Raw genomic sequence first — 43934 nt, 5'->3', positions numbered from 1 at the left:
GGCGGGCGCCATTCCCGGCGGGGGCGCCGCTCGTGTGGCCCGCTGTCCGCAGGCCGGGGCCTTCCCGGCGGGGTCCCCCTTGCGTGGGCCGTTGCCCGCGGGTGGGTGCCTTCCCCGGTGGGAGTGCACTTCTCGCGTGGTCCGCTGCCTACCGGTCGGCGCTTTCCCCGGGAGGGTTCCTCCTCGTGTGGCTCGCTGCCCACGGGTCGGTGCCTTCCACGGAGGGGGTCCCGCTCGCGTGGGCCACTGCCCGCAAGCCGGCGCCTCCCCGTATGGGGTGCCGCTCGTGTGGGCCGCTGTCCGCAGGCGGGTGCCTTCCCTGGAGCGGGTTCCCCGCAGGCCGGGGCCTTCCCCGGGGGCCCCTTGCGTGGCCCGCTGCCCGCAGGCGGGTGCCTTCCCCGGCTGGGTCCCCCTTGCGTGGCCCGCTGCCCGCAGGCGGAGCCTTCCCTGGAGGGGCCCGCTCGCGTGGCCCGCCGCTCACAGGCGGGTGCCTTTCCCGGAGGGGCCCGTTCGCGTGGGCCGCCACCCGCAGGTGGGCGGCTTGCCCGGAGGGGCCCGGCCAGGCGGGTGCCGGCGGCGGAGGGCCGGGGCCGGGCCATGTCCATTCGGCGTCGACCCGCTCCGCCGCGCAGCGCATCCCGGCCGCACCCCGTCGGTGCCACGACGCGCGGCCACGGCCCGGTCGTCTCCGCCGCCTCCTCGCCGGCAGGCGCCCCGCTCTGCGGTATTGACAAACACCTTTGCCAAAACTGCAATACCGGCATGAGCACTGACGAGGTTCTGGCCGAGGTGGGGCCGCGGCTGCGCCGTATCCGCAAGGAGCGGGAGGTGACGCTGGCCGCCCTGTCGGAGGCGACGGGGATCTCCGTGAGCACCCTGTCCCGGCTGGAGTCCGGTCTGCGCAGGCCCAGCCTGGAGCTGCTGCTGCCCATCGCCCAGGCCCACCAGGTGCCGCTGGACGAGCTGGTCGGGGCGCCGCCGGCCGGGGATCCGCGGGTGCGGGCCAAGCCGATCGTGCGCGGCGGGCGCACCCACTGGCCGCTGACCCGCCAGCCCGGCGGCCTCCAGGCCTTCAAGGTGCTCGAACCGCAGCGCAAGCAGGAACCGGACCCGCGCACCCACGAGGGGTACGAGTGGCTGTATGTGCTCTCGGGCCGGCTTCGGCTGGTCCTCGGCGAGCACGACGTGGTGCTGACGGCGGGGGAGGCGGCCGAGTTCGACACCCGGGTGCCGCACTGGTTCGGGTCGACGGGGGAGGGGCCGGTGGAGTTCCTCAGCCTGTTCGGTCCGCAGGGGGAACGGATGCACGTCCGGGCGCGGCCGTCCCGTTCGTGAGCGCACCGGTCTCTTCCCGGCCGACTGTTCCCTGATCAGCAAGCGACCGCTTAGTATGCGGTTGGACCCGGTCGGACGAAGCAGTCGTGGAGGCCCCGCATGCAGGCATGGCAAGTGCACGAGAACGGCGAGCCGAGCGAGGTGATGCGCCTGCTGGAGGTGGAGCCGCCCACCCCCGGCGACGGCCAGGTGCTGCTCCGGGTGCGGGCCGCCAACGTCAACTTCCCGGACGCGCTGCTGTGCCGGGGCCAGTACCAGGTGCGCCCGCCGCTGCCGTTCACGCCCGGCGTGGAGATCTGCGGCGAGACCGCGGACGGCCGCCGGGTGATCGCCAACCCCGTGCTGCCGCACGGCGGCTTCGCCGAGTACACCCTCGCCGACGCCCGCGCCCTGCTGCCCGCCCCCGAGGCGCTGGACGACGCCGAGGCCGCGGCCCTGCACATCGGCTACCAGACCGGCTGGTTCGGCCTGCACCGCCGCGCCCGTCTGGAGGCCGGCGAGACCCTGCTCGTGCACGCCGCCGCCGGAGGCGTCGGCAGCGCCGCCGTCCAGCTCGGCAAGGCCGCCGGCGCCACCGTGATCGGTGTGGTCGGCGGCGCGGACAAGGCCGCCGTCGCCCGCGAGCTGGGCTGCGACGTGGTGGTCGACCGGCGCGCCGAGGACGTCGTCGCGGCGGTCAAGGAGGCCACCGGCGGCCGCGGCGCCGATGTGATCTACGACCCCGTGGGCGGTGCGGCCTACGCCCAGTCCGCCAAGGTGGTCGCCTTCGAGGGCCGGATCGTCGTCGTCGGCTTCGCCTCCGGCACCATCCCCAGCCCGGCGCTCAACCACGCCCTGGTGAAGAACTACTCGATCCTCGGCCTCCACTGGGGCCTGTACAACACCAAGAACCCCAAGCTGGTCCAGCGCTGCCACGAGGAACTGACCGAACTGGCCGCCCGTGGCGCGATCCGGCCGCTGGTGAGCGAGCGGGTGCCGCTCGCCGGCACGGCCGACGCCGTGCAGCGCGTCGCCGACGGGGTGACCACCGGCCGGGTGGCCGTGGTCCTGGACAAGGGAGCCGCCGCATGACCGACGCCACCGAACTCCGGCGCCGTACGGCCGAGTTGCTGGCCGCGTATCCGCCCGCCGCGACCGACCGGCTGGACTTCCTGCGGGCCCGCTTCGACGCCGGACTCGCCTGGGTGCACTACCCCGAGGGCCTCGGCGGCCTCGGTGTCCCGCGCTCGCTCCAGGCGGTCGTGGACGCCGAGCTGGAGGCCGCGGGCGCCCCGGACAACGACCCGCGGCGCATCGGCATCGGCCTGGGCATGGCCGCGCCGACCGTCCTCAAATACGGCACCGAGGAGCAGAAGCAGCGCTTTCTGCGGCCGCTGTGGACCGGGGAGGAGGTCTGGTGCCAGCTGTTCAGCGAGCCCGGCGCCGGTTCCGACCTGGCCGCGCTCGGCACCCGGGCCGTCCGCGAGGGCGACACCTGGGTGGTCAACGGGCAGAAGGTGTGGACCTCCAGCGCCCACACCGCCCGCTGGGCCATCCTCATCGCCCGCACCGACCCGGACGTGCCGAAGCACGCGGGCATCACCTACTTCGTCTGCGACATGACCGACCCCGGTGTCGAGGTCCGGCCGCTGCGCCAGATCACCGGCGAGGCCGAGTTCAACGAGGTCTTCCTCACCGACGTCCGCATCCCCGACTCCCACCGGCTCGGCGAGATCGGCGACGGCTGGCGGGTCGCCCAGACCACGCTGATGAACGAGCGGGTCTCCATCGGCGGCATGGCCCTGCCGCGCGAGGGCGGGATGATCGGCCCGGTCGCGAAGACCTGGCGCGAACGCCCCGAACTGCGCACCCACGAACTGCACCAGCGGCTGTTGAAGCTCTGGGCCGAGGCCGAGGTGTCCCGTCTCACCGCCGAACGCCTGCGCCAGCAGCTCGTCGCCGGACAGCCGGGCTACGAGGGCTCCGGCATGAAGCTCGCCTTCGCCCGCCTCAACCAGGAGATCAGCGGCCTGGAGGTCGAACTCCGCGGCGCCGAGGGCCTGTTGTACGACGACTGGACCATGCGCCGCCCGGAGATGGTCGACTTCACCGGCCGGGACGCCGGATACCGCTATCTGCGCGCCAAGGGCAACAGCATCGAGGGCGGGACCAGCGAGGTCCTGCTGAACATCGTCGCCGAGCGGGTGCTCGGACTGCCCGCCGAGCCGCGCACCGACAAGGACGTCGCCTGGAAGGACCTCGCCCGATGACCGACCTGCTGTACTCGGAGGAGGAAGAGGCGCTGCGGGCCGCCGTACGCGACCTGCTCGTCGACCACTGCGACGCCCCCGGGGTCATCGCGCGCACCGAGTCCGACGCGCCGCACGACCTCGCCGCCTGGAAGGCGCTCGCCGACGGCATGGGCCTCGCGGGCCTGCTGGTGCCGGAGGCCCTGGGCGGCCAGGGCGCCACCCACCGCGAAGTCGCCGTCGTCCTGGAGGAGCTGGGGCGCGCGGTGGCACCCGTGCCGTATCTCTCCAGCGCGGTCGTGGCCACCGAGGCGCTGCTGGCCTGCGGCGACGAGGAGCTGCTCGGACAGCTGGCCGGCGGCCGGACCATCGGCGTCCTCGCGGTCGGCCTGCACACGGCGCCGGGTGCGCCCTTCCCGGTGGTACGACGGGAGGGCGACGCCCTGCACGGCGAGCTGACCGGGGTCGCGGACGCCGCCGTCGCCGACGTCCTGCTCGTCCCGGCCGACGACGGCGGGCTGTACGCCGTGACCGCCGACGCCGTGACGGTCACCCCGCAGGTCTCCCTGGACCTGACCCGGCCGCTGGCGTCGGTGCGGCTGGACGGCGCCCCGGGCCGCCGGGTCGGCGACGCCGAACCCGCCGTACGCCGGGCCCTCGGTGCCGCCGCCGGTCTGCTCGCCTCCGAGCAACTGGGCGTCGCCGACTGGGCGTTGACCGAGACGGTCCGCTATCTGAAGGAGCGCAAGCAGTTCAACCGGCCGGTCGGCGGCTTCCAGGCGCTCAAGCACCGGCTCGCACAGCTGTGGCTGGAGGTGGTCAACCTCCGGGCCGCCGCCCGCGCCGCCGCGGACGCCCTCGCCACCGGTACCGAGACCGACCTCCACGTGGCCCTCGCCCAGGCCTACGCCGCCCCCGTCGCCGTCCACGCCACGGAGGAGGCGCTCCAGCTGCACGGCGGGATCGGCATGACCTGGGAGCACCCGGTCCACCTCTATCTGAAGCGGGCCAAGGCCGACTCGATCGCCTACGGGACGGCCGGGGCGCACCGCGAGGCACTGGCCGGGCTGGTCGACCTCCAGGCCCCCTGACCCGCCGCACCGCGACCGAGGCCCGCCCCACCCGGGGCGGGCCTTTCCGGTACGCGGGCGAGACTTCACACGAACGGAGGACACGTCAGCTGCCCGGACGAACCCTCCGCTACGCCACACTTGCGGCCGAACGCCGCGAAACGCGCGTGGCGGAGGAGGTTCGCGATGGCCATTTCCATCTCTGTGGTGCTGCTGCTCCTGATCCTTGCCGTGATCTTCATGCGCAACGGCGCGCTGAAGGTCTCCCACGCCGTGGTCTGCATGCTGCTCGGCTTCTTCCTGGCCGGCACCAGCATGGCGCCCACCATCAGCAGCGGGCTCACCACCACGGCCGACCTGGTGAGCAGTCTGCGGCCCTGAGTCAGGGCCTCTCTTTCGGATCTTGCCGGCGTCGAAAGACAGGCCCTACGGCAGCGAGAAGACGCCGATGCCGTTGGCGACGGCGCGCTCGGCGCCACCGCTCGGGTGGTTGCGGACCGTCACCGCGCTCGCGTCCGCATCCCGGGTGACCAGCTCCGAGGAGCCGCCGCCGTCCAGGTTGAACGCGTCGGTCGCACCCAGCGACCGCATGGTGTCCGCCTCCTCCGCGACCGTCATCCCGGTCCGGTAGGCGGCGGCCCCGTCCAGCACCAGGAGCAGCAGCTGCTGTCCGCCGTCCTTGAAGCCCACGACCGTGCGCACCGCCGTGGTGGTGTCGTCCAGCCCGGTCAGCGGCGCGCCGTCCCGCAGCACCGGGAAGCCGCCGATCGCGAAGGCGTACGGCGTCCCGGACGCCGCCACCAGGGTGTGGCTGACGCTCACCGCGTCGCCGACGGACAGCTTCCGCAGCTGCCGCGCACCCTCCTCGCGGCCCACCAGCACCGTGCTGTCCGCGGCGATCGGGCCGCTGCCCGGGGCGTCGGCGGCGGAGACCACCCGGCCGTCGGTGACCGTCACCTCGTAGGTGTCGGTGCTGCACGGCGCCGCCCGTTCGGTGTCGGTGCCGCAGACGGCGCGCTCCCGGGAGGTGCTGCCCCACAGGTGGGTGAAGGCGCCGACGGAGTTCTCGGGGAGCGCGTACTGGTTGAGGCCCTCCAGCGCCAGCCGGCCCTCCGGGGTGTCGACGGAGCCGGACAGCGAGAGCCGGTCCAGGTGGGCCCGCCGGTCGGTGCCGACGCCGAGGACGTCCTGGGTGCTCGTCCCCGGGGGCAGTGCGGGACCGAACCGCTGGCCCTTCGGCACCGCCGCCTTGAGCACCGTACCGTCCGCGACGGCCGGGCCGACGCTCGCGCCGGTGGCCTCGACGCCGGGGTGCTGGGACTCGGTGATGTTGAAGAAGTCCCCGTTGACCCCGGCGACCGCCCCGGCCGAGTCCGCCATCCGGGAGACCGTGGCCCGGGCCGCCACCGCGCCCGGGTGCAGCAGGTCGACCCGGACATGGGGATTGGCCAGGTCGACCGTGAGCAGATGGGCGTGCGCCGTACCGGCGGCCGCGTCGACGTCGAACTGCCGGTAGGTGACCCCCGGCGCGATCCGCCGGCCGGCCGGCACGGCACCGGCCGGTGCCGCCTCCGCCACGGCCGCACCGGCCAGCACTCCGAACGCCGTGACCACCGTGAGAACCGCTCTGCCCGCTGCCGAACGCCTGCGACGTCTCGTCACCGTGCCCCCTGATGTCTCGTCAACTGCCCGTGGAATCCCTCTGTTCAGGGGCAGTGCACCAGACCTCTGCGGCTCGCGGGCGGACTAAGCCTCGACGACGCGAGAACGGGTGAGAAAACGCACCCCCTCGGGTGCCTCCAGCGAGAAACCGCTGCCTCTTCCTGGTACGACGTCCACGATCAGCCGGGTGTGGCGCCACACCTCGTACTGACTCCGGGACATCCAGAAGGTCACGGGTTCCGCCACCCCCTCCACCGCCAGCTCGGCCAGCAGCACGTCCGAGCCGCCGGTGCGGAACTCGCCGTCCGGGTAGCACATGGGTGCGCTGCCGTCGCAGCAGCCGCCGGACTGGTGGAACATCAGGGGGCCGTGCTCGGCGCGCAGCCGGCGCACCAGCTCCGCCGCCTGCGGGGTGAGTTCGACGCGGGGGACTTCCTCTTCCATGTCACCGTCCCTGGGAGGCGGAGCGCCGGATCCGGTCCAGTCTCGGGGAACGTCAGCGGCCCGTCCAGAAGGCGTCGTCGGCCGAACGGCCGGGTGGTACCCGCCGGGCGCGGCGCTCAGCCGGAGGTGTCGCGCCGCTGCCGGCCGGCGCGGCGGGCCTCGACCAGCAGCGGCAGCAGCGACAGGACGACGACCACCGCGACCAGCGGCAGCAGATAGTCGTCGACGTGCGGCACCGACGCGCCCAGCGTGTATCCGGCCAGCACCAGCAGCTGCGACCAGAGCACCCCGCCCACGGCCTGCCACAGGGTGAACGGGCGCAGGGGCACCTCGAGCACCCCCGCCACCGGGTGCAGGACGGTCCGCAGCAGGGGCACGAACCGGCCGAGCACGAGCGCCTTGCCGTAGCCGTACCGGGACAGCAGCTGCTCGGCCCGGACCGTCGCCGCCTTCGCCCGGCGGCTGGAGGTGCGGGCCAGCAGCGCCCGGCCGCCGTGCCGCCCGATCAGATAGCCGACCTGCCCTCCGGCCACGGCGCCGACGGCCGCGCACAGCAGCACCTGCCACAGCGACAGCCGCGGCGGCTGGTCACCGCTGCCCGCGCACAGCACCCCGGCCGGGAAGAGCAGGGTGTCGCCGGGCAGGAGGAACCCGACGACCAGCAGACCGGACTCGGCGAAGGTCACCACCAGGACGCCCAGCGCGCCGAAGGCGGCCAGCACCGAGGCGCTGTTCATCGGGTTGACGGCGATCACCGGCCGGGCCTCCAGGCTCATCTGGCAGAGCTGTCCGCTCCAGCATCACCCGCCACCGGGCGAACCGCCTGCCCCGGCCGGCCCGGGCCCGCGGCTTTGGCCGAGCGGCGGATCAACACGGCAGCTCGAGCGTCACCGCTGCCCCGCCCGCCGCGTTCTCGGCGTGTGCGGTGCCGCCGTGCGCCGCGGCCACCGCGCTCACGAAGGACAGCCCGAGACCGGAGCCCTCACCGGCCCGGCTGGCCTCGGCACGGGCGAACCGCTCGAACGCGCGCGGCAGGAAGTCGGGCGGAAAGCCCGGCCCCTCGTCCGTGACCGACACCCGCAGCCGGTTCTCGCGGACGGCAGCCGTGAGCCGTACGGCGCCCTCGCCGTGCCGCAGCGCGTTGTCGACGAGATTGCCGAGGGCGGGCACCAGCCACCGCGCGTCCACCTCCACGGTGGTGTCCTGCACCGTCGTGGCCAGCTCCCGCCCGGCCCGTTCGGCGGTGCGCAGATGCGGCGCCACGGCGGTGCCGAGGAGGTCGGCGAGGGCCACGGGCGCCCGCGTGACACGGTCGGTGCCGCCGAGTTCCTCCAGGTCCAGCAGGGCGTTGGAGAGATCGATCAGACGCTGCACTTCCGCGTCCACCGAGCGCAGGGTCTCGGTGAGCTCCGCGGCCGAGCGGGGGCGGTGCAGCGCGACGTCGACCTCGGCCCGCAGCAGGGACAGCGGGGTGCGCAGCTCGTGGCTGGCGTCCGCGATGAACCGGTGCTCGCGCGCGGCGGCGGCCTCCAGCCGGTCGAGCATGCGGTTGAGGGTGTGGCCGAGCCGGGTGATCTCGTCGTCGCGGTCGGCGGGCACGTCCAGCCGCAGCTTCTGTGCGCCGTCGGCGAGGGTGGCCGCCGCGGTGCGGTACCGCTCGACGGGGCGCAGGGCGGCGCGCGCGGTGCGGTAGCCGACGTAGGAGGCGGCGATCAGGGTGAGCCCGGAGGCGAGGGCGAGCTGGGCGAGGAGCTCGCGCAGGGCCTCGTCACGATGCCCGCGGCGGACGGCGGCGACGACCACGCGGGGTGCGCCCCGGGCAGGGACCCGCTCGGCCAGCAGCCGCAGGGTGTCCGGGGCCATCGGCAGCAGGGAGCCGACATCGCGCCGTACCGTCCTGCCCCCGGCGGCGGAGGCGAGTTCGGCGGGGGTGAGCAGGGCGCGGCGGTGCACGGCGGGACTCGCGCCGAGCACCCGGCCGCGGAGGTCGAGGACCTGGTAGAGGCTGCCGCTCGGGCCCGGTGGCGGTGCGGTGCCGGTGCGCACGGCCCCGTCGAGGCTGTGCTGGTAGGTGACCAGGTCGTCGTGCAGCTGCCGGTCCAGGGCGCTCTCCACCCGCCAGTAGACCAGCCAGGCCGCCGCGGCCAGCACGAGGGACATGGTCACGGCGACGGCCAGCACCAGGCGGGTGACGACGGGCAGCCGCCCGAACCAGGCGCGCAGCCGTCCGGGCAGCGTCACGCGGCGGTCTCCAGCCGGTAGCCGCGTCCGCGCAGGGTGGTGATGGTCGTACGGCCGAAGGCGCGGTCGGCCTTCGCGCGCACCTTGGAGACATGGACGTCGATGGCGTTGCTGCGCAGATCCGTCTCGCCGTCCCAGACCTCCTCCAGCAGCTGGAGCCGGGTCACCACCCGGCCGGCGTTCTCCATCAGCACCCGCAGTACGGCGAACTCCCGCCGGGACAGCTCCAGTTCGCTTCCCGCCCGCCAGGCCCGCTGCTGCTCGGGGTCGAGCAGGAGGTCGCCCACCCGGAGCCGGCCGGAGGAGTCGGGGCGGCGCCGGGATATCGCCCGCAGCCGGGCCAGCAGCTCCTCCATGGCGAACGGCTTGACGAGATAGTCGTCGGCACCCGCGTCCAGACCGGCCACCCGCTCGCTGATCGCGCCGCGCGCGGTGAGCAGCACGACCGGCACATCGATGCCCTCGCCGCGCAGCGTCCGGCACACCTCCACCCCGTCCGTCCCCGGCAGCATCACGTCCAGGACGATCCCGTCCAGGCGCGGATCGCGGGCGGCGGCCAGACCGGAGGGGCCGTCGTAGCGGCCCTCGGCGGTGTGTCCGGACTCGGTGAGGTAGCGGACGACGAGGTCCGTGAGGCGGGTCTCGTCATCGACGACCAGGTAGTGCATGCCGGTCAGGCTAACCGCCCGCCGGGGCCGTCCCGGAGCCGGGAAAGCCTTCATGGTCTGTTCATGTGACATCCCTACCTTCCTTCATGTCGCGGTGCACCGCGGACCGCGACCGGTCCGCCGTCCGACGTGCCCGGACGGAAGGGACAGCCATGCACGCACTGGTGCTCGCCGCCAAGGGCATCACCCGCCACCTCACCGCCCTCGACCTCAGCACCCGCGGCGGGCTCGACGTCATCGCCCTGCTGCTCCTGGTGGGCTGGCTCTACCGGCGCCGTCCCACCGCACCGGCGATGCCGCTGGTGCTGGTGACCCTGAACATCGGCCTGTTCGCGGCGATGAGCGCGATCGGCGCCGGCAAGTTCCCGGCCGGGGTCGGCTTCGGCCTGTTCGGCATCCTCTCCCTGGTCCGGCTGCGCAGCGCCGCCTTCACCCTGCGCGATGTCGCCTACACCTTCGTGACCCTGGTCATCGGCCTGTGCACCGGGCTGCCGCAGCGCGCCGGCTGGCTCGTCATCGCCCTGGACGTGGTGGTGCTGCTCGCCGTGCTGCTGGTGGACGACCCCCGTGCCTACCCGCCGCCCACCCGCACCGTGAAGCTGACCCTGGACCGGGTGTACGACGACCCGTCCCTGATCACCGAGGACGTCGCCCTGCGCTACGGCCGGGCTCCGCTGTCGGTGGCGGTCGAGGAGGTCGACTACGTCCGCGAGACCACCCGGGTGTCCGCCCGCTACCCCCTCGCCCCGGACGAACCCGCCGCCGTACGGGACGAGGCAGAGCCCCTCGAGCAGGTGACCGCCGTATGACGTCCGCGGGCCCCCTCGCGTCCGCTCTCGGTCTGTCCGGACTGCGCGGTGCGACGCTCGCCGAGGTGGACGCGGCCGCCGCGCTCCAGCACCGCACCGACCGCAAGTACCTGCTGCCGCTGGACCGCGCCCGCCTCCTCGTGGACCGGCTCGCCGCCAGCCACCATGTCCTGGACCTGGCCGGCCGCCGTACGACGAGCTATCTCTCCGCCTACTTCGACACGGCGGAACTCGGCGCCTGGCGCGCCCACGTCCAGCGGCGCCGCCGGCGCTGGAAGGTACGCACCCGGCTGTACGCGGAGGACGGGCTGTGCCGGGTGGAGGTGAAGACGAAGGACGGCCGGGGCGCCACCGTCAAACACGCGCTGAAGGTACCGGCTCACGCCTACGGCCGCCTCGACGCCGCCGCGGCGCGGTTCGTCGACGACGTGCTCCGGCAGGCCGACATCCCGGTCACCGCCTCGCTGCTGACCCCGGCGGCCGAGGTCAGGTACGTGCGGGCCGCCCTCGCCGACCTGGACCGGGGCAGCCGGGTCACGCTGGACGGCCTGCTCACCGGGCATCGCGGCGACCGCACCGCCGCCCTCGCCCCGGGACGGATCCTCGTGGAGACCAAGGGCGGCGCCCGGCCCGCCCCCGCCGACCGCCTGCTGCTGAGCCTCGGCGCCCGGCCGGTCTCGCTGAGCAAGTACATCGTCCTCCAGTCCCTGCTCACCCCCGGGCTGCCCGACAACGACGTACGCCGCCTCGCGCGCACCCACTTCACCGCCGCGGCCCACCCCGCACCGCTTCCGGAAAGGACCCTCTCCCGATGAACATCCTGCGCCGCGTCCAATGGCAGTACGCGGTCATCGCGCTGCTCGCCGTGGCGGTCGCCGCCTTCGGGCTGCTGCGGCCTCGCCTGCTGCCCACGGCCGTCACCGGGAAGCAGAAGCTCTCGGCGACCGCCCGCATCCGGCAGAACCCGCCCCCGCCGCTCTTCACCGACGCCGACATCGCACCGATCGGCCGGCAGGCCGACGCCCAGCGCCGGCGGGCCGACGCACTCTTCGCCCGGTGGAAGAAGGCGCACGGCACCGCCCGCGACGACAAGGCGTTCGCCGCCTGGGCCGCCCGGCAGATCCCCGCGCCGCCCTCGGCGAAGGAGCGCACCGCCGAACTCGGCCAGGTCCAGGCCCTCGCCCGCAAGCGCACGGCCGCCGGGAAGAAGGCGGCAACCTGGCTGGAAATCAACGGTAAGAAGGACATCTGGAAGCTGTACCAGCACGACCAGCGGGAACTCCTCCCCGCGGCGCAGGGCACGGCGGAGAAGGCCGGGCTCAAGGCGGCCCTCAAGCTCGCCAAGACCGTCAGCGACCAGCTGGCCGCCCGTGACCGGCAGCCCGCGCCCTTCGTCCTCGACCCCGCCCTGCGCCCGGACAAGCACATCAAGCCCGGCGCCAGGGGCCCCTACTCCTACCCCTCCCGGCACGCGACCCGGGCCGCCGCCGCCGTCACCTTCCTCGGCGGTCTGTCCCCGCACCGCGCCGCGGACTACCGGTGGATGCAGGACGAGGTCCTCTACTCCCGCCTCTACATGGCCGGGCACGTCTCCAGCGACCTCACCGCCGGAACCCTGCTCGGCGATCTGATCGGCGACTACGAGCTGGCCGTCGGCGGCCACTGACCGCGCCCGGCCCGCCCCGCCGGCGACGGGGGACGGGCCGGACGCGGGCGGTCAGTTCACCTGCAGGGTGAGGGCCGCGGTGTGCAGTCGTCCCCCGGTCCGGAACTGGAGGAAGAGCCGCCAGTCGCCGGAGCGGGCGAACTCGGCGTGGAAGGCCAGGGAGGGCCCGCCGTGGTCGCCGCTCACCTCGGTCTCCGGGTGGAGGTGGGCGAAGGCGAGGTCGCCCTGGTGGAAGGCGGTCAGATGGGCGTAGGTGTCCAGGTAGGGCTGGAGATCGGTGACCGGCCGGCCGTCCTTGGTGACGGTGGCGGTCAGCTGGTGGGCCATGCCGGCCATCGGCTCGCCCTTCAGCGTCACGGTGTACCCGTCGACGGTGGTGGTGCCGGTCGCCTTGGGCAGCGGCGCCGCCGTCGCCGTGCCGGAGACCCGCACGGTGCGGCTGAGCACGAGGACCTTGCCCTTGCCGGGACCGCTGCCGGGGGTGAAGGAGGCGTACATCCGCCAGTTGCCCGGCCGCAGCGCGGCGGGGGTCGCGGTCCAGGTGCCGTCCGCGGCCATGACGGGGTGCAGATGCTGGAAGCCGGTGAGGTCGGAGCGGATCGCGTAGAAGTGCATCCGCTTGGTCTGGTCGACGGCGAAATCGGTGACCGGCCGGCCGTCCGGGCCGGTGATGGTGAAGCGGTAACCGGCCGCCTTGCCGGCGGGGAGGCCGGTGGCCGTGGCGGTCATCCGGTAGCCGTCCTGGGCGGCGGCCAGGCCGTTTCCGGCGGATCCGGAGTCCATGCCGGGCATCGACGCCATGTCGTGGCCGGACGCCGAGGGCGACGGTGTGCTGCTGTGGTCCATGCCGGCCATGGCGGAACCGTGACCCGAGTCGTGGCTCGAGTCGGAGCCGCAGGCGGCCAGGGTCAGGGCGAGGGCCGCGGTGGCGGCGGCCGACATGAGGGCGCGGCGGGTCGTCCGCAGACGCTGGGACATGAAGGTGTCTTTCCAGGTGGGCGCCGTGAACGGGCGCGGAGTGACAGGAGACCGGGGCCGGACCGCGGCATCGCGCCGGGGCCCGGGGGTCGTGTCACGTCCGCGCGACGCACACCTGGAGCAGAAGGCCGCGTCCGCCGGCCGGTGGTCCCCGGCGGCGGGCGTCGCCGTACGACCGCCGGACCCATGGCAACAGGGCGGCGGCCGGAAGCAGGACGGCCACCGCGGACAGCGGCGGCAGGGGGACCGCCGGGCGCGGTGTGGTGGCCAGGCACAGCGCGCCGCGCATGGAGTGGCCCGCGCTCGGGGTGGCCCGGTCGCCCGGGGGTGTCATCGCGGTGTGGGCGGCGGGGTGCGCGGCCGTCATGACGGCCGTGTCCGGCATGGTCCCGTGGCAGCCGCCGGCGGCCGCGGCCGGGGCGCCGTGCATCAGGAACAGCCCGAGCAGCGCCGCGATCAGCACGGCGGGCCGCACCACCCGGCGGTGGCGGGCCCCGGCCGTGCGCCGGGCGGGCTGCGTGACGATCACGGCTCTTACTGTACGGGGTGCGCCGGTGAAACAGCCGGGCGGTGGCTCCGGCCGGACTATTCCGGCCGGGAGTCGTCGTCGGGCGGCAGCCGCAGCGCCTCGGTGATCTTCGGGTGCTCCAGCGCGTCGCCGAGCGGATCGGCCGGCGGCACCCTGTCCGGGTGGCGCAGGCCCAGCTCCCGCCGGATCTCGGCCAGATGCCGGATCCGGGCCAGATAGTCGGCGAGCAGCACATCGGCCCGTGCCGCCGCCGCCTTCGGGTCGTCCGGCAGCAGGGCACGGATCAGCGCCTGGTACTCCTCGGGCGCCTCGAGGGGGGTGCGATGGCGGGGCAGCTTCCTGATGACGGTGTACGGGTCCAGCTCGTCGAAGACCCAGTACCCGGTGTCCTGCTGCTCGGCCCAGATGACGGAGTCCCGCTCGGTGGAGAGGGTGAGCTGGTGCCGCGGGCCCGCGAGCCGGCTCAGCGCGGGCAGCGGTACGGCCCCCGGCCCGGCCAGCGCCGCCGCCTCCTGCGGGGTGGGCACGGAGAACTGCGCCTCCGCGGTGGGGTGGTGCGGGTCCACGACGGCTTCCCGGGCCGGGGTGCGCCGTCTGTCGAGCGCGGGCCGGCAGTCGTGCAGGTGCGTCCCCTCGTGCTTGATCCAGGTGATCACGACCAGCCGGGAGTTGGGCAGTCCCGCGGGATACAGGACGTTGCTCACCACATGGATGGTCGCGTAGTCGTGGCGCGGCAGGGCCTGGAGGAAGTGGCGGCCCTCACCGCTTCTGCGGACCTCGGAGCTGGCGTGCCAGAGCCGTTCGCAGTCCGGGTCCTGGAGGATGTAGGTGAGCAGGTCCTGGAGCTCGGTGTTGTGCGGGTGCTCGGCGAGGGCGAAGCGGAGCTGCTCCAGGTAGATCGCTGCGTGGTGCTCCCAGTTGATGAGCTGCCGGCGGGCCTCCTTGCTGCGCAGCGCCCAGCGCATGAGGTTGGCCCCGGGCTCGCGCACCCACGGGTACCACTCGGCCATGGCGGTGTTGTAGCCGATGATGTCCCAGCTGAGGTCGCTGATGTACGCCGGGTTGGGCATCTGCTGGTCGAGCAGCAGCTCCATCAGGCTCGCCGCCTCCGCGCTCAGCGCCGGCAGCGGTGTGGTGACCGCACCCCCGAGGGCGTACAGATGAAGGGTGGCCTCCTGGTCGGGGCCGAGCATCAGTTCCTTGGTGAGCGCGTCGAGGATGGACCGCTCCAGGCGGGGGGTCGCGCCGCCCTCCAGGTCGATGTACCACCGCACGCTGCGGCCGATCGCCTGCGCCACCTCTTTCTGGGTGAGCGGACGGTCGAGGCCCCGTTTCTGGCCGGCCGCGGCGCGCCATGCCCGAAGTAACCCCGCCAGACCCATGAGTTCAAGGGACGTGAGCGCCTTTTTCCCGTCACTCGAGGATTCGTGGGGTATCGGTGCGGACTTGGGCATGCTCCTGTCCTCCGTAGTAGGAACGGACCCCGATCGGCGGGAGGGGGTAGGGGCTCGGCAACCGTCTCCGCAAGCCGATTCGCCGTTTTGACAGCACATCAGCAGGTGGAGCAAGACAAGAGGTTGAAGCATACATTCGAAGAGTTCGAGCTGTAAAAAATTGCATCCCGGGTGGATCTACAAGAACCCTCTCCTTCCGCCCCGCGGTGCGCATGTTTTCGGCCAGGGGTAACGCCCGCACGGCTACGGGCCGGTGTCGTGGGACACCGGCCCGTAGGGTCCGTCGGCAAGCCGCCCGCGGCGGTCAGAGCTGCGGCAGCGCACCGCCGTCGATGACATAGCCGGCACCGGTGATCCGCCGGGCCCGGTCCGAGGCGAGGAACGCCACCAGGTCGGCCACGTCCGAGGGCTCGGTGATGCCCGGCATCGGGGAACCCTCCGACTGGACCATCATCTGGACGACCGCGTCGCTGTCCTGCCCGGTGGCGCCCATGATGTGCTCCGCGACCAGATCCATGGCGGGCGTCCTGACCAGGCCGGGCAGGATGCTGTTGACCCGGATGCCGTGCGGTGCGACCTCGGTGGCCAGTCCCTTCGCGTAGTTGACCAGCGCGGCCTTCGCCGCACCGTAGTGCAGCAGGGGCCCGGCCGGGCGGCGGGCGACGGTCGAGGCCATCTCGATGATCACCCCGCTGCCCTGCTCGACCATCGACGGCAGCACGGCCCGGTCCAGCCGGACCGCGGCGAGGTAGTTCGTGTTCAGCGCGTCGACCCACTCCTCGTCGGAGATCGAGGCGTACCCGCCGAGTTGCGGCATTCCGCCGCTGCTCGCCCCGCCCGCGTTGTTGACCAGGATGTCGATGCCGCCGAGCAGCTCGAAGGCGGATTCGGCCAGCTGCCGCACGCCCTCCGGGGTGCTCACGTCGGCGGTCACCAGCGTCACCGAGTCCGGCAGACCCGGCGCCTCCTTGCGTGCCGAGGTCACCACGGTCACCCCCTCCTCGGCCAGCCGCTGCACAATCGCCAGGCCGATTCCGCGGGTACCGCCCGTGACGAGTGCGCGCTTGCCCGGCAGACCTGCCGACGCATTGCTCCCCTGAGCCATGATGAACGTGCTCCTGTCTTCCGTCTTCGCCGTGTTCTCTTACGGGTTGTACTGTTTCCGGGCTTTTCCGCCGGGCGCGGCCGCCGAATGCGCCGCGCCCGGCGCGGGGCACAGCGCTATTCCCCGGATTTCCGCTCCGCCTGCCGGGCCGCGGCGATATCCGCGATGTTCTTGTTTCCCTCGGCCCAGAGAACCGTCATCGCCAACTCGTCGATCTTCCAGCGGTCCGCGGACCGGACGAGGTGGAAACGGTAGGTTCCGCCGACCCGCCACAGCGGGGAACCCATGAGGTTGTCCAGCCGGTGCGTGGCCTGGAAGGAGGCGGTGCATTCCGCGGTGTCGCCCTTCAGCGTCACCAGGTGGTTGGTCATCAGGTGCTGGGAGGCGTCGTAACCGCCGAGCACGGCGATCCAGGAACCGACCAGCTCCTTGGCGCTCACCGTGCTCGGTTCTCCGCCGAGCAGACTGGTGTAGTCCAGCAGCACCTTGTCCGTGAACAGGTCGGTGACCTCGTCCCATTCGTGCCGGTCGGTGTGCCAGCCCATGCGATCACAGGTCTCGATGATCGCGTAACGGTCGTCCATGCGTGCTTCCTTACGGGGAGTGTGCGGCCGGGCGGGGCGTCGCCTACCAGGTGACGGGGAGGTCGTGCAGACCCTCCAGCGTCATGCCGACCTTCATGCGGACCTGGTCCACCGGGACGGCCAGCCGCAGCGTCGGGATCCGGTCGAAGAGGGTGCCGAAGAGGATCTCCAGCTCGGCCCGGGCCAGGTTCTCGCCCAGGCAGCGGTGCGGGCCGTGCCCGAACGCCAGGTGGCCCTGGGTCGAGCGGCGGATGTCGAAGGTGTCGGGGTTCTCGAAGAACGCGGGGTCGCGGTTGGCGGCGGCGGTCGAGAGGATGACGCCGTCCCCCTCCTTGATCTGCTGCCCGGCCACCTCCACATCCCGGGTGGCCACCCGCAGCGTGGTCAGGTCCGCGATGGACAGGAAGCGCATCAGCTCCTCCACCGCGCCGGGCAGCAGGCTGGGGTCCTTGCGCAGCAGCGCCAGCTGATCGGGGTGCTCCAGCAGCGTGAGGGTGCCCAGACCGATCATGCTGGTGGTCGTCTCCTGGCCGCCGATCAGCAGGGCGACCATGAGCTTGGACACCTCGATCTCGGTCAGCTCGCCGGTGTGCAGCCGCTCGGTGATCAGCGTGCTGAGCAGGTCGTCGCCGAGGTGGTCCTGCTTGGCCTGCACCACCTGCACCAGGTAGTCGAGCAGCTCCCGGCCGGCCAGCACCGCCTTCTCCAGGTCGGGGGCCTGCATGATGCCCTGGGCGTGCACCTCGAACAGCTCGTGCTCCTCGTAGGAGATGCCGAGCAGCCGGCAGATCACCCGCGACGGCAGCGGCCTGCCCAGCACCGCGACCAGGTCGACCGGGCCGCCGCGCCGCAGCAGCTCGTCGATCAGCTCGTCGGCGACCTCCTGGATCATCGGCCGCATCTTCTCCACCTGCTTGGCGGTGAAGCGCGGCAGCAGCATCTTCCGGCGCGCCTTGTGCGCCTCGCCGTCCAGGCCGAACAGCTCCTGGGTGAACTCGGGGAAGTTCTTCTCCCGCTCGGCGAGGATCGGGAACTTCGGGTTGTCGTGGTCGGAGGAGAAGACCTTCGCGTCGGCGAACATCTCCCGGGTCTCCGGGTACCGGGTCACCAGCCAGGCGGTACGGCCGTCGTACAGCCGCACCTGGGACAGCGGGCCCTGCGCGTCCAGCTCGGTGTACTCCGCCGGCGGGTGGTAGGGGCAGCCGCGCCGCATCGGGTACTCGTGCAGGTCCTCGCCGGTCACCGTCGATGTCTCGGACATGTGCGTTCTCTCTCTCGTCGGTCGGGTGTGACGTGGTGTCAGTTCGAGGTGAGCCAGTCGTGCACCGCGTGCGCGACCGCTTCGGCGGCGTCCTCCACGATCGTGAAGTGGTCGCCCGGCACCGGCCGTACGGCCATGGGGAAGGCCAGGGTCCGTTCCCCGGGGCCGGGCCACGGTGCCGTGTCGTCCGCGGCCGGCATCGGGTCCGAGGCCTGGACCAGCACCGTCGGCGCCCGCGTGGCGGACGGGGTGAAGTCGGCGAACAGCCGCAGATACGCGCCCATCGCCGTCCACCGGACATGGTCGATCCGCCCGAACACGTCCTCGCGGTCGAACATGCCCCGGGTGAGGGCCGGCTGGATCGCCGGCAGACTGCTGTCGACGAAGTAGGTGTCCAGCAGCACCACGGCCGACGGGCCGCGGCCCTGCCGCTCCAGCTGCCCCGCCACCGCGTTGGCCAGCCAGCCGCCCGAGGAGTAGCCGACCAGGACGAACGGCGCCTCGCCCGCGCAAGCCAGCACCGCCTCGGCCTGGGTCTGCACCATGGCGGCGAAGTCGGCGGGCACCGGCTCGTTTGCGACGAAGCCCGGCACCGGCAGCACCGACACCGTGCGCACCCCGTCCAGCGCGGTGGCGAACCGGGCGTACTGCAACGGGCTCGACGACGCGCCGACGCTCGGGAAGCAGATCAGCACGGGCTCCTCGGGACCGGTGGCCAGGCGCAGCGGCTCCAGGACGGCGGCCTCCGCACGGTCGGCGGTGAACGCCGGACGCAGCCTGGAGGCGGCCATCAGGAACTCGTTCGCCTCGCCGATCCGGTCCTCGGCACAGGCCTGCCGGTACAGGGCGTCGATGGTGTCCTGCGGCGCGGCGCCGGCCCCGTCCCCGCCGGGCCGGGCGGCGTCCAGCAGCTCGCCCAGCCGGGCGGCGAGCGCCTCGGGGGTGCCGCTGTCGAACACCACCGTGGCGGGCAGCCGGAGGCCCGTCGCCTCGCCGAGCGCGTTGCGCAGCTCCACCGCGGTCAGCGAGTCGAACCCGGACTCAAGGAACGGCCGGCTGTCGTCGAACTCCTCCGGCGCGGCATGGCCGAGCACCCCGGCCGCGCGCGCTCGCACCAGCTCGCGCAGCGCCGCGGCCCGCTCCTCCCCGGCCAGCTCGGCGAGCGGCCGGGCGGCCGGGGCCGGCCGGCGCCGCGCCGGGGGCACCAGTCCGCGTAGTGCGGCCGGTACGTCCGTGCCGCCCGCGCTGCCGCGCAGCACCGCGGTGTCCAGACGCATCGGCACCAGCAGCGGGTCCTCGCCCGCCCAGACCGCGTCGAACAGGGCGAGCGCCTGGTCGGCGGGGAGGGCGGCGACACCGGTGCGCGCGAACCGGGCCAGCTCGCCCCGGTCCAGCGTGGCGGTCATGCCGCCCTGCTGCTCCTCCCAGGGACCCCAGGCCAGCGAGACCCCGGGCAGCCCGCGCGCGGCCCGGTGCTGCGCCAGAGCGTCGAGCCAGGCGTTCGCGGCGGCGTAGTTGCCCTGCCCCGCGGCGCCCAGCACCCCGGACGCCGAGGAGAACAGGACGAACGCCGAGAGCCGGGCGTCGCCGGTCAGCTCGTGCAGATGCGCCGCGGAGTCCGCCTTGGCCCGCAGCACCGCGTCCAGCCGCTCGGGGGTCAGCGAGGTGAGCACCCCGTCGTCCAGGACCCCGGCGGTGTGCACCACGGCGGTCAGCGGATGCGCGGCCGGGATGTCCGCCAGCAGCCGGGCCAGCGCCTCCCGGTCGGCCACGTCGCAGGCGGCGACGGTCACCCGGGCACCCAGCGCGGTGAGTTCGCCGGCCAGCTCGGCGGCGCCGTCGGCCGCCGGACCGCGCCGGCTCGCCAGCAGCAGATGCCGTACCCCGTGCCGGACGACCAGCCGCCGCGCCACCTGGGCGCCGAGCCCACCGGTGCCGCCGGTCACCAGCACGGTGCCCTCCGGGTCCGGCGCGGGCGGGCGGGGGGCGGTGCCGTCCGGGTCCGCGAGCTGCTCCGGCGCGGCGGGCACCGCGACCCGGGTGAGCCGGGGGACCGTGAGCGCGCCGGCGCGGATCGCCAGCTGGGGTTCGCCGCTGCCGAGCGCCGCGGCCAGCGCCCGCGGCGACTCCTCGGCAGCGTCCATGTCGACGAGCACGAAGCGGCCCGGGTTCTCCGTCTGCGCGGACCGGATCAGCCCCCACACGGCCGCCTGGGCCGGCGCCGGGACGGTGTCCCCGCCGGCGGCCGCCACCGCGCCCTCGGTCACGAACGCCAGCCGGGCGCCGGCGGAGCGCGGGTCCGCGAGCCACGCCTGGGCCGCCGCGAGCGCCTCGTGTACGGCGTTGCGCCCGGCCCCGGTGTCCACGGCCAGGACGACGGCGTCCGGCACCGGCTCGTGCCACTGCGCCGGCTCGGCCGCGCGGACGACCTCGACACCGGCGGCCTCCAGCCCGGCCGCCCACCGCGCCGCCGGTCCGTCGCCGTCCGGGCCCAGCACCGCGCAGCGCCGCACCGGGGCCGCGTCCTGTTCCGGCGCCGGCTGCTCGTCGAGGCGCGGCCAGTCGAGCCGGAACAGCACATCGCGCCGTACCCCGCCCGCGGCCCGGATCTGCTCCGGCGAGACCGGCCGCAGCACCAGGGACCGCACCGACGCCACCGGCCGCCCCTCCTCGTCCGCGGCCGTCACCGCGACCCCGTCGCTCCCGGCCGGTGCCAGCCTGACGCGCAGCCGCGCCGCGCCGGTGCGATGCAGCGCCACGCCGTTCCAGGAGAACGGCACCCGCGCCGCGCCCCCACCCTCGACCAGACCGCCCAGGGCGGCCCCGTGCAGGGCCGCGTCCAGCAGCGCCGGATGCACACCGAACCCGTCGGTGCCCCCCGCGTCCTCGGCGGGGAACGCCACCTCGGCGAACACCTCCGCACCGCGCCGCCACGCCGCGCGCAGCCCGCGGAACACCGGGCCGTAGCCCAGCCCCGCGGCGGCGAGATCGTCGTACAGGTCCGCCACCCCGATCGCGTCGGCGCCCTCGGGCGGCCACACCGCGAGCGGTTCCGGCTCCCCGCCGGCCGGGGCGGCGAGCACACCGGTGGCGTGCCGCACCGGCGGCTGTCCCGGCGCCGCGTCCCCGGCGGCCGAGTGGATGCTCACCGGGCGGCGCCCCGAGTCGTCGGCCGGGCCGAGGAAGACCTGGACGGTCACCGCGCCGTCCCCGTCCAGGACCAGCGGCGCCTCAAGGGTCAGCTCCTCCAGCTCCGGCAGCCCCGCCTCCCGGCCGGCCGCCAGCGCCAGGTCCACCAGGGCGGTACCGGGCAGCAGCGGGGCGCCGAGCACCGTGTGGTCGGCGAGCCAGGGGTGCTCGGCCGCGGACAGCCGGCCGGTGAACAGGATCCCGTCCCCGGTCGGCAGCTCCACCGCGGCCCGCAGCAGGGCGTGTTCCACCGCGCGCAGACCGGCCAGGTCCGGTGCTCCGGCCGCCGTCCCGTCCGCGGTCGGGTCCAGCCAGAACCGGCGCCGCTGGAACGGATAGGTGGGCAGGTCGACCGGCCGGGGACCGGTGCCCGCGAAGTACGCGTCCCAGTCCACCGGTGTGCCGTGCGCGTGCATCCGGGACACGGCCGCGACCAGTGTCTCCGCCTCCGAGCGGCCGGCGCGCGCGGTCGCCGCGGACACCGCGCCCTCCGCCGTGAGGCAGCTCTGCGCCATCGCCGTCAGCACACCGTCCGGACCCAGCTCCAGGAACTTCCCGGCGCCCCGGGCCTCCAGCGTGCGCACGGCGTCCAGGAACCGCACCGAGCCCCGCGCATGGCGCACCCAGTAGTCGGGCGAAGCCAGTTCCTCCGCGGTGGCCACGGCCCCGGTCAGGGTGGACACCAGCGGGATCCGGGGCGGCCGGAACTGAAGGCCTCGCGCCACCTCCCGGAAGGCGTCCAGCATCCCGTCCATGTGCGCCGAGTGGAAGGCGTGGCTCACCGTCAGCCGCCGGGTCTTGCGCCCGCGCGCGCCGAACATCCGCGCCGTCTCCTCGACCGCGGCCAGATCGCCGCTGAGCACCACCGAGGACGGCCCGTTGACCGCCGCGACGGCGACCCTGCCGTGGAAGTCCGCCAGATACGGCAGCACCTCCTCCTCGGCGGCCTGGACCGCGACCATCGCGCCGCCCGACGGCATCCGCTGCATCAGCCGGCCGCGCTCGGCGACCAGCAGCGCGGCGTCCGGCAGGGACAGCACCCCGACGGCGTGCGCCGCGGCCAGCTCGCCGATCGAGTGGCCGGCGACGAAGTCCGGCCGCACACCCCACTGTTCGAGCAGCCGGAACAGCGCCACCTCGAAGGCGAACAGCGCGGGCTGCGCGTACGCGGTCTCGTCCAGCAGACCGTCCGCGTCCGCGGCGCCGGCGACGACCTCCTTCAGCGGACGGTCCAGATGGGCGTCGAGCGCCTCCGAGACGGTGTCCAGCGCATCGGCGAACGCCGGGAAGGCGGCGTACAGTTCCTGGCCCATCTCCCGGCGCTGGCTGCCCTGGCCGGTGAACAGGAAGGCGAGACCCGCGCCGCCGGCCGTGCCCCGCACCAGGCCGGGCGCGGTGCCGCCGTCCGCGAGCGCCCGCAGGGTCCGGCGCACCTCGTCCCGGTCCCGGGCCACCACGACCGCACGGTGGTCGAGCACCGCGCGCCGGCTCAGCGACCAGGCGGTGTCGACGGGCCGCTCGTCCGGGCGGGCGTCGAGATGCGCCACCAGCCGGGCCGCCTGCGCGCGCAGCGCCTCCTCGCTCCGGGCGGACAGCAGCCAGGGCAGCACCACGTCCTGGTCGGAGGCGGAGGGGACGGCCGCGGGCTCCGGGGCGGGCTCCTCCTGCGGTGCCTGCTCCAGGATCACATGGGCGTTGGTGCCGCTGACGCCGAAGGACGAGACACCCGCGCGGCGCGGCCGGTCGGACGCCGGCCACTGCTGGTCCTGCGTCAACAGCCGTACCGCGCCCGCCGACCAGTCGACGTGCGGGGTGGGCTCGTCCACGTGCAGCGTGCGCGGCAGCACGCCGTGCCGCAGCGCCATCACCATCTTGATCACCCCGGCGACCCCGGCCGCCGCCTGGGTGTGGCCGATGTTGGACTTCACCGAGCCCAGCCACAGCGGACGGTCCGCCGGGCGGCCCTGGCCGTAGGTCGAGAGCAGCGCCTGCGCCTCGATCGGGTCGCCGAGCCGGGTGCCGGTGCCGTGCGCCTCGACGGCGTCCACGTCCGCCGGGGACAGCCTGGCCCGGTCCAGCGCCGCCCGGATGACCCGCTGCTGGGAGGGGCCGTTCGGCACGGTCAGTCCGCTGCTCGCGCCGTCCTGGTTGACGGCGGAGCCGCGGATCACGGCGAGCACCGGATGGCCGTTGCGCCGCGCGTCGGACAGCCGCTCCAGCACCAGCAGACCGGCGCCCTCGCCCCAGCCGGTGCCGTCGGCCGCCGCGGCGAACGACTTGCACCGGCCGTCCGTGGCCAGCCCGCCCTGCCGGCTGAACTCCACGAACACCCCGGGGGTGGACATCACCGTCACCCCGCCGGCCAGCGCCAGCGAACACTCCCCGTTGCGCAGCGCGTTGCTCGCCAGATGCAGCGCCACCAGCGACGACGAGCACGCGGTGTCCACCGTCACCGCCGGGCCCTCCAGCCCGAACGTGTACGCCAGCCGGCCGGAGGCGACGCTGCCCGCGCTGCCGTTGCCGATATACCCCTCCAGCTCCTCCGGGGCCTGGGTGACCCGGCTGCCGTAGTCGCTGTACATCACCCCGAGGAAGACCCCGGTCCGGCTGCCGCGCAGCGAGTCCGGGGCGATCCGGGCCCGCTCCATGACCTCCCAGGCCAGCTCCAGCACCAGCCGCTGCTGGGGGTCCATCGCCAGCGCCTCGCGCGGGCTGATCCCGAAGAACTCCGGGTCGAAGTCCGCGGCGTCGTACAGGAAGCCGCCCACCCCGGCGTGCGACCTGCCCGGCCCGTCGGCGTCGCCGAGCAGCCGGTCCAGGTCCCAGCCCCGGTCGGCGGGCAGCCCGGAGAGCGTGTCACGGCCGTCGGCGACCAGCCGCCACAGCTCCTCGGGGCCGGTGGCGCCCCCGGGGAACCGGCAGGCCATGGAGACCACCGCGATCGGTTCCCGGGCCCTGGCCTCCACCTCGTCCAGGCGCTGCCGGGTCTGCTGTCCCTCCGCGATCGCCCGCTTGAGATATTCGCGGAGCTTGTTCTCATCCGCCATGCGTTCCACACCTTCCCGACAGCCGGCACGACGGCTGGTCACGCTGGTCACGCTCGTCAATTGGCATTGCTGAACCGGTTGTCGACCAGGTCGAAGAGCTCCTCGTCGGTGGCGCCGTCGAGCCCCGGCCCCGCGTCGGCGGCGGCTCCGGTCAGCTCGGCCAGCAGCTCCGACAGCCGCGCCACGGCTTGCTCGCGCAGCTCGCCGCCCTCGTCCGCGGCGCGCAGCCCGGCCGCCAGCCGGTCGAGGCCGGCCAGGACGTCGTCCCCGTCCGGTGCCGCGGCCGGGGCCAGCAGCGTGTCCAGGTGCCGGGCGACGGCGCGGGGCGTGGGGTGGTCGAAGACGAGGGTGGTCGGCAGGCGCCGTCCGACGGCGGCGGCGAGCCGGTTGCGCAGCTCGACCGCGGTCAGCGAGTCGAAGCCCATCTCCACGAAGCCGCGGGTCTCCGGCACCTCGTCGGGGGAGCGGTGGCCCAGCACCGCCGCCACCGTGGTCCGCACCAGCTCCAGCAGCACCCGCGCCCGCTCCTCGGCAGGCAGCTCCGCCAGGCCCGCGAGCGCCGGCTGCTCCGCCGGGCGCGCACCGGTTCCTGCGGCCGCCGCCCGGCGCACCGCGGGACCGGCCAGGGCGCGCAGCACCGCCGGCACCGCGTCGGAGGCGGCGGCCCGGGCCCGCAGCGCCGCGGTGTCGATCCGCAGCGGTGCCAGCACCGGGTCGCCGGCCGCCAGCGCCCGGTCGAACAGCGCCAGCCCCTCCTCGGAGGTCAGCGGGCGCATCCCGGACCGGGCGATCCGGGCCAGGTCCAGCTCGCCGAGATGCCCGGTCATCCCGCTCTGCTGCGCCCAGAACCCCCAGGCCAGCGAGGTGGCGGGCAGACCGTCCGCGCGGCGGCGCTGCGCCAGCGCGTCCAGGGCGGCGTTGGCCGCGGCGTACGCCCCCTGCGCGGCCGTGCCGAGGGTCCCGGAGGCCGACGAGAACAGCACGAACGCCGACAGGTCCAGCCCGCGGGTCAGCGCGTCCAGATGCCCGGCCGCGTCGGTCTTGGGCCGCAGCACGCGGTCCAGCCGATCCGGGGTCACATCGGTCACCACCGCGTCGTCCAGCACCCCGGCCGCGTGGATCACGGCGGTCAGCGGCTGCGCGGCCGGGATCCGGTCGAACACCGCGGCCAGCGCGTCCCGGTCGGACACGTCGCAGGCGACGGCCTCGGCCGTGGCTCCGAGCGCGGCCAGCTCCGCCACCAACTCGGGGGCGCCCGGCGCGGCCGGCCCCTGACGGCTCACCAGCAGCAGCCGCTCGGCCGCGTACCCGGTGACCAGATGACGGGCCAGCAGCCCGCCGAGCAGCCCGGTGCCGCCGGTGATCAGGACGGTGCCCCCGGCGAAGGAGGGCCGCCCGGCGGGCTGCCGCTCCGCTCCGCCGGCCCGCGCGAGCCGCGGTACCCGGACCTCGCCCGCGCGCACGGCGAGCTGCGGCTCGCCGGTGGCCAGGGCGGCGACCGGCGGCCCGGCCGGCGCTGCGGCGCCGTCGAGGTCCACCAGTACGAACCGGCCGGGGTGTTCGGTCTGCGCGGTCCGTACGAGCCCCCAGACCGCCGCCTGCGCGGGGTCCGGGACGTCCGTGGCGTCCACCGCGACCGCACCCCGGGTGAGCATCACCAGCCGCGCCGCCAGGAGCCGTTCGTCGGCGAGGAACTCCCGCACCAGCCCCAGCGCCCGCGCCGCCACGCCGTGCACGTCCCCCGCCTCGGCGGGGGCCGGCACGCAGGACACCAGCACCGTGCCCGGGGCGGTCCCGTCCGGGCCGACGCCGCCGGCCAGGGCCGCCAGGTCGGCGTGGTGCCGTACGCCGGGAAGCGCGGCCGCGACCTCGTCGAGGCCGGGACCCACCAGGGCCCAGTCCTCCGGCGCGGTGTCGCCCGGGTCCCCGGCGGCCGGTGCGGCCGGCCAGTCCAGGCGGAACAGCCCGTCGTGGCCGGCCGCGGAGGCGGCGGCCAGCCGTTCGGGGTCGACCGGGCGCAGGGCCAGCGAGCCCACCGTGGCGACGGGCAGCCCGGCCGCGTCGAAGAGGGCGACCGTCACGGCGTCCTTGCCCGCCGGGGACAGCACCGCCCGCACCGCTCCCGCGCCGACGGCGTGCAGCGAGACATCGCTCCAGGAGAACGGCAGCAGCGCGGGCCCCGGCTCCGCCGCGTCCCCGCCGGTGAAGGCGACGGCGTGCAGGGCCGCGTCCAGCAGCGCCGGGTGCAGGCCGAAGGCCTCGGCGTCGGCCAGGTTCTCCTCGGCCGGCCGTACCTCGGCGAGCACGGAGTCGCCCAGCCGCCAGGCGGCGGCCAGCCCCTGGAAGGCCGGTCCGTACGCGTAGCCGCGGTCGGCCAGCCGGAGGTAGTGGTCGCGCACGTCGACCGGGACGGCGCCCGGCGGCGGCCAGGCCGCGAACCCGGCGGCGGGCGCGGGCCCGTCCTCGGCGAGGACCCCGGACGCGTGCCGGGTCCAGGGCTCGTCGTCCCCGGTCCTGGAGTGCACGCCCACGGTCCAGCCCGCCCCGTCCGCACGGCGGTCGGCCACCAGCTGAAGGGTCACCTCGCCGTCCTCGCTCAGCGTCAGCGGAGCCTCGACGGTCAGCTCCTGCACCCGCCCCGCGTCCAGCAACCGGCCCGCGTACAGCGCCAGTTCGAGGAAGGCGGTCCCGGGCAGCAGCACCGCGCCGTGCACCGCGTGGTCGGCGAGCCAGGGATGGGTGCGCACCGAGAGGCGCCCGCTGAGCACCAGCCCCTCGCCGGTGGCCGCCGCGACGACCGCCCCGACCAGCGGATGGCCGCCCGGCGCGAGCCCCGCCGCCGTGACGTCCGCGCCCGCGTCCCGGTCGTCCAGCCAGTAGTGCTGCCGCTGGAAGGGGTACGTCGGCAGGTCCACCGCCGGCCGGGCCCCGCCGTCCTGCGGGAACAGCCGCGCCCAGTCGACCGGGACGCCGTGCACGAACAGCCCGCCCGCCGCGCGCAGGAATCCGGCCCGCCCGCCGTCGTCCCGGCGCAGCGTCCCGGCGACCAGCACGCCGGGCGCCTCGGCCGCCTCCATCGTCTCCTGGAGCGGGACGGTCAGCACCGGGTGCGGGCTGACCTCCAGGAACACCCCGTAGCCCTCGGCCGCGAGCGCCTGGGTCACCTGCGCCAGCCGCACCGGCCGGCGCAGATTGCGGTACCAGTACCCGGCGTCCAGCCCATCTTCGTCCAGGAAGGTCCCGGTCACCGTCGAACAGAACGCCACCCGCGGCGTGTGGTGCTCGATCCCGGCCAGCGCCGCCAGCAGGTCCTCGCGCACCTCCTCGACCTGCGGGGAGTGCGAGGCGTAGTCCACCGGGATCCGGCGGGCCCGCACCCCGTCCTCGGCACACCCGGCCAGCAGCTCCTCCAGGGCGTCCCCGTCGCCGGAGACCACCACCGACGACGGGCTGTTGACGGCGGCCACCGACAGCCGGCCGTCCCACGGCGCGATGCGCGCCGCGGCCGCCTCCTCGCCGAGCGCGACCGTCACCATGCCGCCGCGGCCGGCCAGCGCCCGCAGCGCCTTGCTGCGCACGGCCACCACCCGGGCCGCGTCCTGAAGCGACAGCACGCCCGCCACACACGCGGCGGCGATCTCGCCCTGCGAGTGGCCCACCACCGCGTCCGGCTCCACGCCCACCGACCGCCACAGCGCGGCCAGCGACACCATCACCGCGAACAGCGCCGGCTGTACGACGTCCACCCGCTCCAGCCAGTCGGCCCCGGCCTCGCCGCGCAGCACGTCCAGCAGCGACCAGTCCACATGCGGTGCCAGGGCCTCCGCGCACTCCTCGACGGCCGCCCGGAACACCGGCTCCGACTCCAGCAGGCCCGCGGCCATGCCGGCGAACTGCGAGCCCTGGCCGGGGAAGACGAACACCGTCCGCTCCCGCCCGGCCGGGGACCCGGTGCCGTCCCGGTCCTCGCGGGTACGGCCGCACACCACCGCCGGGGACTCCTCGCCCCGGTCCACGGCCACCAGCCCCTTGACCAGCTCGCCGCGGTCATTGCCGACCACCACCGCGCGGTGCGCGAAGACGGACCGGGTGGTGGCGAGGGCCCGGCCGATGGCCGCGTCGGACAGCTCCGGACGGGCCTCGGCGTACGCGGCGAGCCGGGCCGCCTGCGCACGCAGCGCCTCCGCGCTCCGGGCGGACAGCAGCCACGGCAGCACCACGTCCTGGTCGGAGGCGGAGGAGGGGCCGGCGGACTCGGGGGCGGGCTCCTCCTGCGGCGCCTGCTCCACGATGACATGGGCGTTGGTGCCGCTGACGCCGAACGACGACACGCCCGCACGGCGCGGCCGGTCGGAGCCGGGCCAGGGCTGCTCGTCGGTGAGCAGCCGTACCGCGCCGGCCGACCAGTCGACGTGCGGGGTGGGCTCGTCCACGTGCAGCGTGCGCGGCAGTACGCCGTGCCGCAGCGCCATCACCATCTTGATCACCCCGGCCACGCCCGAGGCCGCCTGGGTGTGGCCGATGTTGGACTTCACCGAGCCCAGCCACAGCGGGCGGTCCGCCGGGCGCCCCTGACCGTAGGTCGCGAGCAGCGCCTGCGCCTCGATCGGATCGCCCAGCGTGGTCCCCGTCCCGTGCGCCTCGACCGCGTCGACGTCGGCGGGCGTCAGCCGGGCGGCGGCCAGCGCCTCCTCGATCAGACGGCGCTGGGAGGGGCCGTTGGGGGCCGTCAGCCCGTTGCCGGCGCCCCCGTGATTGACGGCGGAGCCGCGGATCACGGCGAGCACCGGATGGCCGTTGCGCCGCGCGTCGGACAGCCGCTCCAGCACCAGCACGCCGGCGCCCTCGCCCCAGCCGGTGCCGTCGGCCGCCGCGGCGAACGACTTGCACCGGCCGTCCGCGGCCAGCCCGCGCTGCCGGCTGAACTCCACGAAGGCGTTCGGCGTGGACATCACCGTGACCCCGCCGGCCAGCGCCAGCGAGCACTCTCCGGAGCGCAGCGCGTGACACGCCTGGTGCAGCGCCACCAGCGAGGAGGAGCACGCGGTGTCGATGGTCACCGCCGGGCCGGTCAGTCCGAGCACATAGGAGGTGCGCCCGGCCGCCACGGCCGCGGTGCTGCCGGTCAGCCGGTAGCCGGCCACCTCGTCGGCCTCGTCGGCCCGGGTGGGGAACGCGTACCCCTGGTGCGTCAGCCCGACGAAGACCCCGGCCCGGCTGCCGCGCAGACTCTCCGGGACGATCCCGGCGCGCTCCAGCGCCTCCCAGACGATCTCCAGCCAGAGCCGCTGCTGGGGGTCGGTCGCCAGGGCCTCACGCGGGTTGATGCCGAAGAACTCGGCGTCGAAGCCCGCCGGGTCGCGCAGGAAGGCGCCCTCCCGGGCGTAGCTCTTGCCCGGCCGGCCCGGCTCCGGGTCGTACAGGCCCGCCACGTCCCAGTTGCGGTCCTCCGGCAGGCCGGTGACCGCGTCCGTGCCGTCGGCGACCAGCCGCCACAGGTCTTCGGGGGTCTCGACGTCCCCGGGGAAGCGGCACCCCATGGCGACGATCGCCACCGGCTCGTACCGCTGCTCCTCGGCGTCCTCGAGCCGGGCCCGGGTCTGGCGCAGCTCGGTGGTGACGAGCTTCAGATACTGCCGGAGTTTGTCCTCTGAGGTCGTCACGAGATTCCCAGCTCCTTGTCGACGATGTCGAAGATCTCCTCGTCACTGGCGAGGTCCAGGGCGTCGTCGGCCGGCCCCGTCGCGGCGCCCGCGCCGGACCGGTCCCACTTCCACAGCAGCGAGCGCAGCCGGGCGACGACCCGGCCGTGCGCCTCGGCGTCGGGCTCCAGCGCCTCCACGGCCGCCGCCCACCGGTCCACCTCGGCGAGCACCGCCTCCGCGCCCGCCGTGTCGGGCCGCAGCTGCTCGCGCAGATGCCGGGCCAGCGCGGCCGGGGTGGCATGGTCGAAGACCACCGTGGTGGGCAGGGAGAGGCCGGTGGCCTCGGCGAGCCGGTTGCGCAGGGTCAGCGACGCCATCGAGTCGAAGCCGAGGTCCTTGAACGCCTGCGAGGCGCGGACCTGTTCGGCCGAGCGGTGCCCGAGGGCGGCGGCCGCCCGGTCGCGCACCAGCTCCAGCAGCAGCCGGTCCTGCTCGTCCTCGGCCAGCCCCGCGAGCCGCTCCCGCAGGGCGGCGTCCGCCCCGCCGGACCCGGTCCCGCCCTGCACGGCGCGCCGCGCGTCGGGCAGGTCGGCCAGCAGCGCCCGGGACCGGGTCAGGCTGTACGCGGGCGCGAACCGCTCCCAGTCGATGCCGGCGAAGGCCGTGAGGGTCTCGTCGCGGTCGAGGGCCGCCTGGAGTCCCGCCAGCGCCGTCTCCGGTGCCATCAGCGGCACCCCGCGCTCGCGCAGCAGCTCGCCCGCGCCCTCGGCGGCCGCCATGCCACCGCCGTCCCACGCGCCCCACGCCACCGAGGTCGCGGCCAGCCCGCGGGCGCGGCGCTCGCTCGCCAGCGCGTCCAGGAAGGCGTTGGCCGCCGCGTAGGCCGCCTGGCCGACGTTGCCCCACAGCCCGGCGCCGGAGGAGAACAGCACGAACGCGTCGGGGGAGCGGCCGGGGCCGCCGTCGAAGACGGCGTCCAGGTTCCGGGCCCCCTCGACCTTGCCGGACAGCACCTCGGCGATCTCCGCGAGCGAGCACTCGGCCAGCGGCTTCTCCCGCTGGATGTCGCCCGCCGCGTGGACGACCGTGGTCACCGGGTGCTCCGCGGGCAGCGCCGCGACGGCCCGGCGCAGCGCCTCCCGGTCGGCGAGGTCGCAGGCGGCGACGGTCACCTCGCTGCCCAGTTCCTTGAGTTCGGCCGTCAGCTCGGCCACCCCGGGGGCGTCGGGGCCGCGCCGGCTGAGCAGCAGCAGGTGGGGCACGCCCCGGGCGGCCAGCCAGCGGGCCACCTGCGCGCCGAGCGCACCCGTGCCGCCGGTCACCAGCGCGGCTCCGGCCGGCCGCCAGGTACGCCGTACCGGCGTCTGGGCCAGCGGGGCGCGCACCAGCCGGCAGCCGTGGACGGCGTCGGCGCGGACGGCCAGCTGGGTCTCCTCGCCGGGGTCCGCGAGGACACCGGTCAGGTGCCGCAGCGCGGGCTCGTCGAGCAGCTCCGGCAGATCGACCAGGCCGCCGGTGCCGTCCGGCCGTTCGAGCGCCGCGACCCTGCCCAGCCCCCACACGGCGGCCTGCGCCGGATGCCGCACCGGGTCGGCGCCGACCGCGACCGCGCCCTGGGTCAGGTGCCACAGCGGGCCGTCGATCCCGGCGTCGTCCAGCGCCTGCGTCAGTACGACGGTGGCGGCCAGCCCCTGGGCCATGGCGGAGTGTCCGGCGGCCGCGAACTCCGGGTCGGACAGGGGTCGTTCGTCCAGTGCCAGCAGGGACAGCACCCCGGCCGGCGCACCGTCGGCCGCGATGTCGCGCAGCCGGGCGGCGAGTGCCGAGCGGTCGGCCGCGTCGCCGGCGGTGAGCGCCAGGTGGCGTACCTCGTCCGCGCCGGCGCCTTCACAGGCCGCCCGCACCACGGCCGCCAGGGCGTCGGCGTCGTCAACGCCCTCGGGGGACACGAGCAGCCACCGGCCGGACAGCCGGCCCGGGCCCGCGGCCGCGTCCAGGGCCGCCCAGTCGAGGCGGTAGCGGTGGTCGTCCACCAGCGCCGGGAGCGGGTCCGCCGCGTCCGCCGCCAGCCAGTACCGCTCGCGCTGGAAGGCGTAGGTCGGCAGCTCGACCGGCCGGGCGCCGGTACCGGCGAACACCGCCGGCCAGTCCACCGCGACCCCGCGCGCGTACAGCGCGCCCAGCGCCGCCGGCAGCGTCTGCTGCTCCGGCGTGTCACGGTGGGCCGCCGCGGCGAACACGGCGCCCTCGCCGGTGACGCACTCCTGGGCCATGGCCGCGAGCACCGCGTCCGGGCCCAGCTCCAGGAACACGGTGGCCCCTTCGGCCTCCAGCGTGCGCACGGCGTCGAGGAACCGCACCGTCTCCCGGGCGTGCCGGGCCCAGTACGCGGGGCTGCACACCTCCTCGGCCGGCACCAGGGTCCCGGTCAGCGCGGACACCAGCGGGATCTCCGGGGCGCGCAGGGTCACCCCCCGCACCACCTCCTCGAACTCCGCGACCATGGCGTCCATGCGGTGCGAGTGGAAGGCGTGGCTGACCCGCAGCCGCTTGGTGCTGCGGCCCAGCCCGGCGAAGTGCGCGGCCACCTCGGACACCGCGTCCTCGTCACCCGCGACCACCACGGACGACGGGCCGTTGACCGCCGCGAGCCCGGCACGCCCGTCCCGCTCGGCCAGCAGCGGGGCCACCTCCTCCGCGCTCGCCTGCACCGCGGTCATCGCCCCGCCGCGCGGCAGCGCCTGCATCAGACGGCCCCGGGCCGTGGCCAGCACGGCCGCGTCCGGCAGGGACAGCACCCCGGCGACATGCGCCGCGGCCAGCTCGCCGATGGAGTGGCCGGACACCAGGTCCGCCCGTACGCCCCAGGACTCCACCAGCCGGTACAGCGCCACCTCGACGGCGAACAGCGCCGGCTGGGTCCAGCCGGTCTCGTCCAGCAGGCCCTCGGTGCCCGGCGCGCCCATGACCACCTCGCGCAGCGGCCGGTCCAGGTGCCGGTCCAGCTCCGCGCACACCGCGTCGAAGGCCTGCGCGAACACCGGGTACTGGGCGTACCACGCGCGGCCCATGCCCACGCGCTGGGCGCCCTGACCGGTGAACAGCACCGCCAGCCGGCCCCCGGACACCGTGCCGCGCGCGCCGAGGGCGGGCGGTTCGCCGTTCGCCAGCCGGCGCAGGCCCTGGTCCAGCTCCGCGCGGTCCGCGGCCACGACGACCGCCCGGTGCTCGAACGCCGTGCGCGTCGTGGCCAGCGAGTACGCCACATCGGCGAGGTACGCGTCGCGGTGGTCCGCGAGATGCCGGCGCAGCCGCTCGGCCTGCGCCCGCAGCGCCTCCTCGCTGTGGCCCGAGACGACCCACGGCAGCGCGCGGTCCGGCGCCTGGGAGGGCCGTACGGGGTCCGCGTCCTGCTCGGCTGCGGGCGCCGCCTCCACCACCACATGGGCGTTGGTGCCGCTGATGCCGAAGGACGACACCCCGGCGCGGCGCGGCCGCCCCGGGTCCGGCCACGGCCGGTTCTCGGTCAGCAGCTCCACCGCGCCCGCCGACCAGTCCACCCGGGTCGAGGGCCGGTCGACGTGCAGGGTCCGGGGGAGCAGCTCGTGGCGCAGCGCCAGCACCATCTTGATGACCCCGGCGATCCCGGCGGCCGCCTGGGTGTGTCCGATGTTGGACTTCACCGAGCCCAGCCACAGCGGGCGTTCCCGCTCCGCGCCGAAGGTCGCCAGGATGGCCTGGGCCTCCATCGGATCGCCGAGCGGGGTGCCGGTGCCGTGGCCCTCGATCACATCGACGTCCGCGGTCGTCAGACCCGCGTCGTCCAGCGCCTGCCGGATCACCCGCTGCTGCGACGGCCCGTTCGGCGCGGTCAGCCCGCTGCTCGCGCCGTCCTGGTTGACCGCACTGCCGCGCACCACCGCGAGGATCCGCCGGCCGTTGCGGCGCGCGTCGGAGAGCCGCTCCAGCAGCAGCACCCCGGCGCCCTCGCTCCAGCCGGCGCCGTCCGCCGCGTCGGCGAAGGACTTGCACCGGCCGTCCGGGGCCAGCCCGCGCTGCCGGCTGAACTCCACGAACGTCGACGGGGTCGACATCACCGTCACCCCGCCGGCGAAGGCCAGCGAGCACTCGCCCCGGCGCAGCGCCTGCACGGCGAGGTGCAGCGCCACCAGCGAGGACGAGCACGCGGTGTCCACCGTGACGGCGGGACCCTCCAGGCCCAGGGTGTACGAGATCCGGCCGGAGGCGACGCTGCCCGCGCTGCCGGTGCCCAGGTAGCCCTCCACCTCCTCGGTCGGCAGACCGGGCCGGGCGCCGTACTCGTGGTACATCACCCCGGCGAAGACCCCGGTGCGGCTGCCGCGCAGCGTCCGCGGATCGAGTCCGGCCCGCTCCGCGGCCTCCCAGGACGTCTCAAGGAGCAGCCGCTGCTGCGGGTCCATGGCGAGCGCCTCGCGCGGGGAGATCCCGAAGAAGGAGGCGTCGAACTCCGCCGCGTCGTGCAGGAATCCGCCCTCGCGGGTGTACGAGGTCCCGGGCCGGTCGGGGTCGTCGGAGAACAGCGACGCCAGGTCCCAGCCGCGGTCCGCGGGAAACCCGGAGACGGCGTCGCGGCCGTCCACGACCAGCTCCCACAGCTCCTCCGGGGAGGTCACCCCGGCCGGGTACCGGCAGCCCATCCCGACGATCGCTATCGGCTCGTTCGCGGCCGCGGCCGCCTTCCTGAGCCGTTCGTTCTCCTTCAGCGAAGCCCGTAGTGCTTCGACCACCTTGTCAGAGGTTGTGGCCATGGCCCCTCCCGCAGTTCGCATCCGTGATCACGCCGTGTCCCCGCCGAAGGCCGTGCGCACGAGATCGTCGACGTCCATGTCGTCGATCCCGGCCGCCTCCTCGCCCGGCGCCGCCGGGTCCGCGGCCTCCTCGCCCCCGGCGAGCCGGAGCAGGTCGGCCAGCAGACCGGCCTGCCGGAAGCGGGCCAGCGGGATCGAGGCCAGTGCCTCGCGGAACTTCTTCTCCTCCAGCTCCTCCGCGGTCAGTTCCCGGCTCTCCGGGAAGAGCTGGTCGCGCAGGTAGCGGGCCGTGTTGACCGGGGTGGCCTGGTCGAAGACGAGCGTCGCCGGCAGCCGCAGCCCGGTGGCCGCGCTCAGCCGGGTGCGCAGCTCGACCGCGGTCAGCGAGTCGAAGCCCAGCTCCAGGAAGCCCCGGGTCTCCGGCACGGCCTCGGCCGAGGCGAGCCCCAGCACCGTCGCCGCCTGCTCCCGGACCAGGCGCAGCACCGCCGACTCCCGCTCCTGCGCGGGGAGTTCGGCCACCTGCGCGGCGAACGGCCGGCCCGCTCCGTCCGCGGCGCCCGGGCCGCCGGCCCGCCGCCCGGCGCGGAGCACCGTGCGCAGCACCGCCGGCACCGCGTCCGCGTCGGCCGCCGGCGCCGGCTTCAGCGGCACCAGGACGGCGTCCTGGGCGCCCAGCGCCGCGTCGAACAGCGCGAGGCCCTCGTCGGTGGGCAGCAGCCCGACCCCGGACCGCGCCATGCGCCGCAGGTCCGCCTCGGACAGCGCGCCGGTCAGCCCGCTGCGCTCCTCCCACATGCCCCAGGCGAGCGAGGTGCCCGCGAGGCCGGCGGCCCGCCGGGTGCGCGCGAGCCCGTCCAGGAAGGCGTTGGCCGCCGCGTACCCGCTCTGCCCCGCGGTGCCCAGCACCCCGGCGGCCGAGGAGAACAGCACGAAGGCCGACAGGCGGGCGTCACGGGTCAGTTCGTGCAGATGCAGCGCGCCGTCCACCTTGGGCCGCAGCACCCCGGAGACCCGCTCGGGGGTCAGCGCGGTGAGCACCCCGTCGTCCAGCACCCCGGCGGCGTGCACCACCGCGGTCAGCGGATGCGCGGCCGGGATCCCGTCCAGCACCGCGGCCAGCGCGTCCCGGTCGGCCACGTCGCAGGCGGCCACCGTGACCCGGGCGCCCTGCCCGCTCAGCTCCGCCGCCAGCTCGGCCGCGCCCGGCGCGTCCGGGCCGCCGCGGCTGGTGAGCAGCAGCCGGGTGACCCCGTGCCGGGCCACCAGGTGACGGGCGACCAGCGCGCCGAGGCCGCTGGTGCCGCCGGTGATCAGGACCGTACCCTCCGGCGCGAGCGGTGCCGGGCCGTCCGCCGCCTCGGCGGCGGGGGAGACCCGGGCGAGCCGCGGCGCCTGCACCACACCCCGCCGGACCACCAGCTGGGGCTCGTCGCCGCCCAGCGCCTGCGGCAGTGCGCGCAGGGACGCGGCGTCCTCGTCCGTGTCCAACAGCACGAACCGGCCGGGGTGTTCCGACTGCGCCGCGCGCAGCAGACCCCACAGCGGGGCGTGCCGCAGGTCGTGCGCGGGCTCGTCGTCGTCCAGGGACATCGCGTACCGGGTGGCGAAGACCAGCCGCGAGCCGGCGAACCGCTCGTCGGCGAGCCACTCCTGGGTCAGCGCCAGCGCCCGGTGGACCGTCCCGTGCACGGCCGCGGCCGGACCCGCGTCCTCCCGCGGGTCGCACAGGCAGGGCACCAGGACCACCTCGGGCGCCGGCGTTCCGGCGGCCACCGCCGTGGCCAGCGCCGCCAGGTCCGCGTACCCGTCGAGCCGCTCCCCGGCCCGCTCCAGCACGGCCCCCAGCTGGAGGTCGTCGGGGCCCAGCACGGCCCACCCGCCGAGGGGCGCGCGCCCCGGCGCGAGCCGCTCGCCGGTCAGCCGGAACAGCGAACGCAGGCCCGCCCGGCGGGAGTTCGCCAGCGCCCCGGGCGGCACCGGACGCGCCCGCAGCGAGCCGACCGAGAGCACCGGAGCGCCCGCCGTGTCGAACGCCGTCAGGGACACGGTGTCCTCGGCCGCCGGCGCCAGCCGCACCCGCAGCGCCGCCGCGCCCGTGGCGTGCAGGGACACGCCCTGCCAGGCGTACGGCAGCCGCGGCTCGCCGGCGTCGGCCACCAGCCCGCCCAGGACCATTGCGTGCAGCGCCGCGTCGAACAGCGCCGGATGCACGCCGTACCGGCCCGCCTCCGCCTCGTCCGGCAGGCGGACCTCGGCGAAGACCTCGCCGTCGCGCCGCCAGAGCGCGCGCAGCCCTTGGAAGGCCGGGCCGTACTCCAGTCCGGCCGCCGCCAGCACGGCGTACCCGTCCTCCAGGGCCACCGGTTCGGCGTCCGCCGGCGGCCACGCGGGCAGCCGGTCCGGTGCGGCCGGCCCGCCGGGGGCGAGCACCCCGACGGCGTGCTTCTGCCACGGGGTGTCCGCGGGCGCGTCCTCGGGCCGCGAGTGCACCTCCACGGAGCAGCGTCCGGTCCCGTCCGCCTCCCCGGTCAGCACCCGCAGCTGTACGGCACCCTCCTCGTCCACCACCAGCGGTTCCAGCAGGGTGAGTTCCTCGACCGTGCCGCAGCCGGTCTCCGCACCGGCGCGCAGCGCCAGTTCCACCAGGCCGGTGCCGGGGAAGAGCACCGTGTCCCGCACCGCGTGGTCGGCCAGCCAGGGCTGGGCCGTGAGGGACAGCCGGCCGGTCAGCACCGTGCCGGCCGGGCCGGGCAGCGCCACCAGGGCGCCGAGCAGCGGGTGGCGCGTGCGGCCCAGTCCGGCCGAGGTGACGTCGGCCGCGGCGACGGTGCGCTCCAGCCAGTACCGCTCGCCCTCGAACGGATAGGTCGGCAGCGCGGCCGCGGCCGTACGGCCTTCGGGGAAGGCCGCGGCCCAGTCCACCGGCACACCCCGGGTGTGCAGTTCGGCGGCGGAGGCCAGGAACCGCCCGAGGCCGCCGTCCTCCCGGCGCAGCGAGCCCACCGTCACCCCGTGGGCGACGTGCGCGGCGTCCATGGTCTGCTGGATCGCCATGGTCAGCACGGGGTGCGGGCTGGTCTCCACGAAGACGTCGTGGCCCTGCTCCAGCAGCAGCCGGGTCACCCGCTCCAGATGCACGGTCTGCCGCAGGTTGCGGTACCAGTACTCGGCGTCCAGCGCGGTGGTGTCCAGCTCGGTGCCGGTCACCGTCGAGAAGAAGGGGATCTCCGCGGGCCGCGGCGAGATCGGCGCCAGTTCCCGCAGCAGCTCCTCGCGGACCTGCTCGACCTGCGGGGAGTGGGAGGCGTAGTCCACCGGCAGCACCCGGGTGCGGACCCCGTCGGCGGCACAGCGCGCCACCAGCTCCTCCAGCGCGTCCAGGTCACCGGAGACGACCGTGGACGACGCGCCGTTGACCGAGGCCACGGACACCTTGCCGGCCCACTGCTCCACCAGCTCGGACACCGCCTCCTCGCCCAGCGCGACGGACACCATGCCGCCCTTGCCGGACATCGCGAGCAGCGCCTTGCTGCGCAGCGCCACCGCCCGGGCCGCGTCGTCCAGGGTCAGCGCGCCGGCCACGCACGCGGCGGCGATCTCGCCCTGGCTGTGGCCCATCACCGCCTGCGGCCGCACCCCGAAGTGCTGCCACAGCCGGGCCAGGGACACCATGACCGAGAACAGCGCGGGCTGGACGACGTCCACCCGGTCCAGCGACGGCGCGCCCTCGGCACCCCGCAGCACCTCCGTCAGGGACCAGTCCACATACCGCGCCAGCGCGGCCTCGCACTCCCGGATCCGCTCCGCGAACACCGCGGACTCGTCGAGGAGCCGGGCGGCCATACCGGGCCACTGCGAGCCCTGCCCGGAGAACACCAGCACCGTCCGGCCGCGCTCGCGGGCCGTGCCCCGGACGACCCCGTCCGCGTCCCGGCCCTCGGCGAGGGCGGCCAGGCCCTCGCGCAGCTCTTCGAGGCCGGCGCCGACCACCACGGCCCGCTCGTCGAGCGTGGCGCGGGTGGTGGCCAGCGCGTGTCCGATCCCCGCGAGGTCCGGCGCACCGGTGTCCGCCAGGCGCGACAGCAGGCGCCGGGCCTGGGCGCGCAGCGCCGTCCCGGTCTTGCCGGACAGCACCCACGGTACGGCGGCGAGCGCGGCCGGGGCGGCCTGCTCCGGGGCGTCCGGCGCGGGCTCCTCGGCCGTCTCCGGGGCCTGCTCGATGATCACATGGGCGTTGGTGCCGCTGATCCCGAAGGAGGAGACGGCGGCCCGGCGCGGCCGGCCGGTCTCGGGCCACGGGGTGGCCTCGGTCAGCAGCGACAGCCCGCTCGCCGCCCAGTCCACCTCCGGGGTCGGCCGGTCGACGTGCAGCGTGCGGGGCAGCACCCCGTGCCGCAGCGCCGCGACCATCTTGATCACGCCGGCCACGCCCGCGGCGGCCTGGGTGTGCCCGATGTTGGACTTCACCGAGCCCAGCCACAGCGGACGCTCCGGCTCGCGCTCACGGCCGTACGTCGCCGCCAGGGCCTGCGCCTCGATCGGGTCGCCCAGCCGGGTGCCGGTGCCATGGGCCTCCACCGCGTCGACGTCACCGGCCGCCAGACCGGCGTTGGCCAGGGCCTGCCGGATGACCCGCTGCTGGGAGGGGCCGTTCGGGGCGGTCAGGCCGTTGCTGGCGCCGTCGGAGTTGATCGCCGAGCCGCGCACCACCGCCAGCACCGGGTGGCCGTTGCGCCGTGCGTCCGACAGCCGCTCCAGCAGCAGTGCGCCGACGCCCTCGCCCCAGCCGGTGCCGTCGGCGGCCGCCGCGAAGGCCTTGCAGCGGCCGTCCGGGGACAGCCCGCGCTGCCGGCTGAACTCCAGGAAGATGTCCGGGGCGGCCATGACGGCGGCGCCGCCGGCCACCGCGAGCGAGCACTCGCCCCGTTGCAGCGCCTGCACGGCCAGGTGCAGCGCCACCAGGGAGGACGAGCAGGCGGTGTCGATGGTCACCGCCGGCCCCTCGACGCCGAAGGCGTAGGCGATCCGGCCGGACATGACGCTGGAGGTGCTGCCGGTCAGCAGATAGCCGCCCAGGTCCTCGGGCGCCTGGCGCGGGTCGGACGGATAGCCCTGGGCCGCCGCCCCGATGAACACGCCGACCTGGCGGCCCTTCAGCGACAGCGGGTCGACCCCGGCCCGCTCCAGCACCTCCCACGAGGTCTCCAGCAGCAGCCGCTGCTGCGGGTCCATGGCCAGCGCCTCGCGCGGGCTGATGCCGAACAGCTGCGCGTCGAACCGCGCCGCGTCGTCCAGGAAGCCGCCCACCCGCACATAGGTCGTGCCGGGCCGGGTGCCGTCCGGGTCGTAGATGCCGTCCACGTCCCAGCCGCGGTCGGCCGGGAAGGGCAGGACGACGTCGGTCTCGTCGGTGACGAGCCGCCACAGGTCCTCCGGGGTGGCGATGCCGCCCGGGTAGCGGCAGCTCATCGAGACGATCACCACCGGGTCGTCGTCCGCCGCCTGCGCCTGCGCGGCGGCCGGGACCGGCTCCCCGCCGGGCGCGGCGCCGAGCAGTTCGGCCCGCAGATGCCGGGCCAGCACGACCGGCGTCGGATGGTCGAAGACCAGCGTGGCGGACAGCTGCGTCCCGGCGGCACCGCTGAGCCGGTTGCGCAGCTCCACCGCGGTCAGCGAGTCGAAGCCCAGCTCCTTGAAGGTGCGGTCGGCGGCGACGGTCGCGCCGTCGGTGTGGCCCAGCACCGTCGCCGCGTGCCGGCGTACCAGATCGAGCAGGAGCTGCTCGCCCTCCGCCTCCGACACACCCGCCAGCCGGTTGCGCAGGGCCGCGGTCGCGGCCGGCCGGGCCGCCTCGCGGGCCGCCCGGCGCACCGGCGTCCGGGTGAGCCCGCGCAGCAGCAGCGGCAGCTCGTCGGCCGCCCGGCGCAGCAGCGCGCCGTCCACCTTGGCCGGGACGAGGGCGGCCCGCCCGGCGGCGAGGGCGGCGTCGAACAGGTCCAGGCCCTCCTCGTCGGTGAGCGGCACCAGACCGGTGCGGCCGAGCCGGCGCAGGTCCACCTCGCCCAGCCCGCCGAGCATGCTGCCGGAGTCCTCCCACGGCCCCCAGGCCAGCGACACCGCGGGCAGTCCCGCCGCCCGGCGGTGCGCGGCCAGCGCGTCCAGCAGCACGTTGGCCGCCGCGTAGTTGGCCTGCCCCGGGCCGCCGAGCACACCGGCGGTCGAGGAGAACAGCACGAACGCGGCGAGATCGGCGTCCCGGGTGAGTTCGTCCAGGAGCAGCGCCGCGTCCGCCTTGGGGCGCAGCACGGTGTCCAGCCGCTCGGGGGTGAGCGACCCCAGGACCCCGTCGTCCAGGACGCCGGCGGTGTGCACTACGGCGGTCAGCGGACGGTCCGCGGGCACCGCGGCCAGCAGCTCCCGCAGCGCGTCCCGGTCGGCGACGTCGCAGGCCGCGACCGTCACCGCGGCGCCCCGCGCGGAGAGTTCGGCCACCAGGTCGTCCGCCCCGGGCGCCGCGGCGCCCCGGCGGCTGACCAGCAGCAGGTTCCGCACCCCGTGCCGGTCCACCAGCCGGCGGGCCACCCCGGCGCCGAGCGCGCCGGTGCCACCGGTGATCAGCACCGTGCCCGCCGGGTCCAGGCCGGACGGCACGGTCAGCACGACCTTGCCGATGTGGCGGGCCTGGCTGATGAACCGGAAGGCCTCGGCCGCGTGCCGCACGTCCCACGAGGTGACGGGCGGCAGCCGCAGCGCACCTTGTGCGAACAGCTCGAGGACCGTGCCGAGCATCTCCCGGGTGTGGTCCGGTCCCGCGTCCACCAGGTCGAACGCCCGGTAGGTGACGCCCTGGTGCGCCTCGGCGACCTCCTGGGCGTCCCGCACGTCCGTCTTGCCCATCTCCAGGAACCGGCCGCCCGGCCCCAGCAGCCCGAGCGACGCGTCCACGAACTCCCGGGCCAGCGAGTTCAGTACGACGTCCACGCCGCGCCCGCCGCTGGTCCGCCGGAACTTCTCCGCGAAGTCCAGCGACCGGGAGGAGGCGATGTGGTCGTCGTCCAGGCCCATCGCGCGGAGCGTGTCCCACTTCGGGGGGCTGGCCGTGGCGTACACCTCGGCGCCCAGGTGCCGGGCCAGCTGCACGGCGGCCATGCCGACGCCGCCGGTGCCGGCGTGCACCAGCACCGACTCGCCGGGCCGCAGGTCCGCCAGGCCGACCAGCGCGTAGTACGCGGTGAGGAAGACCGCCGGGACGGAGGCCGCCTCGGCGAAGGACCAGCCGTCCGGGACCCTGGCCAGCAGCCGGTGGTCGGTCACGGCCATCGGGCCGATCCCGCCGAAGATCATGCCGAACACCCGGTCACCGGGCGCCAACGTGTCGACCCCGGGACCCGTTTCGAGCACCACACCGGCGCCCTCCACACCGAGCGGCCCGGCCTCTCCGGGGTACATGCCGAGGGCGTTCAGCGCGTCGCGGAAGTTCAGACCGGCCGCCCGTACGCCCACCCGGACCTGGCCGGGGGCGAGCGGGGCGGCGGCGTCGGGGTGGTCCAGCAGGGCCAGGTTCTCCAGCGTGCCGCCGCCGTCGACGCCCAGCCGCCAGGCCGGCGCCGCCGGCACGGCCAGCGCCCGCTCGGGGCGCACCCGGGTCAGCCGCGGCACCCGCAACTCGCCGTCCCGCACGGCCAGTTGCGGCTCGTCGGAGGCGAGCGCCGCCGGCAGCAGGTCCAGCGCGTCCGCAGCGCCGTCGAGGTCGACCAGCGTGAACCGGCCGGGGTGCTCCGACTGGGCCGTGCGCAGCAGCCCCCACACGGCGCTGTGCGTCAGGTCGGTCACGTCCTCGCTGCCCGCGGCGACGGCGCGCCGGGTCAGCACCACCAGCCGGACACCGGCGAACCGCTCGTCGGCGACCCAGCCCTGCACCAGCTCCAGCGCCCGGTGCGCGGCCTCGCGCACGGCGTCACCGCGATCCGCCGCCGCGGTGGCACCGGCACCCGGGTCCGCCGCGACCGGGTCGGTACGGAAGGAGACCAGCACCGCCGCGGGGGCCGCGCGGCCGCTTTCCAGGGCCGCGGCCAGGGCGTCCGGGGCCGGGTGGAGTGCGGCGGAGCCGCCGGTGAGATACGGCACCAGGTCGCCGGTGCCGGGGCCCACGGCCACCAGGTCCGGGGCCGCACCGGGCCGCGGTGCGGCGGCGAGCGGCTCCCAGCCCACCTGGAAGAGCCGGTCCCGGGTGGCGGAGCCGGCCGCCTCGATCCGCTCGCGCGCGGCCGGGCGCAGCACCAGCGCGTCGGCCGCCAGCACGGCCCGGCCGGACTCGTCGGCGGCCAGCACCGACACCGCGTCCTCCCCGGCCGGCGCCAGCCGCACCCGCAGCGACGGCGCGCCGACGGCGTACCGGGTCACCCCGCGCCAGGAGAAGGGCAGCCGGGCCTGGTCCCACTCGGGCAGCACCACGTTCAGGGCCACTCCGTGCAGGGCCGCGTCCAGCAGCGCGGGGTGCACGCCGTACTCCTCGGGCCGGGTGCCGTCCGGCAGCCCGGTCTCCACGAACAGCTCGGTGCCGCGCCGCCAGGCGGCCCGCAGCCCCTGGAACACCGGGCCGTAGTCCAGCCCCGTCTCCGCCATCAGCGGGTAGAGCCCGCCGACCTCCACCGGTTCGGCGCCGCGCGGCGGCCAGACGGCCAGCTCCTCCTCGTCGGTGTCGCCGGGCGCCTCGGCCCGGGCCAGCACACCGGTGGCGTGCAGGGTCCACGGCTCGTCGTCCGCCGCCTGGTCCGGCCGGGAGTGCAGGCTCAGCGAGCGCTGCCCGGACTCGCCCGCGGCGCCCACGCGCACCTGGAGGGTGACCGCCTCGCGCTCGGGGAGCACCAGCGGGGTGTGGAAGGTGAGTTCCTGTACGACGTCCAGGCCGACCCGTTCCCCGGCGTGCAGGGCGAGTTCGAGGAAGCCCGTGCCGGGCAGCAGTGCCTGGCCGAACACCTGGTGGTCCGCGATCCAGCCGTGCGCGCCCGTGGACAGCCGCCCGGTGAAGAGCAGTTCGTCGTCGTCCGCCAGGGACACCACGGCGCCGAGCAGCGGGTGGTCGGCCGCGCCGAGCCCGGCCGAACCCACCGCCGCCGAGCGGGCGGGCGTCAGCCAGTAGCGGCTGCGCTGGAAGGGGTAGACGGGCAGCTCGACGGCCGGCGCTGCGGCTCGGCCGTAGAACACCCGCCAGTCCACGGCGACG

General features: G+C 75.5%; 21 protein-coding genes and 2 pseudogenes (1 of these 23 cut by a window edge). 8 read left to right on the top strand and 15 right to left on the bottom strand.

The genetic code is table 11. The features are described 5' to 3' along the window. Window positions 1-762 precede the first annotated feature (762 nt). The 5 genes from ACZ5CZ_RS19720 (at window position 763) to ACZ5CZ_RS19700 (ending at window position 5014) form a co-directional block, all read left to right on the top strand. Complete coding sequence (locus tag ACZ5CZ_RS19720; RefSeq protein WP_385844300.1) at window positions 763-1335, top strand: helix-turn-helix domain-containing protein; 573 nt, start codon at window positions 763-765, stop codon at window positions 1333-1335. A 99-nt stretch (window positions 1336-1434) separates the two neighbouring features. Further along, on the top strand, window positions 1435-2406 hold the full coding sequence (locus tag ACZ5CZ_RS19715) for an NADPH:quinone oxidoreductase family protein (RefSeq protein WP_385844301.1): 972 nt from the start codon (window positions 1435-1437) through the stop codon (window positions 2404-2406). Then, window positions 2403-3584 (top strand): acyl-CoA dehydrogenase family protein, encoded by a 1182-nt coding sequence (locus ACZ5CZ_RS19710; RefSeq protein ID WP_468944393.1) that lies wholly within the window; start codon window positions 2403-2405, stop codon window positions 3582-3584. The genes ACZ5CZ_RS19715 and ACZ5CZ_RS19710 overlap by 4 nt, the downstream gene beginning before the upstream one ends. Beyond that, window positions 3581-4654: an acyl-CoA dehydrogenase family protein gene (locus ACZ5CZ_RS19705; protein WP_468944390.1), complete on the top strand. Its 1074-nt coding sequence runs from the start codon at window positions 3581-3583 to the stop codon at window positions 4652-4654. The genes ACZ5CZ_RS19710 and ACZ5CZ_RS19705 overlap by 4 nt, the downstream gene beginning before the upstream one ends. Window positions 4655-4819: 165 nt before the next feature. After that, entirely contained in the window at window positions 4820-5014 is a 195-nt protein-coding gene (locus ACZ5CZ_RS19700) for a hypothetical protein (protein ID WP_385844306.1), read from the top strand. A 45-nt stretch (window positions 5015-5059) separates the two neighbouring features. On the opposite strand, the gene ACZ5CZ_RS19695 is transcribed toward ACZ5CZ_RS19700, so the two are convergent. From ACZ5CZ_RS19695 to ACZ5CZ_RS19675, 5 genes are all read right to left on the bottom strand, one after another. Continuing rightward, window positions 5060-6247 carry a phosphodiester glycosidase family protein gene (locus tag ACZ5CZ_RS19695; protein WP_468944387.1) on the bottom strand — a complete coding sequence of 396 codons (1188 nt, stop codon included), beginning with the start codon at window positions 6245-6247 and terminating at the stop codon, window positions 5060-5062. A gap of 132 nt (window positions 6248-6379) precedes the next feature. Then, window positions 6380-6739 carry a DUF779 domain-containing protein gene (locus ACZ5CZ_RS19690; protein ID WP_385844310.1) on the bottom strand — a complete coding sequence of 120 codons (360 nt, stop codon included), beginning with the start codon at window positions 6737-6739 and terminating at the stop codon, window positions 6380-6382. Window positions 6740-6855: 116 nt separating this feature from the next. Continuing rightward, window positions 6856-7515 (bottom strand): DedA family protein, encoded by a 660-nt coding sequence (locus ACZ5CZ_RS19685; protein ID WP_468944384.1) that lies wholly within the window; start codon window positions 7513-7515, stop codon window positions 6856-6858. Window positions 7516-7606: 91 nt separating this feature from the next. After that, a complete protein-coding gene (locus tag ACZ5CZ_RS19680; RefSeq protein ID WP_385844313.1) occupies window positions 7607-8980 on the bottom strand; it encodes a sensor histidine kinase in 1374 nt (457 codons plus the stop codon). Then, a complete protein-coding gene (locus ACZ5CZ_RS19675; protein WP_385844314.1) occupies window positions 8977-9648 on the bottom strand; it encodes a response regulator transcription factor in 672 nt (223 codons plus the stop codon). The genes ACZ5CZ_RS19680 and ACZ5CZ_RS19675 overlap by 4 nt, the downstream gene beginning before the upstream one ends. Window positions 9649-9800: 152 nt before the next feature. Here ACZ5CZ_RS19675 and ACZ5CZ_RS19670 point away from each other — a divergent pair, with 152 nt between their 5' ends. Genes ACZ5CZ_RS19670 through ACZ5CZ_RS19660 form a run of 3 tightly spaced genes read left to right on the top strand, consistent with a single transcriptional unit; the run spans window position 9801 to window position 12123 of the window. After that, complete coding sequence (locus ACZ5CZ_RS19670) at window positions 9801-10457, top strand: DUF4956 domain-containing protein (RefSeq protein WP_385844315.1); 657 nt, start codon at window positions 9801-9803, stop codon at window positions 10455-10457. Next, window positions 10454-11272 (top strand): VTC domain-containing protein, encoded by an 819-nt coding sequence (locus ACZ5CZ_RS19665; RefSeq protein ID WP_468944380.1) that lies wholly within the window; start codon window positions 10454-10456, stop codon window positions 11270-11272. The genes ACZ5CZ_RS19670 and ACZ5CZ_RS19665 overlap by 4 nt, the downstream gene beginning before the upstream one ends. Next, complete coding sequence (locus ACZ5CZ_RS19660; protein WP_468944378.1) at window positions 11269-12123, top strand: phosphatase PAP2 family protein; 855 nt, start codon at window positions 11269-11271, stop codon at window positions 12121-12123. The genes ACZ5CZ_RS19665 and ACZ5CZ_RS19660 overlap by 4 nt, the downstream gene beginning before the upstream one ends. A gap of 51 nt (window positions 12124-12174) precedes the next feature. Here ACZ5CZ_RS19660 and ACZ5CZ_RS19655 read toward each other — a convergent pair whose 3' ends face one another. The 10 genes and pseudogenes from ACZ5CZ_RS19655 to ACZ5CZ_RS19610 form a co-directional block, all read right to left on the bottom strand. Next, window positions 12175-13101, bottom strand: a complete 927-nt coding sequence (locus ACZ5CZ_RS19655) for a hypothetical protein (protein WP_468944375.1) — start codon at window positions 13099-13101, stop codon at window positions 12175-12177. Window positions 13102-13195: 94 nt separating this feature from the next. Beyond that, window positions 13196-13630, bottom strand: a complete 435-nt coding sequence (locus ACZ5CZ_RS19650) for a hypothetical protein (RefSeq protein WP_385844321.1) — start codon at window positions 13628-13630, stop codon at window positions 13196-13198. Between the two features lie 56 nt (window positions 13631-13686). Further along, window positions 13687-14928, bottom strand: a complete 1242-nt coding sequence (locus ACZ5CZ_RS19645) for an MmyB family transcriptional regulator (protein ID WP_385844323.1) — start codon at window positions 14926-14928, stop codon at window positions 13687-13689. Window positions 14929-15388: 460 nt separating this feature from the next. Beyond that, window positions 15389-16189, bottom strand: coding sequence for an SDR family oxidoreductase (locus tag ACZ5CZ_RS19640; protein ID WP_450788827.1), 801 nt, complete (start codon window positions 16187-16189; stop codon window positions 15389-15391). A gap of 116 nt (window positions 16190-16305) precedes the next feature. Next, the gene (locus ACZ5CZ_RS19635; protein WP_385844326.1) at window positions 16306-16773 is read right to left on the bottom strand and encodes a nuclear transport factor 2 family protein; all 468 of its coding nucleotides are present in this window, start codon (window positions 16771-16773) and stop codon (window positions 16306-16308) included. 43 nt (window positions 16774-16816) lie between these two features. Next, window positions 16817-18034: a cytochrome P450 gene (locus tag ACZ5CZ_RS19630; RefSeq protein ID WP_385844328.1), complete on the bottom strand. Its 1218-nt coding sequence runs from the start codon at window positions 18032-18034 to the stop codon at window positions 16817-16819. Between the two features lie 38 nt (window positions 18035-18072). Then, window positions 18073-24252, bottom strand: a pseudogene (locus ACZ5CZ_RS19625) (type I polyketide synthase); the annotation flags it as partial. Between the two features lie 74 nt (window positions 24253-24326). Beyond that, complete coding sequence (locus ACZ5CZ_RS19620; protein WP_468944370.1) at window positions 24327-29933, bottom strand: type I polyketide synthase; 5607 nt, start codon at window positions 29931-29933, stop codon at window positions 24327-24329. Next, window positions 29930-34681 (bottom strand): annotated as a pseudogene (locus ACZ5CZ_RS19615) (type I polyketide synthase); the annotation flags it as partial. The pseudogene ACZ5CZ_RS19615 and the gene ACZ5CZ_RS19620, both read right to left, overlap by 4 nt. Before the next feature lie 51 nt (window positions 34682-34732). Then, a protein-coding gene (locus tag ACZ5CZ_RS19610) for an SDR family NAD(P)-dependent oxidoreductase (RefSeq protein ID WP_468944652.1) crosses the window boundary here: on the bottom strand, window positions 34733-43934 show its 3' portion. Its footprint extends 2600 nt past the window's final position; only the last 9202 of its 11802 coding nucleotides appear in the window; the start codon falls outside the window, past its right edge — the gene reads right to left on this strand; the stop codon is at window positions 34733-34735.

The organism is Streptomyces sp. NPDC031418 (assembly GCF_055581605.1).
Note: the sequence above shows the minus strand (reverse complement) of the source record. Positions and strands in the feature narration are given on the sequence as shown.

Coding starts and splice junctions, on each gene's coding strand:
- ACZ5CZ_RS19720 (WP_385844300.1), top strand. CDS start 763: ATGAGCACTGACGAGGTTCTGGCCGAGGTGGGGCCGCGGCTGCGCCGT.
- ACZ5CZ_RS19715 (WP_385844301.1), top strand. CDS start 1,435: ATGCAGGCATGGCAAGTGCACGAGAACGGCGAGCCGAGCGAGGTGATG.
- ACZ5CZ_RS19710 (WP_468944393.1), top strand. CDS start 2,403: ATGACCGACGCCACCGAACTCCGGCGCCGTACGGCCGAGTTGCTGGCC.
- ACZ5CZ_RS19705 (WP_468944390.1), top strand. CDS start 3,581: ATGACCGACCTGCTGTACTCGGAGGAGGAAGAGGCGCTGCGGGCCGCC.
- ACZ5CZ_RS19700 (WP_385844306.1), top strand. CDS start 4,820: ATGGCCATTTCCATCTCTGTGGTGCTGCTGCTCCTGATCCTTGCCGTG.
- ACZ5CZ_RS19690 (WP_385844310.1), bottom strand. CDS start 6,739: ATGGAAGAGGAAGTCCCCCGCGTCGAACTCACCCCGCAGGCGGCGGAG.
- ACZ5CZ_RS19685 (WP_468944384.1), bottom strand. CDS start 7,515: ATGAGCCTGGAGGCCCGGCCGGTGATCGCCGTCAACCCGATGAACAGC.
- ACZ5CZ_RS19675 (WP_385844314.1), bottom strand. CDS start 9,648: ATGCACTACCTGGTCGTCGATGACGAGACCCGCCTCACGGACCTCGTC.
- ACZ5CZ_RS19670 (WP_385844315.1), top strand. CDS start 9,801: ATGCACGCACTGGTGCTCGCCGCCAAGGGCATCACCCGCCACCTCACC.
- ACZ5CZ_RS19665 (WP_468944380.1), top strand. CDS start 10,454: ATGACGTCCGCGGGCCCCCTCGCGTCCGCTCTCGGTCTGTCCGGACTG.
- ACZ5CZ_RS19660 (WP_468944378.1), top strand. CDS start 11,269: ATGAACATCCTGCGCCGCGTCCAATGGCAGTACGCGGTCATCGCGCTG.
- ACZ5CZ_RS19655 (WP_468944375.1), bottom strand. CDS start 13,101: ATGTCCCAGCGTCTGCGGACGACCCGCCGCGCCCTCATGTCGGCCGCC.
- ACZ5CZ_RS19640 (WP_450788827.1), bottom strand. CDS start 16,189: ATGGCTCAGGGGAGCAATGCGTCGGCAGGTCTGCCGGGCAAGCGCGCA.
- ACZ5CZ_RS19635 (WP_385844326.1), bottom strand. CDS start 16,773: ATGGACGACCGTTACGCGATCATCGAGACCTGTGATCGCATGGGCTGG.
- ACZ5CZ_RS19630 (WP_385844328.1), bottom strand. CDS start 18,034: ATGTCCGAGACATCGACGGTGACCGGCGAGGACCTGCACGAGTACCCG.